This window comes from Clostridium lapidicellarium, from assembly GCF_041224415.1.
GTDB classification, from domain to species: domain Bacteria; phylum Bacillota; class Clostridia; order Clostridiales; family Clostridiaceae; genus Clostridium_B; species Clostridium_B lapidicellarium.
Map to the genome: position 1 here is coordinate 1 of NZ_JBGFFE010000022.1, position 55,566 is coordinate 55,566.

The 55,566-nt window shown below is 34.6% G+C and carries 55 protein-coding genes, 1 tRNA gene, 1 riboswitch and 1 other annotated feature; of the genes, 8 read left to right on the top strand and 48 right to left on the bottom strand.

Annotated elements, in window-relative coordinates; translation table 11 throughout:
• From AB8S09_RS12475 to AB8S09_RS12490, 4 genes are all read right to left on the bottom strand, one after another.
• The coding region (locus tag AB8S09_RS12475; protein ID WP_369869258.1) for an NAD(P)-binding domain-containing protein at positions 1-193 on the bottom strand (193 nt) is incomplete at its 3' end.
• A 19-nt stretch (positions 194-212) separates the two neighbouring features.
• Entirely contained in the window at positions 213-1,112 is a 900-nt protein-coding gene (locus AB8S09_RS12480) for an aldo/keto reductase (protein ID WP_369869259.1), read from the bottom strand.
• A 27-nt stretch (positions 1,113-1,139) separates the two neighbouring features.
• On the bottom strand, positions 1,140-1,565 hold the full coding sequence (locus tag AB8S09_RS12485) for a PPC domain-containing DNA-binding protein (RefSeq protein ID WP_369869260.1): 426 nt from the start codon (positions 1,563-1,565) through the stop codon (positions 1,140-1,142).
• Positions 1,566-1,685: 120 nt separating this feature from the next.
• Positions 1,686-2,840 (bottom strand): sugar diacid recognition domain-containing protein, encoded by a 1,155-nt coding sequence (locus AB8S09_RS12490; RefSeq protein ID WP_369869261.1) that lies wholly within the window; start codon positions 2,838-2,840, stop codon positions 1,686-1,688.
• 201 nt (positions 2,841-3,041) lie between these two features.
• Between AB8S09_RS12490 and AB8S09_RS12495 the strand changes: the two genes are divergently transcribed.
• Positions 3,042-3,938 carry a dihydrodipicolinate synthase family protein gene (locus AB8S09_RS12495; RefSeq protein WP_369869262.1) on the top strand — a complete coding sequence of 299 codons (897 nt, stop codon included), beginning with the start codon at positions 3,042-3,044 and terminating at the stop codon, positions 3,936-3,938.
• Positions 3,939-4,071: 133 nt separating this feature from the next.
• Here AB8S09_RS12495 and AB8S09_RS12500 read toward each other — a convergent pair whose 3' ends face one another.
• Positions 4,072-4,851 carry a CPBP family glutamic-type intramembrane protease gene (locus tag AB8S09_RS12500; protein WP_369869263.1) on the bottom strand — a complete coding sequence of 260 codons (780 nt, stop codon included), beginning with the start codon at positions 4,849-4,851 and terminating at the stop codon, positions 4,072-4,074.
• 42 nt (positions 4,852-4,893) lie between these two features.
• Complete coding sequence (locus AB8S09_RS12505; protein WP_369869264.1) at positions 4,894-5,562, bottom strand: class I SAM-dependent methyltransferase; 669 nt, start codon at positions 5,560-5,562, stop codon at positions 4,894-4,896.
• 267 nt (positions 5,563-5,829) lie between these two features.
• Between AB8S09_RS12505 and AB8S09_RS12510 the strand changes: the two genes are divergently transcribed.
• The 3 genes from AB8S09_RS12510 (at position 5,830) to AB8S09_RS12520 (ending at position 9,203) form a co-directional block, all read left to right on the top strand.
• A complete protein-coding gene (locus AB8S09_RS12510) occupies positions 5,830-6,570 on the top strand; it encodes a hypothetical protein (protein WP_369869265.1) in 741 nt (246 codons plus the stop codon).
• A gap of 178 nt (positions 6,571-6,748) precedes the next feature.
• Entirely contained in the window at positions 6,749-7,666 is a 918-nt protein-coding gene (locus AB8S09_RS12515) for a polysaccharide deacetylase family protein (RefSeq protein WP_369869266.1), read from the top strand.
• Between the two features lie 178 nt (positions 7,667-7,844).
• On the top strand, positions 7,845-9,203 hold the full coding sequence (locus tag AB8S09_RS12520) for an MDR family MFS transporter (RefSeq protein ID WP_294183388.1): 1,359 nt from the start codon (positions 7,845-7,847) through the stop codon (positions 9,201-9,203).
• A gap of 164 nt (positions 9,204-9,367) precedes the next feature.
• Here AB8S09_RS12520 and AB8S09_RS12525 read toward each other — a convergent pair.
• Positions 9,368-9,454 (bottom strand) — tRNA-Leu (locus AB8S09_RS12525).
• Positions 9,455-9,540: 86 nt separating this feature from the next.
• Entirely contained in the window at positions 9,541-10,698 is a 1,158-nt protein-coding gene (locus AB8S09_RS12530) for a VanW family protein (RefSeq protein ID WP_294183318.1), read from the bottom strand.
• Positions 10,699-10,875: 177 nt separating this feature from the next.
• Between AB8S09_RS12530 and AB8S09_RS12535 the strand changes: the two genes are divergently transcribed.
• Complete coding sequence (locus AB8S09_RS12535; protein WP_294183319.1) at positions 10,876-12,114, top strand: competence/damage-inducible protein A; 1,239 nt, start codon at positions 10,876-10,878, stop codon at positions 12,112-12,114.
• A gap of 16 nt (positions 12,115-12,130) precedes the next feature.
• Here AB8S09_RS12535 and nth read toward each other — a convergent pair whose 3' ends face one another.
• From nth to cysK, 5 genes are all read right to left on the bottom strand, one after another.
• Positions 12,131-12,775, bottom strand: coding sequence for an endonuclease III (gene nth / locus AB8S09_RS12540; RefSeq protein ID WP_294183320.1), 645 nt, complete (start codon positions 12,773-12,775; stop codon positions 12,131-12,133).
• Entirely contained in the window at positions 12,772-13,491 is a 720-nt protein-coding gene (locus AB8S09_RS12545) for a lysophospholipid acyltransferase family protein (RefSeq protein ID WP_294183321.1), read from the bottom strand. The genes nth and AB8S09_RS12545 overlap by 4 nt, the downstream gene beginning before the upstream one ends.
• 66 nt (positions 13,492-13,557) lie before the next feature.
• Complete coding sequence (queG, locus tag AB8S09_RS12550) at positions 13,558-14,532, bottom strand: tRNA epoxyqueuosine(34) reductase QueG (RefSeq protein WP_294183322.1); 975 nt, start codon at positions 14,530-14,532, stop codon at positions 13,558-13,560.
• 25 nt (positions 14,533-14,557) lie between these two features.
• Complete coding sequence (epsC, locus tag AB8S09_RS12555) at positions 14,558-15,154, bottom strand: serine O-acetyltransferase EpsC (protein ID WP_294183390.1); 597 nt, start codon at positions 15,152-15,154, stop codon at positions 14,558-14,560.
• Positions 15,155-15,242: 88 nt separating this feature from the next.
• Positions 15,243-16,154: a cysteine synthase A gene (cysK, locus tag AB8S09_RS12560; RefSeq protein WP_294183323.1), complete on the bottom strand. Its 912-nt coding sequence runs from the start codon at positions 16,152-16,154 to the stop codon at positions 15,243-15,245.
• Between the two features lie 67 nt (positions 16,155-16,221).
• Positions 16,222-16,462 (bottom strand) — a binding site (T-box leader).
• Positions 16,463-16,680: 218 nt separating this feature from the next.
• Here cysK and AB8S09_RS12565 point away from each other — a divergent pair.
• Positions 16,681-18,027 (top strand): FAD-dependent oxidoreductase, encoded by a 1,347-nt coding sequence (locus tag AB8S09_RS12565; protein WP_294183324.1) that lies wholly within the window; start codon positions 16,681-16,683, stop codon positions 18,025-18,027.
• Positions 18,028-18,070: 43 nt separating this feature from the next.
• On the opposite strand, the gene AB8S09_RS12570 is transcribed toward AB8S09_RS12565, so the two are convergent.
• Positions 18,071-18,898 (bottom strand): YihY/virulence factor BrkB family protein, encoded by an 828-nt coding sequence (locus tag AB8S09_RS12570; protein WP_369869267.1) that lies wholly within the window; start codon positions 18,896-18,898, stop codon positions 18,071-18,073.
• Positions 18,899-19,211: 313 nt separating this feature from the next.
• Here AB8S09_RS12570 and AB8S09_RS12575 point away from each other — a divergent pair, with 313 nt between their 5' ends.
• A complete protein-coding gene (locus AB8S09_RS12575; RefSeq protein ID WP_369869268.1) occupies positions 19,212-20,756 on the top strand; it encodes an Ig-like domain-containing protein in 1,545 nt (514 codons plus the stop codon).
• Positions 20,757-20,834: 78 nt separating this feature from the next.
• Here AB8S09_RS12575 and AB8S09_RS12580 read toward each other — a convergent pair whose 3' ends face one another.
• From AB8S09_RS12580 to cdaA, 25 genes are all read right to left on the bottom strand, one after another.
• Entirely contained in the window at positions 20,835-21,380 is a 546-nt protein-coding gene (locus AB8S09_RS12580) for an NADH peroxidase (RefSeq protein WP_294183327.1), read from the bottom strand.
• A 150-nt stretch (positions 21,381-21,530) separates the two neighbouring features.
• Complete coding sequence (locus AB8S09_RS12585) at positions 21,531-22,514, bottom strand: type I phosphomannose isomerase catalytic subunit (RefSeq protein WP_294183329.1); 984 nt, start codon at positions 22,512-22,514, stop codon at positions 21,531-21,533.
• Between the two features lie 28 nt (positions 22,515-22,542).
• Entirely contained in the window at positions 22,543-22,974 is a 432-nt protein-coding gene (locus tag AB8S09_RS12590; protein ID WP_294183331.1) for a EutP/PduV family microcompartment system protein, read from the bottom strand.
• A gap of 20 nt (positions 22,975-22,994) precedes the next feature.
• A complete protein-coding gene (gene eutS, locus AB8S09_RS12595) occupies positions 22,995-23,339 on the bottom strand; it encodes an ethanolamine utilization microcompartment protein EutS (protein WP_369869269.1) in 345 nt (114 codons plus the stop codon).
• 39 nt (positions 23,340-23,378) lie between these two features.
• The gene (locus AB8S09_RS12600; RefSeq protein ID WP_369869270.1) at positions 23,379-24,518 is read right to left on the bottom strand and encodes a 1-propanol dehydrogenase PduQ; all 1,140 of its coding nucleotides are present in this window, start codon (positions 24,516-24,518) and stop codon (positions 23,379-23,381) included.
• 153 nt (positions 24,519-24,671) lie between these two features.
• Positions 24,672-25,733, bottom strand: coding sequence for an NAD(P)-dependent alcohol dehydrogenase (locus tag AB8S09_RS12605; protein ID WP_294183334.1), 1,062 nt, complete (start codon positions 25,731-25,733; stop codon positions 24,672-24,674).
• Positions 25,734-26,026: 293 nt separating this feature from the next.
• A complete protein-coding gene (locus tag AB8S09_RS12610; RefSeq protein WP_369869276.1) occupies positions 26,027-27,925 on the bottom strand; it encodes a sigma-54-dependent Fis family transcriptional regulator in 1,899 nt (632 codons plus the stop codon).
• Between the two features lie 111 nt (positions 27,926-28,036).
• Complete coding sequence (locus AB8S09_RS12615) at positions 28,037-29,152, bottom strand: DUF362 domain-containing protein (RefSeq protein ID WP_294183336.1); 1,116 nt, start codon at positions 29,150-29,152, stop codon at positions 28,037-28,039.
• 63 nt (positions 29,153-29,215) lie between these two features.
• Positions 29,216-29,770 carry a cob(I)yrinic acid a,c-diamide adenosyltransferase gene (gene cobO / locus AB8S09_RS12620; protein ID WP_294183339.1) on the bottom strand — a complete coding sequence of 185 codons (555 nt, stop codon included), beginning with the start codon at positions 29,768-29,770 and terminating at the stop codon, positions 29,216-29,218.
• 224 nt (positions 29,771-29,994) lie between these two features.
• A complete protein-coding gene (locus AB8S09_RS12625; RefSeq protein WP_294183341.1) occupies positions 29,995-30,717 on the bottom strand; it encodes an HAD family hydrolase in 723 nt (240 codons plus the stop codon).
• Between the two features lie 3 nt (positions 30,718-30,720).
• On the bottom strand, positions 30,721-31,113 hold the full coding sequence (locus tag AB8S09_RS12630) for a secondary thiamine-phosphate synthase enzyme YjbQ (protein ID WP_294183344.1): 393 nt from the start codon (positions 31,111-31,113) through the stop codon (positions 30,721-30,723).
• A gap of 101 nt (positions 31,114-31,214) precedes the next feature.
• Positions 31,215-32,051, bottom strand: coding sequence for a L,D-transpeptidase family protein (locus AB8S09_RS12635; protein ID WP_294183346.1), 837 nt, complete (start codon positions 32,049-32,051; stop codon positions 31,215-31,217).
• Between the two features lie 308 nt (positions 32,052-32,359).
• Complete coding sequence (glmS, locus tag AB8S09_RS12640; RefSeq protein ID WP_294183347.1) at positions 32,360-34,186, bottom strand: glutamine--fructose-6-phosphate transaminase (isomerizing); 1,827 nt, start codon at positions 34,184-34,186, stop codon at positions 32,360-32,362.
• Between the two features lie 904 nt (positions 34,187-35,090).
• The gene (locus AB8S09_RS12645; RefSeq protein WP_294183348.1) at positions 35,091-35,291 is read right to left on the bottom strand and encodes a DUF4177 domain-containing protein; all 201 of its coding nucleotides are present in this window, start codon (positions 35,289-35,291) and stop codon (positions 35,091-35,093) included.
• Between the two features lie 159 nt (positions 35,292-35,450).
• Positions 35,451-36,803 (bottom strand): phosphoglucosamine mutase, encoded by a 1,353-nt coding sequence (gene glmM / locus AB8S09_RS12650; protein ID WP_369869271.1) that lies wholly within the window; start codon positions 36,801-36,803, stop codon positions 35,451-35,453.
• Between the two features lie 161 nt (positions 36,804-36,964).
• Complete coding sequence (locus tag AB8S09_RS12655) at positions 36,965-37,495, bottom strand: 2-oxoacid:ferredoxin oxidoreductase subunit gamma family protein (RefSeq protein ID WP_294183351.1); 531 nt, start codon at positions 37,493-37,495, stop codon at positions 36,965-36,967.
• Position 37,496: 1 nt separating this feature from the next.
• A complete protein-coding gene (locus tag AB8S09_RS12660; RefSeq protein ID WP_294183353.1) occupies positions 37,497-38,246 on the bottom strand; it encodes a thiamine pyrophosphate-dependent enzyme in 750 nt (249 codons plus the stop codon).
• Positions 38,246-39,316 carry a 3-methyl-2-oxobutanoate dehydrogenase subunit VorB gene (locus AB8S09_RS12665; protein WP_294183355.1) on the bottom strand — a complete coding sequence of 357 codons (1,071 nt, stop codon included), beginning with the start codon at positions 39,314-39,316 and terminating at the stop codon, positions 38,246-38,248. Before AB8S09_RS12665 ends, AB8S09_RS12660 begins: the two co-directional genes overlap by 1 nt.
• A gap of 19 nt (positions 39,317-39,335) precedes the next feature.
• Positions 39,336-39,545: a 4Fe-4S dicluster domain-containing protein gene (locus AB8S09_RS12670; RefSeq protein WP_294183356.1), complete on the bottom strand. Its 210-nt coding sequence runs from the start codon at positions 39,543-39,545 to the stop codon at positions 39,336-39,338.
• Positions 39,546-39,686: 141 nt separating this feature from the next.
• Positions 39,687-40,349, bottom strand: coding sequence for a ParA family protein (locus AB8S09_RS12675; protein WP_369869272.1), 663 nt, complete (start codon positions 40,347-40,349; stop codon positions 39,687-39,689).
• Between the two features lie 225 nt (positions 40,350-40,574).
• A complete protein-coding gene (buk, locus tag AB8S09_RS12680; protein WP_369869273.1) occupies positions 40,575-41,642 on the bottom strand; it encodes a butyrate kinase in 1,068 nt (355 codons plus the stop codon).
• Positions 41,643-41,715: 73 nt separating this feature from the next.
• Entirely contained in the window at positions 41,716-42,801 is a 1,086-nt protein-coding gene (gene buk / locus AB8S09_RS12685; protein ID WP_294183362.1) for a butyrate kinase, read from the bottom strand.
• 83 nt (positions 42,802-42,884) lie between these two features.
• Positions 42,885-44,480, bottom strand: a complete 1,596-nt coding sequence (locus tag AB8S09_RS12690; RefSeq protein WP_294183364.1) for an NAD(P)/FAD-dependent oxidoreductase — start codon at positions 44,478-44,480, stop codon at positions 42,885-42,887.
• Complete coding sequence (locus AB8S09_RS12695) at positions 44,470-45,717, bottom strand: CdaR family protein (protein WP_369869274.1); 1,248 nt, start codon at positions 45,715-45,717, stop codon at positions 44,470-44,472. Before AB8S09_RS12695 ends, AB8S09_RS12690 begins: the two co-directional genes overlap by 11 nt.
• Positions 45,684-46,547, bottom strand: a complete 864-nt coding sequence (cdaA, locus tag AB8S09_RS12700; protein ID WP_369869275.1) for a diadenylate cyclase CdaA — start codon at positions 46,545-46,547, stop codon at positions 45,684-45,686. The genes AB8S09_RS12695 and cdaA overlap by 34 nt, the downstream gene beginning before the upstream one ends.
• Positions 46,548-46,716: 169 nt before the next feature.
• Positions 46,717-46,844: riboswitch (cyclic di-AMP (ydaO/yuaA leader) on the top strand.
• A 3-nt stretch (positions 46,845-46,847) separates the two neighbouring features.
• Here cdaA and AB8S09_RS12705 point away from each other — a divergent pair.
• Positions 46,848-47,372 (top strand): cell wall hydrolase, encoded by a 525-nt coding sequence (locus AB8S09_RS12705; RefSeq protein WP_294183370.1) that lies wholly within the window; start codon positions 46,848-46,850, stop codon positions 47,370-47,372.
• 39 nt (positions 47,373-47,411) lie between these two features.
• On the opposite strand, the gene AB8S09_RS12710 is transcribed toward AB8S09_RS12705, so the two are convergent.
• The 9 genes from AB8S09_RS12710 to rplM all read right to left on the bottom strand — a co-directional run bounded on the left by AB8S09_RS12710 (position 47,412) and on the right by rplM (position 55,328).
• Positions 47,412-48,272, bottom strand: coding sequence for an NAD(P)/FAD-dependent oxidoreductase (locus AB8S09_RS12710; RefSeq protein WP_294183372.1), 861 nt, complete (start codon positions 48,270-48,272; stop codon positions 47,412-47,414).
• A 91-nt stretch (positions 48,273-48,363) separates the two neighbouring features.
• On the bottom strand, positions 48,364-48,681 hold the full coding sequence (trxA, locus tag AB8S09_RS12715) for a thioredoxin (protein ID WP_294183373.1): 318 nt from the start codon (positions 48,679-48,681) through the stop codon (positions 48,364-48,366).
• Between the two features lie 125 nt (positions 48,682-48,806).
• Positions 48,807-49,997, bottom strand: a complete 1,191-nt coding sequence (locus AB8S09_RS12720) for a tetratricopeptide repeat protein (protein ID WP_294183375.1) — start codon at positions 49,995-49,997, stop codon at positions 48,807-48,809.
• Between the two features lie 38 nt (positions 49,998-50,035).
• Entirely contained in the window at positions 50,036-51,652 is a 1,617-nt protein-coding gene (ptsP, locus tag AB8S09_RS12725; RefSeq protein WP_294183377.1) for a phosphoenolpyruvate--protein phosphotransferase, read from the bottom strand.
• 19 nt (positions 51,653-51,671) lie between these two features.
• Entirely contained in the window at positions 51,672-52,364 is a 693-nt protein-coding gene (locus AB8S09_RS12730; protein WP_294183378.1) for a tetratricopeptide repeat protein, read from the bottom strand.
• A gap of 120 nt (positions 52,365-52,484) precedes the next feature.
• A complete protein-coding gene (locus AB8S09_RS12735) occupies positions 52,485-53,462 on the bottom strand; it encodes a GntR family transcriptional regulator (protein WP_294183380.1) in 978 nt (325 codons plus the stop codon).
• 139 nt (positions 53,463-53,601) lie between these two features.
• Positions 53,602-54,312 carry an N-acetylmuramoyl-L-alanine amidase CwlD gene (gene cwlD / locus AB8S09_RS12740; protein ID WP_294183382.1) on the bottom strand — a complete coding sequence of 237 codons (711 nt, stop codon included), beginning with the start codon at positions 54,310-54,312 and terminating at the stop codon, positions 53,602-53,604.
• 162 nt (positions 54,313-54,474) lie between these two features.
• Positions 54,475-54,867: a 30S ribosomal protein S9 gene (rpsI, locus tag AB8S09_RS12745; protein ID WP_294183384.1), complete on the bottom strand. Its 393-nt coding sequence runs from the start codon at positions 54,865-54,867 to the stop codon at positions 54,475-54,477.
• 26 nt (positions 54,868-54,893) lie between these two features.
• On the bottom strand, positions 54,894-55,328 hold the full coding sequence (gene rplM / locus AB8S09_RS12750) for a 50S ribosomal protein L13 (RefSeq protein ID WP_294183386.1): 435 nt from the start codon (positions 55,326-55,328) through the stop codon (positions 54,894-54,896).
• Between the last annotated feature and the right edge of the window lie 238 nt (positions 55,329-55,566).

Genomic DNA, 55,566 nt, shown 5'->3' on the forward strand with positions numbered 1-55,566 from the left:
GAAGCATTGTTATAATAACATCGGTTTTTGATGCAACATCCTTTGAGGAAATGCCTTCTTCAGCTCCAAATTTTACAAGCTCATGGACAGATTGTTTACTTCTATTGAACACTACAAGATCATAACCTGCCTTTATCAAATTCTTCGACATTGGCTTCCCCATGATTCCAAGTCCTATAAATCCTATCTTCATATGTTACTCCTCCTTATCATTACAATACATCAAGCGGCATCTTTCTATCAGGTTTAGGAAATACTTTTCCAAGTGCATCAAGTTCATCTTTTGAAAGAACAACAGCACCTGCTCTGGCATTCTCTACAACATGCTTTTCATGGGATGCCTTTGGAATTGCAATTACATTGCCTGATCGCATGCACCATGCAAGAAGAACCTGTACAGGTGTTGCTCCATGATTTTGTGCTATTTCATTTAAAGTCTTTTCATTCAGAATATGTTCCCTCAACCTGCCGCCCTTTGCTATTGGACAATATGCCATAATAGGCATGTTATGTTCCCCCTGCCATGGAAGCAGATCAAATTCAATACCTCTTGAGCCAAGATGATACAGCACCTGGTTGACCATACAGTTTTCGCTGCCGCTGCATTCACTAAGCTGCATCATATCAGAGGTGTCAAAGTTTGATACTCCCCACCTCAAGATTTTCCCCTGCTTTTTCAATTTTTCCATACCTTCTATTGTTTCCTGAAAAGGTACATTGCCTCTCCAATGAAGAAGGTATAAGTCAAGATGATCGGTATTCAATCTCCTCAGGCTGTTTTCACAGGAATTGAATATATCTGGGATTCCCGCATTGTGCGGATAAACTTTGGAAACCAGAAATATCTTATCTCTTATACCTTTTATTGCATCTCCTATTAAGTTTTCAGATTTTCCTTCTCCATACATTTCCGCGGTATCTATAAGAGTCATTCCAAGTTCAACTCCAAGCCTCAATGTATTTATCTCGGCTTTTCTTGTGGATGGATTCTCACCCAGATACCAGGTTCCCTGTCCTAGTGCAGGAACACGGGTGCCATCCGGAAGGACAACTCTTCTTTTTCCATTTATACTCCTTATCTTTTCAATCTCATTTTCACTTATCAAACTCAAGATATCAGTCTCCTCTCAAATTAGTATTTACAAATCCATGAAATTCAATCCAAATTCCCTGTCAGGCAGCTTGACTATTTTTTCTCCAAGATCTGTAACAAACAGCTCACAAACCAATGATATTTTACATTTGAACAAATGTCCACCAATAAGTCCGTAGTTTTTATCGCTTAAATTTATATGTGAATGAATTATTACATCATTATTCTTCAATCTTCCTATATTACCCACAAGGCTCGTTATTTCAAAATTTTCTACAAAATCTCTGCTTTTATAAATTTTCTTTACAGGGTCAAAATATCCCAGTTTCACTTCAGATGCAGCACCAATTGCAGTAAAATATCCTGCCTCTATATTTTGTTCCTTACACAATTTTGCCAGCTGTTCCATTACTTCTTCACCTTTATTCAATTTTACAATATAATTGAATCCGGATTTTCTAAATTTCATCATATCAGCTCCCAAATTTTTATTATACCTAAATTATTCCTGCTTTTGGAAGTTTAATCAATATTAAATTAAACAAATATCAACACATAATACTGCTTTATTTTGTTTAATTGCATAATAAAATCAATTCCAAGCAGTTTTAAAATTAATTATAGATGAATAAAGCCAGAATAAATCCACATATCTTTTAGGATTTAGATTTGTCAGCTTATATATTTTATTTAATCGATAATTGAGAGTATTCCTATGTATAAAAAGTCTATTCGAAACTTTATTGAGCTCTCCATTTTCTTCTATAAATACTTTTAACGTTTCCATCAATTCCCCATTTTTATCATTTTTAGAAATTAATTCATAGGAATTCTTAAGTTCGTTTAGTTTCCATCTTGCATTATCTTGTAAAAACAACATTTGATATTTCAAAATATCAAATATGTAGACATTCTCCTGAGAATAATTTTCCCTTCCGAATAAAAGTGTTTTTTTAGCTATTTCATAAGATTTACAAATATCAGTTAATTTATTGTATACTTTACCCATAGATATTTTTACATTATTCTTCGTTTTATGACTTATTTTTCTATACACACCTTCTATTCTAGGTTTACAGGTTACAGGTCTGTAATTCATATTGGGACATTTATATATAATAACAATTGTTTTTGAATCAATAGCAGCTGCTGGAGATCCCTCAAAATTTGCCTCCAATATTGAAATTACATTGTTGAGTGTATCTATATCTCTTTTTTCAGAAATTTTTTCAAAGTCAATTTGCACAATAAAAACTGCCATTGGATAATTATTTGTCAATTTAAACTTTTTTGCATATTTCTCTAGCAATTTAAAAGAACCTTGATCATCATTTATAAGGGATACTATCATATTCTCCTTTATCTTGTTATTCCATTCAAGTTCCCTCATCACGTAGGCCTGCTCTATCATCATTTCGGCTGCCATTTTAATAAGTCTGCCATATCCTATAACTTCATCTCTTTTCCCCGTGATACCGATTACTCCAATGACATTTTCTTTAAATTCTATTACTATATTGGTTCCTTCCTGAACTCCATTTAATTCTTTGCACTGTTTTTCATCTATGCTAAATTCAGATCTTCTTTTAAGAGCCAGAACCGCACCTTCATGAATTGTGCCAACTCTACTTTTATCACCAGATGCTATAATCATACCCTTTTCATTCATTATATTCACATTTTTATTCACGGCTTTCATGGTTCTATCAACTATTCTCTCCGCAAGTTGCCTGCTCAAAATTTCCATCTTATACTCCTCCTTACAACATAATATGACAATAATTCTGTTTTTATAATGTGCATGTAAATAAAAATTTAACGTTTACCATAAACAATATTTGTGCAACTGAACATTGATATAAAAACATATAAGCATGATAATAAACTTAATATATTTTCAATTATAATTTCACGACATGTATATGTCTACAGTGGGAGGGGTTATACAATGATAAAAGGTGTTTTTACACCAATAATAACTATTTTTGATGAAAATGGAGACTTCGATCAGAAATCCAATAGGCAAATCATTGAAAAACTAATTTCAGATGGCATTTATGGAATATGCATACTTGGAACCACAGGTGAATTTTTTAATATGACTTTCGATGAAAAGAAGAAATATATTGAATTTGCATCAAGAACCATCAATAGAAGAGTAAAGTTAATAGTTGGTACGGGAAGTCCAAATATAAGAGAAGCTATAGCACTTGCAAAATGTGCAGAAAAAAACAATGCAGATGCTGTACTGGTAGTTCCTCCTTTTTATTTTAAATTGGATGAAGAGCATATTTTTGAATATTTTTCTATTATAGCGGAAAATACAAATCTGCCAATGATATTATACAATATACCACAAAATACAAAAATCGAGTTGTCTGTAGAGCTAGTACTTAAACTAGCCAACAAATATGAAAACATAGCTCACGGCGGTATAAAAGATACTACACCTGCTCTCGGAAATGTAAGAAGATTTGTAGAAAAAGTTAAAAGCATATATCCTGATTTTGCAGTATTATCTGGAATAGATGAATATTTGATACCTAACCTCATGATAGGTGGAAACGGTATTATAGGTACACAGACAAATACCCAGGCAAAACTTCTCGTAGAAACATACAAAACATTTCTGAAAGGTGACTTTAAGAAATTATTGGAACTTCAAAAGAAAATAAATCACATAATGGACGTACGTGAAATGCCAAACAGCAACAATATATTGTCTACAAAAACTGCTGCCAGCATTGCTTTAAATTCAGATTTCAATACGTCAATAAGATACTACGATATAAAAGTTACAGATGACGTCAAGAATCAAATTAAAAAAATCGTCAATGCAAAATAATCTTTCATAATCAAATAATCAAAAATTTTTTTGAATAGTCTAGGAGCCGGCACACTGGCTCCAAATTTCAAAATAATAAAAAAGTCCCAACTTAATAATTCATTTCCCGCCATACATATTGCATACTTTTCAGTTAACCACAATTTCTATATTTTTTACTCAAATGTTTACAATAGAATCCTGCCAGTAATAGTACAATAAACATCCAGCCGCTAAAAAGCCATGTATTTACATGTGATCCGTAGTTGGGAAAAATACCTGTTGTCACATTTATCATAGTATGAAAAACAAGTGCCGTGAACAGACTTTTGCCGCCATACATATAGGCATAGATCATTGCAGTTCTCATAAATATATTTAAAAGGCACATTCCAATAATCCACCATGCCGGATGTACCCAGCTCCATGGAATGATATGCCAGGCAGCCCACACTCCTCCGATAATTATACCTGCCTTAATTATCCCATATTCTTTAGCCAGTGGTCCAGTTAGAGTAGATGTCCATCCAAATTCTTCAGGTATTGCCCCTAAAAAATAAAGAACTATCATCAGCGGAATCTCTTTATAAGGAAACACTATTTCTGCCGGCAGTGGAAAAGAAAATACCTTCATTGTAAAATATGTCAGCACTGCAACCAAGGGCATACATGCCAGGCAAAAAATTATCGACCATTGTTTGGCTTTATTCATATCAAAAATACTTTTAAACAAAAATGCAATTCTTTTTATCCCATCTTCTTTCCATGCATATATCAATGACAAGAAGAATGGTACAAAGATCATCAAAAAGCTAATTGGCAGACCAAAAGGCAAGCCTTTAACCGGGAAAAATGCACCCCAAATATAGAAAGGTACTGATAATACTAAAGTTATCGGCAGGAACATAAAATATTTTACATTTGATTTTATCATGTATTATTCCTCGCAAAAATACAAGTAGTCCTTAACAATGCATCAAACAGGAGTTTTTTTTAACCAGAGAGACCAGTGTTTACTGTAATGTTTTGATTTATCCAATCCATACTCACACCACTCTTTTGGTAAACTCAGCATTTTCCAATTGCTAAAAAAATGTCGAATATCTTCTAAGTCTACATAAAAATGTGGAACATTTTTTTCTGTTTCATGTTCACTCCGAAGAATAGTATTGGCATCGAGCTGCCGGCTTTCCCAGGCATTCTGAAAATCCCATGTTCCTTTTGAAATTAGAGTAAGGAATATCTCCCCTCCAGGCTTCAATATACGCCTAATCTCATCCAATATTCTAACAAAACCTTGAGTATCCGTATGATAGATTACATTATAAGCAAACATGCAATCAAAGCTATTGTCCGAAAATGGCAGCGAGAGCATATCACAAAGATGAGTTTCAATGCCCAAATTTTCCCTTTTGGCCCAATCGGACAAATATCGAATACCATAGTCTGATAAATCCACGGCAGTTACAGAAAAACCTTTATGGGCCATATATATAGAATGCCGTCCAAGCCCACTGCCTAAATCCAAAAAATATTGAAATTTCCGTATTTTCCATACTTCAGCAAAATATGCACTTTCCATGCAGGGTATAAGCCATTTATTACTGGAATTTTTAGTCCAATCCCACGGCTTTGATGAAACCATATCTTATCCTCCTCATTAATTACAATCATTAAATAAACTTGTATGACACTTTCAGCATTTGAAATAGTTCCGCTAAAATATAAACTACAATCCAAAGTACAGCATACTATATATCGCTTCACATCTCAATTAAATTAATCATTAAATAATATACATATAACATACATATAATATTTCTTTGATATTGTTTACAACAATGGCTCATTTTTTGAAGATCTATTGATTGGCACCGAGGACAGCATACAACCAAAAATGGGAGTGGTAAATATGAAAAAATGTGAAAAACATTTATTGATTTTTTTTGCAGGCACACTGGCATGGACATGGACAATTGGAATGATCCCTGTTATTCTCGGTATCAATAATACAGATTATGGAAACCTTATTTTCGTTTTTACAGCCGGTATTGCTCCATCAAGTATGGGTCTTATTATGGTATTTGCCACATATAGTCCAGAGGCAAAAAAAAATTATTTCAAACGGTTTATTCCAACATGGAATGGCTTCTGGTTTGTACTACTCTATGCCATTCTCCTTCTGGGCATATCAACTGCCTCCCTTATACTGCTCCTAAAGGAAAAACCGGATTTCAAAACAATTCAGAATTTTGTAAAAGGCAGTTTCCTGTTAGGTTTTATTTGGGGAATTTGGCATATTCCCTGGATATTTTACAGTGCACAATGGCAAAGACGTTCTTTTAGCATTTCTCCCCTATGGTTTGGCATATTTATTCTTTCAACAATAGCCACAAGTTTCATGATGTCTATAGCATACATACTATCCAATCGCAATTATTTCAACGCATCCAGTATACATGCCGTATCCAATGCAATTCTCGGCTTATTTTACATGGATATTCCATTAGAGGGTCAGAATCTGGCACTGGCAAGCGATTTGATATTGAGCACAATTATCACATTTACGGTATTGGTGATATTCCAGAAATATTTTTTCAATCAATTTTTCACTATAATGGCAAATGTAAAAGTTTCAGAGGTGGAAAAATAGGAAAACTCTGCTTCGGTTAAAACTGAGCAGTTTATATAATACAGTTCTCCCTGCTAAAAATATGTGAAAATTAACTTTTATCAAGTAAAATTTAACAGTTCTTAATTGAAACTTAGCAATTTATGTCGTATACAAGTTGTATAATATATACCGATATAATTAGGGGAGATGGTATATCATGACGAATAATGACTATGATATAAAGAGAAGAAGAATATTTATAATTTCAATTCTAGTTTTACTTTTATTTTCCATAGGATTTACCAGTTGTATAACAACAAGCAAAAAGAAATCCATGATCAAATTAGAAAATATGGCAGTTTCAAATAACCCAGGTGACAAAAAATCCACGAACAAATCAGAAAATATGACAGATCCAAAAAAATTAGGTAGTAAAATGTCTATAGACACAACAACTCCGGATAATTCAGGCGACAGTAAATCCATAAACAAATCAGAAAATACAGCTGTTTCAAACACATCAGAGGGCTTTGATCCCTATAAAAAAGATGGAAGGAAAGTAGTTTATTTAACTTTTGATGACGGCCCTTCCGCCAATAATACACCTAAAATACTGGATATATTAAATCAATATAACATAAAAGCTACATTTTTTTTAATAGGACAAAATGCAGAACAGAATAAAGATCTTGTAAAAAGAGAAGCGGCTCAGGGAAACGTAATTGGAAATCACACTTATTCACATGATATGAAATACATATATTCTGATCCAAAAACATTTATGGAAGATATTTATAAATGTCAAACTGTATTATCGTCAATTTTAGGGGAAAATTATAATTTAAAACTTGTAAGATTTCCAGGCGGTTCTTTTGGAGTCAGGTTAAAGCCTTTTAGAGAAGAACTTACAGGAAACGGCTATCATTATGTGGACTGGAATGATTTAAACGGAGATGCAGAACACAACAACGTGCCTGTTCAAAATTTGATTCATACCACAAAAAAATATGCTATTTACGACCATTTGGTCGTACTCATGCATGATGCTCCCGCAAAAGTTACTACTGTACAAGCCCTACCTGCTATCATAGAATATTTTAAATCCCAGGGCTATTCTTTTGAAACACTCAATTAAAAGATGAAATACGTTAAATCAAAATATTTTTACAGCATTTATAAGCACTGGTATTGACATAAGGAAGGAATAGCTATACGATATTATATAAACTGGTCTAGATATAAAAAGGAGTTTAACATATATGATGCAGCAGGCAAATTATTTGCAATCGAGAAAATACAATAAAAAAGTTATAATGTTTACACTGCTTTTGGGAAGCTTTATAGCATTTTTTAATGAAACAATATTAAATATAGCTTTCCCAAAATTGATGACGGAAATGAATGTCGGAGCCACAACAGTTCAATGGCTTACTACAGGTTACGTACTGGTAATTGCTATTTTGATGCCAGTTACAGCATTTTTAATAAGTACTTTTACAACAAAAAAATTATTTATGGAAGCTGTTACTTTATTTTTAATTGGAACCATATGTGCATTTTTTTCTACATCATTTCCGCTACTATTGATATCTAGAATTATACAGGCATTTGGGACAAGTATGATGATGCCAATTTTAATAAACACTGCACTTGCAATTTATCCACGTGAAAAACGTGGACTAGTAATGGGTACATGTGTTTGTGTAGTATCACTAGGACCTGCATTTGGTCCCACTTTTTCCGGAATATTATTACAATACTTTTCATGGCACATACTATTTTTGGTTCTAATCCCATTTTTAATAACATGCCTAATTTTAGGATATATATATTTAGAAAATGTCAATACAATAACTAAACCTAAAATAGATTATCTATCCATTTTACTTTCAGCCATAGGCATAGCATGTATTATATACCCGATAAGTTCAATATCCTCCGTAAATACATTAACCATTTCAATTATATTTGTAATTGGAGTAACATCAACAATACTCTTTTGCAGACGGCAAACACTCTTGAAACAGCCAATGCTTCAAATAAAATCATTTAAATATCCCGTATTCACAAGAAGTATACTAATAATAATAATAATTCAAATGCTTCTATTTTCAATGAATATAATATTACCTATGGTTTTAGAAAATGGATTTAAGACATCGTCTCTGGTAACTGGAATTGTCCTATTACCTGCAACTCTTTTCAATGCACTCCTATCACCGCTGGCAGGTAAATTTTATGACAATATGGGAGGAAAAATAGTAATTCCCGGTGGAGTTTTATTAATATGTATTTCAACTTTTATGCTGTCCAATATTACAAAATCGGATTCTACTTCAATGATTGTTATTTTATATTGCTTTATGTGTATAGGAGCAGCCATGTCTGCATCCAATACACAGACAACTGCACTTAATCAGCTGCCGGACAAATTCAGAGCAGATGGAATTGCAATTATAAATACTTTGATGCAAGTAGCTGGCTGCTTGGGATCCTCTTTGTTTTTAGGTATTATGTCAATTTACGAAAATAGATATCTGATAGTTTCTGACAGTAAAATAGATGCCACATTCTATGGATTTAGTTTTTCCATGAGATTTGCAACAATCATATGCATAATTGGATTCATATTGTCATTAACTCTTAAGTACCAAAATATAATTAGGCGATAGTTTTTTAATTAAATATTACATTACAAATTTCAGCTTATTTTACATAAAGATTTCATGACAGAAAATCCCCCACTAGATTACAAATATTTATGAACGTAATCTAGTGGGGGATTCCCTTCCGTAATTCATTATTAAACTTTAATTATACCTCTGAACCATTGATTTGGTGCGGATAACAGGACTTGAACCTGCATGAAATTTCTTTCACTAGAACCTGAATCTAGCGCGTCTGCCAGTTCCGCCATATCCGCATGATTGGGCAACACAGCCCACTTGTTTACCTAAATAGTATATCATAATCAAATTCAGAAAACAATAGAAAAATTTTTTCCTTTTTTCATTTCACAACAGCAGAATTTGAATACAGGTTAAATGCCACATTTCCACCTGAAGTATAGCCCTCTATATACACGGGATATTTAAAATCATTCCTAAATTTATAATCTATGTTTCCATAATCCACTGTGGCATCCATGCCCTCCGGCACATAATGTACGGCAAGAGAATGATGTGTTCTCTCCGTTGAAGTAAGGCCTGCCTTGTAAACGACATTATACAAAGTGGTAGATACCTGGCATATACCTCCTCCGAGCCCTGATTCAACTTTATCTCCAATAATAACGGGAGCGGCCTGGTACCCTTTGGCAGCAGTTCTCTGCCCTACAACTCCATTAAAACTAAAAGTTTTACCAGGCATCAGTACATATCCATTTATGCTTTTTGTAGCAAGCGCTATATTATTTGCCCTTTCCGCAGAAGATATGGAGCCATAGTTTGTACTAAAACTGGATATCAGCGTATCCACTGTCTTAAGCTGTGCTTCTTTTATTGAAGCCGGTACAGTTTCAAATTTTGCCTTTACAACAGGATTTTGTCCTACCGTCCCATCTATTTTAGAAACAAGTTCCTTTTCCAGATCTTCTTTTTTCAACTTTACACCGTCCTGCTGTGGAATTACTTCAAAGCCGATACTTCCCATCCTCAAGGATGCATTTACCGGTTCTGAATTAATTTCACTTCCAATTTTATCTACTAGATTTTTCACAGGTTCTGCGTTATAGGAAAATTTCAGTTCATAGTCTACAGCTTTAGGTCTTTTTAACAATCGATACTTTTTAAATATATTCTCATCTTTTCCATAAGAATATGCCTGATTTACAACTTCATCTATATTGTATGAGGGCTTCAAACTCGAATAACTCAATTCATATTTCCTATCCTCCGCAATTATATCAATTTTCTTCTGTTGTATTTTATCAGAGTATTCCCTTTTTATTATGTTTTTAGCTTCCAATTTAGTTTTTCCCGAGAGATCCGTGTCATTTACAAAAACTTTAGGATAAATCAAATTATTCCAATGTTCTATATCATTATAATGATATACCATAAATCCACAACTTATTCCCACAAAAACAGCCAGGGCTCCCACGGCTAATACAACCATTCTCTTTTTTAAAACTTTCTTGGCCTTTCGGGACTGTCTTCTCCGATCCATTTTTATCATCACCTCTTCATTTTTACATAGTTATTATACTATAGTGTCAGTATTTTTTATATGCAAAAGATAATTAATTTATTATATAGTTTTTTCAACAAACATAGTTTTATGGTATCATAAAATTGTATAAATATGTAGTAATATTTCAAATAACAATAGTGGAGGTAAAAATAAATGAAAGCTGAAATACTATGTGTGGGAACAGAAATTTTACTTGGAGATATAGTAAACACCAATGCCCAATTTATATCAAAGCAATTGGCAGATTTAGGCATAGAGGTATTCCACCAGTCCGTAGTCGGAGACAATCCGGAAAGGCTTTTGGAAGAATTAAAAAATGGTTTTGAGCGATCGGATATCATAATTACAACCGGAGGCCTGGGGCCTACACAGGATGATCTTACAAAAGAAACCGGAGCTAGATTTTTGGGCAGAGAACTTGTTTTAGATAAAGATTCACTGGAAAATCTAAAGAAACGTTTTAGCAGCATGGGACGCTCCTATCTAAAGGGAAACAATGTAAAGCAGGCATATTTCCCCAAGGGATCCAAAATACTGCCCAATCCCAACGGCACAGCCCCCGGGTGCATCATGGAAGAAGGAAATAAGGCCCTCATAATACTTCCGGGACCACCAAAGGAAGTCACGCCGATGTTCATAAACTATGTAAAACCCATTCTGAAAAAATACAGCACCAGAGTTATAAAATCAAAAACGCTCAGAATATGCGGAATAGGAGAAGGTATAATGGCAGAAATGGCATCTGATATCATAAAAAACAGCACCAATCCCACTGTCGCCCCTTATGCCAAAGAAGAAGACACAATACTTAGAATTACAGCAGAGGCTCCTACAGAAAATGAAGCTTTGGATCTTATCAAACCTGTGGAATCACGGCTTAAAAAAATATTTGGAATAAACATTTACGGCGAAGACAACGCAAAAATAGAAGGGGTACTTGGTAAAATGCTTGTAGATAAAAATTACACCATATCCTCTGCAGAATCATGCACCGGAGGGTTAATAGCAGCCAAACTCGTAAATTATCCGGGAATATCTCAGGTATTCAAAGAAGGTGCTGTCACCTACAGTAATGAAGCCAAGATGAACAGACTCGGGGTGAAAAAGTCCACCCTGGACAAATACAGCGCTGTAAGTTATGAAACTGCAAAAGAGATGGCAGAAGGTATTGCCAGGACTTCCAATACGGATATAGGCATAGCTACTACGGGAATTGCAGGTCCCGGCGGCGGATCTCCCGGAAAACCCGTGGGGCTGGTCTACATAGGACTCTGCATTAAAGGGAAGACAAAGGTTAAAAAATTTCAATATCCAGGTAATAGAGCTACTGTAAGAAAAAGGGCCGTTATGAGTGCTCTGGATTGGATACGAAGGGAAATCACAGACAAATAGCTCTCAGTTTGAAAATTTACTTTTCATTTTTTTCAGGGCAGTTGAGATATTCACAGTAGGGAGCTACAGGACAGTGTCCACAATCAGGTTTACGGGACTTACATATTTTTCTTCCATGCCATATCAGGTAGTGGTGGGAATCACTCCACATATTCTTGGGTATATTTTTCATAAGTTCCATTTCAACTTTGTGTGGGGTATTTCCCCTTGCTATCCCAAGTCTATTGGATACTCTAAATACATGGGTGTCCACTGCAATAGCCGGAATCCCAAAGGCATTCGACAAAACCACATCTGCAGTTTTTCTACCTACACCAGGTAATTTAATCAATTCCTCCATTGTATCAGGAACCTTTCCACCATGTTCCTCTATAATCGCCCTGCTTGTTTCCAATATATGCTTGCTCTTATTTCTAAAAAAACCGCAGCTTTTTATCTTTTTCCCCAACTCCTCTTCTGTTAGAGAAACCATTTTCTCCGGCGTGTTAAATTCTCTGTATAGTTCATTGGTAACTTTATTTACCCTGACATCAGTACACTGGGCGGAAAGCATAGTAGCTACCAACAATTCGTAAGGGGAACCAAATTTCAATGCACACCTTGCTTCTGGATATGTTTCACCCAATATTTTTAATATCGTAACTACAATTTGTTTGTTCAATTTTTACCACCTTCATTAAAATTATATACTCCTCTATATTTTTCAGGGAGAAGTTTTGCTATTTCACACATGAGAAAATCAATTACCCTATCTTCATATTTATGTTTTTCCTCACCTTCCCTTTTATTTGGTATCTGCAGTTTCTTCCCTATATTCACCGTGACCTTGGCATGGTGAAAACTTTCTAGAGCCATTCCTTTATCATTTATAGGTAAAAGCTTTTCAGTCCCGCATATTCCTATCGGCACTATCCTGCCCCTAGTCAATTTCTGTATAAGTACTATTCCCTTTTTACCCCTATTCATAGCAGCTGTCCTGCTCCTTGTACCTTCTGGAAATATAAGTACATTTTCACCTGATTTCACTGCTTTTACTATGTCGGAAATAGCCCCTTTATCTGCAGAATTAGGTTTTATAACTATGGTTTTTGTAATACTCATTCCAAGTTTTGTAAGGCAATCATCATTTAACTTCATACCAGCAACAAAAATCAATTTTTCTTTTTTAAGTACATTCCCAAGAACCAGTGCATCCGAATTGCTTAAATGATTACATATAAATATAATGGGTCTTTTAACTCCATTCAAATGTTCCATGCCTTTGACTTCTATAGCCGCATATTTATTTAAATATCCATTTAATAATTTGTCTGAAATACATTTTACTAATCCCTGAGGTAGAGAACCTATAAGCTTAGCCATCCATGGAGAAATCATAGATAAAGCCACCTTCCCTTTCATATTGATAATATAACTTAAAATAATGTCATCATATATAAATAATTATAATTTCAAAATATGTAAAAGTCTATTATAATAATCTTTTACATAAGAAGATTTTATATTTTTTATCTCAACATTCTTTTTAAGTACGAGTGTGTTTATTATACTATTTCTCTGGATAATATTTTTTCCCCTCCATCCACAGGAAGTATTTTTATATTTTCTCATAAATGTGCTTTTGTCAATATTGACTATCTCATTCAGATCCACTTTTTCCATAAAGTCAAAGGGCTTGAAACCTTTTATATTGGAGTATGCAACATTCTCATTATACGGACATACCTCCTGACAGGTGTCGCATCCAAACAACCTGCCCTGAAATTTTGCAAACCACATATCGTCTATATGTTTCTTCTGGGTAATGTAAGACATGCATTTGTTGGAATCCCTATAACCGCGGATAGCCCCCGTAGGACACACAATCTGGCATAAATTACAATTCCCGCATTTACTTATTTGCGGCATATCGCTTTCTATTTCCATATCAGTTATTACCTCACCCAAAAATACATAGGATCCATACTTTTCTGTAATAAGCATATTATTTTCCCCTATAAATCCTATTCCGCTCTGAAAAGCTATATACCTTTCAGGCAGAAAATTATTATCCACAAAATATATGGCCTTTCCACCCAGATTTGCTATGAAATAGCATATTTTTTTTAAGTAAGCCCCTATTACCTCATGATAATCCTTTCCCCAGGTATATATGGAAAATCCTATTTTACCTTTCTTGATGGGTTTTTTAAACAAATAGGGAAAGGCAATAGATATTATTGTCTTTCCCCCATCCATATATCTATAGGAATTAATTCTCCTATGGATATCCTTTTCTTCAAATTCATTTTCCAATAAATTCTCTTTCCTAAACTGGAGATATTTTCCTAAATCGGTATACATCCTGCATTTGGTAAAACCTACAGTATCCAAACCCATACCGCGGCAGAAATCTAATATTTCCTTCTTGTAATCCAATATTTCACCTACTCATACAAAAATCTTATATTACCATTTCATTATATATCTTTTTTCTATTTCCTGCATAATTTTTTATCTCTATGATTTCAGCTTTATTTTTATATATAATCCTTGCAGGTATTCCCACTGCAGTACAATCTGAAGGTATATTTTCCAAAACTACTGCATTAGCCCCTATCTTAACATTGTCGCCTACAACTATAGGCCCCAATATTTTCGCACCGCTTCCTATAAATACGTTATTTCCGACAGTAGGGTGTCTTTTACCTGTATCATCTTTTCCCGTACCGCCCAGAGTCACTCCGTGATACAAAGTCACATTATCCCCAATTTCTGCAGTTTCTCCTATTACAACTCCCATACCATGGTCAATAAACAGCCCCTTGCCTATTTTAGCTCCAGGATGAATTTCTATACCTGTCAGCATTCTAGACAGCTGTGATATAGCTCTGGCAATAAAAAATAATTTTCTCTTATAAAAAAAATGGGATATTCTATAGTGAATCAATGCATGTATAAAAGGATACACTAAAAACACTTCTACTGGATTTCTAGCAGCCGGATCATTTTCAATTGCATTTTTAATATCATATGCCAACAGTTTGAATGGATTTCTAATCACTATATCACCTCCATAACTCCTACCTTAATTTAATATTTTTTCACAGGGAAAACTGCCCCTGTGAAAAAATAAAATACAATGCAGATCAATCGTACAATCCCATGGAGAGATATTTTTCTCCCCCGTCTGGTGCCACTGTAGCCACTTTTTTGCCCTTTCCAAGTTTTTGGGCCACTTGTATAGATGCCGCTATATTAGCTCCTGAAGATATTCCAACCAGTATTCCCTCTTCTTTTCCCATAAGTCTGGCATATTTAAAAGCAATTTCATCTGTTATCGTAATAATTTCATCTACAAATTCCGATTTATATATATCTGGAACAAATCCAGCACCTATTCCCTGTATTTTGTGGGGACCTGGCTGACCACCTGATAAAACCGGTGAGGATGCAGGTTCAACTGCAATGACCCTAGTATTTTTATTTTTCTTTTTTAAATTTTCTCCTACTCCTATCAATGTCCCGCCGGTACCAACACCGGCTACAAATGCATCCACATCTTTTAAATCGCCTATTATCTCTTCAGCTGTAGTATCATAGTGTTTCTGTGGATTAGCTATATTTACAAATTGTTGGGGAATATAATACCCTTTTTTGCCCTTTGCAATCTCATAGGCTTTTTCTATGGCACCCTTCATTCCCTTGGCCCCCTCTGTGAGAACCAATTTAGCACCATAGGCCCTTATCATATTTCTTCTCTCCACACTCATGGTTTCGGGCATGACAATTATTACCTTGTATCCCTTCAATTTACCTATCATGGCAAGGGCTATACCCGTATTCCCACTAGTCGGTTCAACTATCGTGCCCCCCTTTTCTATAAGGTTTTCTCTCTCTGCTCTCTCAATCATCCCGAGGGCAGCTCTATCTTTTATGCTTCCACCTGGATTATATTTTTCAAGCTTAATATATATATCAGCCGAGTTTTCATCTTTAAAATTATCCAACTTAAATAAAGGTGTGTTCCCAATCATATCTATGGCATTACTAAATATCATTACATTTACCTCCTAATAATTTTAAATAATTTAATTTTACATTAAAAAAACTCCTCCTCTAACTTTTTATAGAGACGAAGTTTATATTCCGTGGTTCCACTCTTTTTGGTTTTTCAAAAACCCACTCACAATCGAACACAGCGCTATGTTCTATCACTATAACGGGTGAACCCGGTGTTAGCCTACTGTAAATTCGACCCACAACTCCAAAGAGCACTTCACTTAAATTCCATTAGAAAACTTCTCAGCAAACAGCCTTCTCTCTGTAAAATTTCATTTAAGCTACTTTTCTTTTTCAAAGTATTTCTGAGTAATTTACTATGATTTACTATATATATTATACAACTACCCATATTTTTGTCAATATTTTTTTATCCAATTTTCAAATCAAATCTCATAAAATATTCACTGTATTCAGTTGATTTTAATTTTTACATATATTATAATATAAATTAATAGTAATTATCCAATAATAACAAATCAAAATAAAAAAATTAATTCGTTAAAAGGAGGATCTGAGGTTTTAATGTCAACTGGTAAATTTAAAAATTCTACTATAAGAAAATGGAAATGTCTTGTCTGCGGGGCAATATTTGAAGGCAATGAACCTCCAAAAACCTGTCCAGTATGTGGTGCCGATTCCAGCCAATTTGTTGAAATTTCTGAAAAAAGTCCTGCAGATTTCATTACAGGGAAAAATGAAAATTTTGTTATAATAGGAAATGGCGCTGCAGGATATCACGCTGCTGATTCCATAAGAAAAAGAAACAAAAACTGCAGCATAACAATTATATCTTCTGAAAATTTTTTAACTTACTACAGGCCTGTACTTTCAGGTTATCTTTCAAAATCTGTATCCGATCAAAATTTTTACGTCTGCAATAAAAACTGGTATAAAGACAACAACATAAAGATAGATTTGGACTGTACGATAAAAAATATCGACACGACATTGAAAAAAGTAACTGCAGAAGATGGCCGGGAATTTTCCTATGACAAACTCATACTGGCAAATGGCAGCCACAATTTTATAATTCCCATAAAAGGAACAGACAAAGAAGGGGTATTCACTTTAAAATTTAAATCAGATGCGGAAAATATAAAAAATTACATGTCAAAATCTAAAAATGCAGTTATAATAGGCGGCGGTCTTTTAGGACTCGAAGCTGCCTGGTCAATTAAAAAAGCCGGTTTAAGCGCCACCGTGGTGGAATTTTCAGACAGACTGCTTCCAAGACAGTTGGATTCGGAAAGCGCTTTGATGTTTAAAAAAGCCGTGGATAAATCCGAAGTGGATGTTATACTCGGGGATTCGGCAGAGGAAATACTGGGAGAAAAAAAAGTAACCGGAATGAGATTAAAAAGCGGTAGGACAATAAAAACAGATATGGTCTTATTCTCGGTAGGTATACGTCCCAACAAAGAACTGACAAAAGGTACAGATATAAAAACAGATAGAGGCATCATAGTAAACGACAAAATGGAAACCTCTGTAAAGGATGTATATGCCTGCGGAGATGTCTGCCAATACAACGGAAGAGTTTACGGGAACTGGCCTGCTGCTGAAAAGATGGGTAACATTGCTGGTGCCAATGCTTCAGGAGACGATATACATTTCTCAGATTTTATATCTTCTTCCATCTTCACTTCAATGAACATAAATCTGTTTTCCTGCGGCAATATTTCATCAGAATCCCAAACATTGTCTCTAAAAGACATACCAAATGGGAAATATCAAAAACTATTTTTCGAAAACAATATATTATCAGGTGGAATACTTATGGGCGATATAAAAAAATCCGGCAAAATTATCTTAGCAATACAGAATAAGAAATCTATGCAGAACATAATAAAATTAAACCCATTTCTTTAATTTTTTAGATTTAAAAAGCAAGCTGAATTCTGTTTTTTTATAATCAGTTTGCTTTTTTTTCATGTCTAAAAAGCACCGCGTTGACTTCCCCTCCAAGTATTATTATAACAGATATAATAAAGAGCCATGTAAGAAGAGCTATTACAGCCCCTATACTTCCATAAAGCATGGAATAGCTGGAAAAATTATTAACATAGAATGCAAAAATCATAGATACCACTACAATACTTATAGTTGAGAAAATCGCCCCAGGAATAACTTCCTTCCAGACAAGCCTTACACTGGGAGTATAGACGTATACTGCAGAAAAAATAAACACTATAGAAACAAATATAATCACATACCTCAATATATCCCATATAAAATTAAATTCTGCGGAAAATCCCAGGTTAAGTGCTATCAAGCTTCCAATTGTCTGTCCAAATACTAAAAAGAATATAGTAATTATCATCATTACAGTTATTCCAAGTACACACAGTATAGAAACAGCATATATTTTAAATATGGATCTATGTTCTTCTCGATTATAAGCCTTGTTAAGGCCTTTTATAACTGCATGAAATCCTCCAGAAGAAGCCCATACCGTAAAAATCAAACTTAAATATACCAATTTAGTATTTTTAACAGTTGTAATCCTCACCACTGTATTTTTTATCAGCTCCAATACATCTTTAGGCAGCATATAGCTCAAAACCGTAAGTAAATCACTGCTGCTTATATCACTATACCCTATAAAACTTATGATAAATATAAGAAATGGGAAAAAGGAAAATATTAAGCTATAGGCAAGCTGAGAAGCAAGTGCAAAAACGTCGTCTTCCATAAATCTAAAAGCAACTTCTTTTATTCTATGTCCAATATCTTTTGCCAAATATACACTTTCGGTTAAGAAAACCTAGACAAACTTAACCTCTCCTTTCTCACTTTATATAAAAACAACCTAATGTTCTAAGTTTTTAATTTCATACATTTTTAACATTTTTCTTCTATGCACAATATATAGCCACACTATCAATAATATGCCGTATTTCTATTAATATTATAATTTCCCCATTCAGCTGTCAAATTATAAATACACTATTGAATTTATCCTCCAAAAGAATTAAACTTATCTATGACAAATTTTATACGATATAAAGTATAAAGTTTTTTTTTATAAATAAAAATGGAAAGAGGGAATGCAATTGAAAAAATTCATCAAAAACTTTGTACTGCTTTGCGGAATTTACATACTTATTCAGGGCTTTCATTATACTACCGTACTCGCAGCAAATAATATGGACGAGCCTTCAGTAAAATCTGATATCACAAACAGTACCAATTTACATAATACTTCTCCTGCAAAATCCACAGATGATATTCAAACTGGATCACCTACGGAAAATGAAGAGAACAAGAATGCTGAAATTACAAATGATTTAAATGCCGCATCAAAGAAGATTCCTGATTCCGCACAGATTTCATCTGCAGATGCCGCACCGGCGAAAACTTCTGATTCCCAGGAGATTTCCACCGACACTACACCAAAGAAAAACTCTGGTTCCACACAGACTTCATCCACAACCGGTACTGAAGCAAAGGAGTCTTCCGCTTCGACACAAACACAACAAACACAGGCTTTATCTACGGACTCTGTATCATCTTCATCAAAAGATAACTCAACACACGATTCAACCAGTGATAACAAAACATATTATAAAAGCAGCAGTAAAACCGAAAACTCAAGTACTTTTGTAAAATATAATATTCCTGTTAGTAAAAGCTGGAAAATAAAATTCAGTGAACCGGTAGATGCAGATTCCCTGGAAGGTAAGATAACTGTAGTTGATAAAAATAACACAGCTATTCCAATAACATTGTCCCTAACTGACAATAATAAATCGGTTATTGTAACACCCGAAACAAACTATGATCATGATTCCAGCTATACTTTGATTATAAAAGATATAGTATCTAAATATAATAGGAAGCTCAAAAACCCAACTGTAGTAAATTTTACAACAGTTCCTTCTATATCTTCAATAGATGATATAAATGAAACTGTAAACCAGGAAGATAGTTTTGATTTGCCTGCACAAGTACCGGCCAAAATGTCCAATGGTACAACTAGTTATGTAGACGTATTCTGGAATAAATCCTTGGATCCAACTACAACAAGCATACCGGGAGATTATGAGTTTGAAGGTACAGTAGAAGATTATGATAAACCAGTAACTTTGAAATTAACTGTAAAACCATTTGTTCCTGTTCAATCCATATCAAATGATTACAGAGTCCAGTCCCAAATTGGTACAAACCTCTATAATTATCTCATGAATTACAGTAACAGACAATCTGTACTTGAAAGAGCCATAGAACTCCACGATGGAAGTACAAGCAATAACTGTGTGTTTTTTGCCAGCGAGGCACTCAGAAGGGTAGGTCTTGATGTGCCAACTTCCGTAGCGAATACATTGACTCTCACTTCCGTATTAAAAAATTTTGGCTGGAAGATCTGTTATGACTTGTCTCTGCTCTTACCTGGGGACATATGTTTTACTACAAACTACGGAGATGGCCCGACTCACACGTATACCTTCATGAAATGGGCGGATCTGAAAAGCTTTGATTATGGATACATATGCGATAATCAAGGTTACGACTATGATGGAGATCCATATCATATAAGGAATATAGATTTCGCAACCGAACAGAAAGATGCACTATCTTACTTCATGTATCTAGCTTAGCATAAACTAAAGTTGGCTGCCGTATGATTTAAATCATACGGCAGCCAACTTTCTTAGGGAACAATAACATAATCAAATCTATTTAAAATATCTATTTAACAATCCTCTAAATGCAGCACCATGTCTTGCTTCATCTTTAGCCATTTCATGTACGGTATCATGGATATCATCATACTTTAATTTCTTTGCTAAATTTGCAAGATTCTCCTTGCCCTTGCATGCTCCTGCTTCTGCATCAACTCTCATCTGCAAGTTTTTCTTTGTATCCGGCACTAGTACCTCTCCTACTAATTCGGCGAACCTAGATGCATGTCCTGCTTCTTCAAGGGCCACTCTCTTAAATAATTCTGCAGCTTCCGGATATCCTTCCCTATCAGCCTGACGACTCATGGCAAGGTACATTCCAACTTCGGAACATTCTCCTGTGAAATTGGATTTCAGGCCTTCCAATACCTTAGGATCAACTCCCTTGGCAATACCTACTTTATGTTCGGTTGCCCAATCAGAAGAATCCTCTGATTTTTCTACAAATTTATCCGATGGTGCACCACATACCGGACACTTCTCGGGCGGTTTTTCTCCTACATAAACATATCCACAAACTGAACAAACAAATTTTTTCATACCAAAATTCCTCCTATTTTTCATTCTATATAATAACATATTGATTTCTCTCAACAGTTATTATTATATAACATTTATTATTACTTTGCAAGGATTTTTCAGTATTTATCTGAGAAAAAAAGTTGAGATATGATAACACATATCTCAACTTTAAAATTTCCTAATCTCATTCAATATATCATTTTCCACCTTGCGACAGTCCGGAACATAACTTTTAAGTAATTTCATTCTTCCTTTCAAAGTATAATTACCTAAAGATGCAGGTATCAGGAAACTATCTCCCTTGGATATATTTTCAAATCCCCCATCATATATTATTTTTCCATTCCCGTCAACACAGGTAAATATATAAAATCTTTCTCTGTCGCTGCTTTCTGAAACTTCATCTGCAATATCATATAATTCCAATGAAAACTCTCTGGCAAGGCAAAGATAGGTTTTTTCAAAACCTTCCCTTTTTAAAGTAATTCCTCTGCTCTTTTCTCCTCTTAAATTCAGATCAATTACATCCAATGCCTTTTTAATATGAAGTTCTCTTCCTCTTCCATAGTCATATACCCTATAGGTGACATCACTGCTCTGTTGAATTTCTGCTACAATGACACCCCTGCATATAGCATGGACAAGCCCGCTTTTTATAAAATATACATCACCTTTTTTGACAGGTACTTTATTCATAAATTTTTCCAGATTCCCCTGTTTAATCGCATTTTTAAACTGATGTATAGTACAGTCCTTCTTTGTCCCTACTATTAAACTTGCACCTTCAAAAGCATCTACTACATACCAGATTTCTGATTTTCCCGAGTCATTTTCCATCTTTCTGGCATATGAATCGTTGGGATGGACCTGTATGGAAAGATTATCCGTAGCATTTATCAATTTTATGAGAAGAGGGAACCTTTTTGTTTTAATTTCGGTTCCCAATAGTTTATCTCCCATTTTATCAATCAGCCTGTCAAATTTAACTCCCTTTAACTCTCCATTGGCCACCGTTCCCGTGCCATTTTTATGACATGCAATATCCCAGCTTTCTCCTATTTTCCCTTCCGGAAGGTTGTCTCTAAAAGCCTCTAAATCTCTTCCCCCCCAGATTTTTTCATAATATAGATTTTCAAATCTTATAGGATACAAAGCAATTCACTTCCTTACATATTACGCTTCAATTTTCAATATACTCTTTTATCTCTTTAAAACCAGTTCTATTTAAACTACTAATTCTAAATATTCTCTCGGCACCTGCCATTCTCAATATCTCCTCCACTCTTTCAATATCGCTGTTTTTTTCACAGAGATCCATCTTGGTTATTATACCTATAAGCGGTTTAGCAAACATGCCTGCAAAACTGGGTGGAAATATAATATCCAAATTCGTACACTCTTGAAAAATAGCTATGACGTCACAATCTGCCGAAAGAACAGAAATTGCACTATAAAGCCTATTTTCTATATACTCTCCCGGAGTATCCAAAAATGCATCTTTTAAAAATTCCGGGGCTTGAGTTTTTTTATAATTTATCTTTTCCCCTGCCATGGCTTGACAAAAAGTAGTTTTTCCAGATCCTGTTCTACCTATAAGCAATAAAGTCTTCATAATAATTCTCCTGCAATTTACTAAGATTTAGTTATACCCGACACGGAAAATTTAAGTACTTTGCTAAGCACATTAAGCACTTCCCGAAGAGCGGATTCTACACTGGAAACATCTCCCGTTATAACTAACGAGCCGCTGAATCTGTCTACAAATCCAATGTGAACCTGTGCTGCCTTAGTAGCCACATCTGCTGCTATAATAGCCGCTTCGCTTGGAGTTATCGTAAGTATGCCTATTGCATTCATGTTTTCACTTGTCAGACCGAGCTTTCTGTATAAATCCTTGTTGGGGTTTGCTATTACATGAGCTAATGTAACCTGTTTCCCTGGAACATATTCCTGTATTACCCTTTGTTTTTCTTCCATAATCATCACCGTAAATATCCTTATAAATATTAATATAGTCTAGCTATAAATGTCCTTAAACAATTTCTTTACATCCTCTACCTGTGGTTTTCTGGGATTTGTACCGGTAGTTCTATCCGCAATAGCCGTCTTAGCAAGTTCATCCAAATTATCATTGAATTCTTTTTCAGGCACTCCCAGTTGTTTGAGTGAATCGGGAATATTTAAATCTCTCAGAAGATCCTTTATGGATTCAATAAGATTTCTCACAGCCTGTCTTACGCTGGCAGAGGGTACGCCGATTATGCCTGCCAGATATGCATATCTTTGAGCCGTTTCCATATGTTCTGAATTAAACTCCCTGATATCTGCATTGTATTCTATTACATAGGGTAATATTATGGCATTGCTTCTACCGTGAGATATATGATATTTGGCACCAATAGTATGGGCCATTCCATGGTTCAGACCCACTGCCGCATTGTTAAATGCCATTCCTGCCATACAAGATGCATTATGCATCTTTTTTCTGGCTTCCAGATCATCTCCATTTCTGTATGCCTTTAAAAGATTATCAAAAACAAGCTTTACAACTTTCTCTGCAAAAGCATCTGTAAAATCATTGGCATTTACAGACACATATGCCTCAATTGCATGTGTAAGCACATCCATTCCCGTGTCTGCAGTAACAAAATTTGGGACAGTCTTCACAAAATTGGCATCCAGTATAGCTTCATCGGGTAAAAGTTCATTATCTATAAGAGTGGATTTTACATTGTTTTTCTTGTCCGTTATCACTGAAAACCCAGTTACCTCAGATCCCGTGCCGCTAGTAGTAGGTATAGCTATAAATCTCATCTTTTTATCTTCTTTTTTTATCTTTGCGAAAAAATATTTTATAGCTTTTGCTGAATCTATGGCAGAACCGCCTCCAAGTGCCACTATCACGTCAGCATCAAACTGCATCATTGCTTCTACACCCTTTGCAACTATGTCTGTAGATGGATCTGGAACTATATCGGAATAAACCATATATCGGCTATTTACTTTTTTTAGTTCATCCGTTACTCTGTTTATAGTTCCTGATTTCACCATAAATGGATCTGTTACTACAAATACTTTTTCATCTTTGAAATCATTTAATCTTTTAAGTGAATCATCTCCAAAGTGTACCTCAGTTCCTATTTTAAAATTGCCCATATTTTTTCCTCCCTAGTGTAAAAAGCTTACTGTCTTTATTATATCATTAGTATACAAGATTTAAAAATATATTATTCTTCATTATATTATTAATATACAAAATTTATTGGAGGATATATGGGCAATTTTAGATTAAAATCACAATATTTAAAATTATTTTTCTATGACAACCACCGGTTTAATTAAATCTACAGGTTTATCTTTCATAAGCAAAAGTGCTTTTTCTATATTTTCAAAACCGTTGTAAACGTGGGTAACTAATTTGCCTATATCAACTCGTTTATATCTTACAAGATCTATCAATCTCTGGACTCTAAGCCTCCCTCCAGGGCAAAGTCCCCCTCTTATAGTTTTATGGGCCATTCCGCATCCCCATGCTTCACGGGGTATAGGCAAAGTATCTCCTTTGCCGTGGTAATTTACATTTGAAACCACTCCGCCGGGTTTAAGCATAGTTATAGCCTGTGCCAAAGTATTGGTATTACCTCCAGCTATAATCACACGATCAACACCTTTTCCGTGAGTTAAACTCATAATTTGATCGACTATATCTCCTTCTTTATAATTCACTATATCAGTTGCGCCGTAACTTTTCGCGACTTCAACACAAACCTTTCTGCTGCCAACTCCTATAAGTCTTCCTGCCCCGCGGAGTTTAGCTCCTGCTACAGCCATAAGCCCTACGGGGCCTATACCTATAACTGCCACAGTTTGGCCAAATTCTATTTCAGCCAACTCTGCACCATGAAAACCTGTAGTCATCATGTCAGATATCATGACCGCATTTTCCACAGGTATTTCATCTGGTAAAATCTCAAGATTTGCATCAGCCTCATTTACATGAAAATATTCTGCAAAAACTCCATCCTTAAAATTAGAATATTTCCAGCCTGCGAGCATTCCTCCCGAATGTTGGGGATGCCCTGCCTGAGATTCCAAAGTTCCCCAATCCGGCGTCGTACAAGGTACTATTACTCTATCACCCGGTTTAAAATTTTTGACCATATCTCCAACTTCAACTACTTTTCCAACAGCTTCATGTCCCAAGATCATATTATTCCTCTTCCCAAGTGCACCCTCGTACACAGTATGAATATCAGAAGTGCAGGGTGATACAGCCAGCGGAGAAACTATAGCATCATATGGACCTGCCTTCGGCTTATCCTTTTCGATCCACCCCACTTTACCTGGACCCATCATTGCAAAACCTTTCATAAAACAAAGACCTCCTAAATTATAAAATGTTGTACTACATTACACCTCAAACTTTAGCAAAATTCATTCCAGTAATTTTCTCAAATATCAGCGGGGAGTCCGTCTGCAGCATAAATTCAATTGAAGTCAAGTTAAATTTTTAATTATTTATCGGAAGTATAAATTCCTTCATAAATAGAAATGTTGTAAAATACTACAATATTTATTAAATTACCGTAGTATTTTACAACATTGTTGTTTTTTTATACATCACTTTAATATTTATTTCTTTAAAATTTGATAAATATTTATCATCATATTTTTATATTGAATTTTTTTATTTTGGCATATAGAGTGCTTCTATTTATTTTTAAAACTCCGGCTGTTTTAGTAATATTATAATTACATTTATGCAGGCAGTCCACTATGGCTATTTTTCCCCATTGATCCAAAGAATACATATCATACTTGAAACCTTCATTTTCACAATTCGTACAGTCCATTCGTATTTTACCAGAATCTAAATCTTTAAATTCAAAAGAGGTATTTCCATTCATATTTACAATATTTTCAATGCAGTTTTCCAGTTCTCTGACATTTCCAGGCCAAGTATAATTCAACAGTTTCTGATATAACCTGTAATCTATTTTCGGTATGGGTTTTTTTAATTTTATGGATTTGACTTTTAAAAAATGCCTGATGAGAATTTCCACATCATTTTCCCTGTATCTAAGAGGCGGAACATACAGCGGAATTACACTTAACCTGTAGTACAGATCTTCTCTAAAATTTCCCTTCTCCACTTCCTCTTTTAAATTTTTATTAGTAGCTGCAATAATTCTGACATCCACATGTATGCACCTGCTCCCACCAAGTCTTGTTACAGTTCCCTCCTGAAGTACCCTAAGTAGATGAACCTGCATATCCAGAGGCATCTCGCTTATTTCATCCAAAAACAATGTACCGCCATTTGAAAGTTCGAATTTGCCGGCACGCCCGCCTCTCCTGGCTCCTGTAAAAGCACCTTCTTCATAGCCAAATAGTTCACTTTCTATTAAATTCTCAGGTATTGCACCGCAATTTATAACCACAAAAGGATAATTCCTTCTGCTGCTTGCATTGTGAATTGACTGGGCGATAAGTTCTTTTCCCGTACCGCTCTCACCCTGGATTAAAACTGTCGAAGGAGTATTTGCCACGCTTTTTGCCTGCTTTATCAATTCAAGCACTATATCACTTTTACCTATAAAATCATCAAAAGTATAAGTAGCCGTCTTACCTATATATTTTTTTACAAGATTATAAACTTTATTTATATTTTTAAACATGGCAACCATTCCCATCATTGCACCACTTTGACTCTTTATAGGATACACATTCAGGTTAAGTCTTTGTTTTTCGCTCCCATAAGAATATATTATCTCTCTATTTTCGTATAAATTACCCTTTTTCAATTCCTCAAATATATATTTCCAATTATCTAAAATGCTGTTTATATTCTCTCCAACGACTTCCCTTTTGACACTTAAAAGTTCACAGGCATTATTATTTATAGATTTTATCTTACCGCTGCTGTCGATTGCAATAATACCGGAGTTAATGGAATTTATAACTTTATCCATATATTGCTGGGCCTGAAATAACTCATACTGGGTTTCCTCCACTTTTAGTTGATTTTCCACATATGCCGTCGATGCAACTACAAGCCCCAGAGTATGAGGGTGTTCAAACTGGCGTCTTCCTGTAAGGTTCAAACAGCCTATTATATTAACTTCTCCATCGTGAATAACATCTGCAGAGCAAGTCCAAGTGTAATATGTCGTTATAAAATGTTGTTTTCCGGATATCTGAACAGCACAATCCTTATAGAGGGCAACACCTATGGCATTGGTACCCGTACTTTTTTCACTCATATCAGCTCCTTCCACCATACCCATCTTTTTCTCATCTTCTATTATATCCTTATCACCCATAATTCTAAGTACAATACCATTTTTATCCGTAAGATACAATGAAAACTCTGAACCCTTTAAAAACTTATATAATACCTTCATAAAGGGAACAGCAACTTTTATAAGTTTTCTGTTTTCCGCACACACCTTATGAAATTCTTCATCTTTAAGTATTTTGGTGGGGAAAACCCTGTCCTTATTTATTCCATATCTAATACACCTTTTATGGGATTCCAATATATCCTCATCAATGCTGAAAATAATAATACCCCCTTATACCATATGCGAATACGATTTCACCAACATGGAAAAGGATAATACCCCATATGTAAAATCCATCAGCAGTATTATCCTCAAATTATCTATTGTCTTCTATAAATTTATCAGCCTATAATCTCTAGAACCAAGTCCTATTTCTTCTCCATGAGCCAGCTGCACTTCTCCATAAGTATTTTTTCTCATGGCTTTGAATTTATCCCTGCACTGTTCCCCTTTAGTTTCATTGTCCTTTAAAAAAGTATTATCCAATGCCGGCGCCTTATTCACCAGATCATAACATGCGGCGTCCAAAGCCACTGGATCTTTTGATGCCAATATGCCTATATCTGGAACTATAGGGGAGTCACTCCATGGAACACAGTCGCAATCAGGAGTTACATCAATTACAAAATTTATATATCCCACTTTACCTTCTTTTCCCTTTACTGCTCCATAGGCATACTCAGTGAGTTTTTCCGTAAATATCCTTGCCTCTATTTCAGTTCCTGATTCAATAGCTTTAACGGGACAGACCGTCATACATTCACCACAACCGATACATCTCATCTTATCTATAGATGATTTTTTATTTTCAATAGTTATAGCTTTTTGAGGACATACTTTTGCACACTGTCCACAACCTACACATTTTTCTGTATTCACGCTGGGTCGTATGGAATGCTGATCTTTTTTACCATCAGGATTTGCACACCCCATGGCTAAATTTTTAATAGCCCCTCCAAATCCTGCAGCTTCATGACCCTTAAAATGGGACATAACGATCATATTGTCGGCTTCAGCTATGGCACCAGATATCCTGGTATTTTTGAAATGTTTCTTGTCTATTTCCACTTCTTTTACATTTTCACCCTTCAATCCGTCCGCTATAATTACAGGTGCATTCACCACTGCATAATTAAATCCATGCAATATCGCAGTATTCATATGATCAACTGCATTTGATCTGCTTCCAGAATATAATGTATTTGAATCCACCAAAAATGGATTGGCATCAGCTTCCTTTACCTTGTCCACAACTTGCCTTACAAATACAGGATTGAGATATCCATCACTCCCAAGTTCACCAAAATGAATTTTTATAGCAGTTAAATCTCCCTTGCTGAGGAAATCTTTAAATCCAGCTCTGTCAAATAATTTTTTTATCTTGCTTATCTTGTTTTGCTTTGCTTTCCTAGCTCTTAAATTTACGAAATATACATCACTTTTCATAAAATCACCCCATTTATGATATCCTTATTAAAATTGCCATTACCCATCAAAGTACAATGGTGTCTAGTATTCAATTCCTGCCTGACCTTTAATCCCGGAATTATAATGATGTTTAACTTCAGTTATATCACTTACCATATCTGCAGCTTCTTCAATTTTATCAGAAGCATAACGACCGGTTAATAACAAATACACTTCAGGTGGTTTTTGCCTGATCAAATCTATTACTTCTTCTTCTGAAATCAAATTAAAATTGACAGCAACATTAAGCTCATCTAAAATAACCAGATCATATTTCTTACTCTTTACGGCTTCCTGAGCCTTTTTAAAACCTTTCCTGGCAAGATCAATATCCACTGGAGCTGGATTATCTTTCATTACAAAACTGTCAAGCCCACTTTGAATCACTGTAATATCCGGAATATATTTTTCTATTGCTAAAATCTCGCCGTATTTTCTACCCTTCATAAATTGAATAATGCATACTTTATAGCCATGGCCTACAGCACGCAAAGCTTGACCGAATGCAGAAGTAGTCTTACCTTTTCCATTGCCCGTAATCACCATCACCAGACCATGTCTAGCCAAATTTGACCGTACTGACTGCACTGTTGACATCTCTATTACCTTCTTCTAAAATTTTTATTAACTCAAACACAAAACATAAAAGTTTAATTTATGCAAAAATATCACCTGAAACAAATATTTCCAGATGAAAAGTCTTATCAGATATATAACATTTTTTTAGCAGCTTAAAATAAAAACATAAAAATTACAATTTCTATTTTCATTCATTTTACCAGAAACTTTTTACTTTTGCAAGATATGCCCACACTGCATCTTTACAGCATCTCTTCAAGCTCCGCAAATTTTCTTATTTTTTTACAATTTTCAATATTATTCCTACCTTTTTCTAAAAGGATACTGTCCATTCCCATTTTTCTAGGCCCAAGGTAATCATTCGTGAAATCATCTCCTACAAATAACGCATCTCTACAAGAAACCCCAGACATTTTCAAGGCCAAAAGATATATGTTAGGATGTGGTTTCCGCCATCCCTCTTCCGAAGAATTGACAACAAAACTGAAGTATTTCCTTAAATCGGTATATCTCAATAATTCTTCTATCCCTTTTTTTACTTTGAAATTTGAAACTACTCCCAGAATATATTTTTTATTTAAATAAGAAATAACTTCCTTTACTTCTTCATTTACATAACATCTGCCCTTATAATTTCTCCATAAATTTCCAAAAAGATCCTGTACCAGTTCTCTGCTCTTTTCTTCATCAAAATGCCTTTTTTTCATAATATCCACATAGATATCTTCAAAGTCATATTCCCTATACCGGGGAATACCAGATAAAATATTCTTATCTGCCTTCCTGTAACATGTATAAAATTCATTAAAATCTCTAAAATATTTTCTGCATTTTGAGCCTTCAAAAGCCCAAAGAGCATAATCACTTTTTTTAGGAAGTTCAGTCATGTCTATAATTGTTTCCATACAGTCAAACATTATACACTTATAGTTATTCATATATTCATAACCTTTCATATCAAACATCAGCTAGTCTCCAGTTATTTTTACATATACTTTTCTATTTCGCGGTCCATCAAATTCACACAAGTAAATTCCCTGCCAAATTCCAAGCTTCAATTTTCCATTCTTTATGATAATATTACATGAAGAACCCATAAGTGAAGCTTTTATATGGGCATGTGAATTGCCTTCCGCATGTAAATACCCATTTTTTTCGGGAAATGCCTTATTTAATGCCCACAAAATGTCCCTCACAACATTAGGATCAGCATTTTCATTTATTGTTATTCCAGCAGTGGTATGTGGTACAAAAACAATTACTGTTCCATTCTTGACACCGCTTTCAAATACAGCTCCTCTTACAACATCTGTTATATCCACAAATTCCTGAGCCTTTTTCGTTTTTATTGTATATTCCATAATTTCACCTCGTTTATAATTATCAGGAAATTAAATCTTTCAATCTAAAAAAGCACTACTAAACTACTACCCCCTTTAGTAATTTAATAGTGCTACAGGGATTAACGTATTAAAATCCCTGAACCTATAGGAACATTATCGTAAATGTATTTGGCATTCTCAAGAGCTAATCTTATGCACCCGTGTGATGCAGATCTCCCCAGAGTACCATCTAGCAGGTTTCCATTTTTATCAAATAAAACGCTGTGGAAAAGGTAATTTCCCTGAAACTGTGTATAGTATTTAAGTATAGCTCCACCTTCTGATTCAAATTGAGGTCCTTTTATTCCCACAAAAAAATGGCCTCTTACCGTTGGTGTGCCGCCTGTCCCCGTTGCACATTGAAATGAGTTTATTAATCTCCATTTATGATTACTCCCATTAAAAATATATACCATCTGTTCAGGTATACTCACCATAATATAATAATCAGTATAGCTCTGAGTTTCCAATCCATTTATTATACCTTCAGGATAAGCTGAATTATAGGCAGATACTACTTCCGCCGTAGGCTTGTACATTACATCTGATGTAGGTTTCTTTTTTAAATCACTTAGGGTAACATCCTTTACTACACCATTGGTAGTAAGACCATGTCTGTGCTGAAAATCCATCACAGCATACACCGTCTGTTCACCAAAATTTCCATCTGCATTTACATTATAGCCAAATTTTTTAAGCTTTTCCTGAATATCTTTCACATCATTCCCCTTATCCCCTGATTTAAGAATACTTCTAGGTGGCGGCACTGGTTTTTTCTCTTTATGCGTATTTATATTACTAACAACATTTACTTTTTGAGTATTCTGCTTATTATTCAAGCCAGATGAATTACCGCACGCAGAAAAACTAAAAATCATCATCACAGTCATAATTCCTATTAACAAAGTTCGTTTCATAAAGTTCTCCTATCCCTCTTATCGTTTTTTAAATTTAAAAAACAAAATTCCCCCTTCAATAATAAATAAAACTACCTATATTCATCATATTATTATAACACTTAAATGGTACCAAAAAAGCTATAAAATATAATGAATTCTAAAATTTTATAGTTTACGAATATATTATAACATGAAAATAATACTATTTTTACAGTATTATAAATAAAATGACAGTAAAATCGGATTTGTAAAACCGATTTTACTGCCCTATTAAAATCTTTATCTTGATTTAAAACTCTGTTTAGCCTCTTTAGCCAAATTCTATCTTATTCCACTGTAACAGATTTAGCCAAATTCCTAGGCTTATCCACATCACAGCCTTTTTTTATGGAAATATAATAAGCTAAAAGCTGAAGAGGAATCACCGCAAGTACCGGTGCAAATATATCCATGGTTTTTGGCAAATATATTACATAATCTGCTGCCCTTTCAACATCTTTATTCCCTTCAAAAGTAAAGGCCAAGACCTTGGCACCTCTCGTGGTCACTTCTTCGATATTGCTTACCATCTTTTTAATCAGATTTTCCTGGGTGGCACCTGCAATCACTACAGTACCATCCTCAATCAGTGCTATAGGTCCATGTTTTAATTCTCCACCAGCATAAGCCTCTGAATGAATATAAGATATTTCTTTTAACTTCAAGGATCCTTCCAGGGCAACAGCATAATCAAGACCTCTTCCCAAGAAAAATATATCTTTATTTTTATAAATTTTTTCTGCCATTTCCTGAATGATCTCTTTATTCCCAAGGACTTTTTCTGCCTTTATGGGCAGAGAAAGCATTTCCTTTTTTATAGATTCTATTTTTTCCGAACTCAACGTATTCTTATGCTGTGCAAAGAAAAGGGCAATTATATAAATTGCAATAAGCTGTGTTACATATGCCTTGGTAGAGGCCACTGCTATTTCGGGACCTGCCCAGGTATACAGTATGTCATCTGCTTCTCTGGATACAGAACTTCCCACTACATTAGTTACGGCTATCACCCTGGCCCCCCGTTTTTTCGCTTCTCTCAAGGCAGCAAGGGTATCCGCCGTTTCTCCCGACTGACTTATAATTATCATAAGAGTCCTTTTATTTATAATAGGATTTCTATACCTGAATTCCGAAGCAATATCTACTTCTACCGGCATTCTAACCAATTTTTCTATTACATATTTTCCAACTATTCCTGCATGATAAGCAGTTCCACAAGCCACTATATATATCTTATCTATATTTTCGATCTGTTCTTTAGTTAATTTTATATCATCCAAAGTCACGGGCTTGCCCGGCATAATTCTAGAAGTCATGGTGTCTCTAATTGCCTTAGGCTGTTCGTGTATCTCCTTCATCATGAAATGTTCGAATCCACCTTTTTCAGCGGCATTAGCACTCCATGTAACATGATATATATCTTTTTTTACTTCCTTCTTATCTTCAGATAAAAGTTTTACTCCATTTTCAGTTATAACTGCAAATTCATTATCATTTAAAAGATATATATCCCTTGTATGATTGAGTACAGCTGGAATATCCGATGCTATATAATATTCATTTTTACCCAATCCAACTATCAAAGGGCTGTCCTTTCTAACCGCGACTAATTTGCCCGGCTCTTTTGAACATATGACTCCAATAGCATAACTTCCCTTTATCTTAGATATTGCTCTTATAACTGCCTCTACTATATCTCCCTTATAAAAATATTCTATAAGTTGAGGTATAACTTCAGTATCCGTTTCAGATACAAATTTATATCCTTTTGACATAAGCCATTCCCTAAGCTGCAAATAATTTTCCACTATTCCATTGTGAACCACACTTATAGTCCCATCCTGGCTGTTGTGGGGATGTGCATTTATATCAGAAGGTTTGCCGTGAGTGGCCCACCTTGTATGACCAATTCCAACTATCCCTTTAAGGGGATGTTTAGATAATTTATTTTCAAGATTTTCAAGTCTTCCCTTACACTTTACTACATTGATATGATCTTTATCTATTACAGCAACTCCAGCTGAATCATATCCCCTGTATTCAAGTTTACTGAGGCCCTCAATTAAAATAGGAGATGCCTGCTTTTTTCCAACAAAGCCAACTATTCCGCACATATTAATCTTCCTTTCAATATTTAATAATTAACAAGCAGCACAATTTGATTATAGAAAATTTTACTTTACTGTAAAATTAAAAAACCGTACTCAAACGAAACCTGAACTGCTAAAGATTTTTCAGGTACTTGTGCTGTGGAACCTCATATTAGATTCCTATCAAAGGCTTTTACACCAAACTGATGTTGTATCAGAAATCGCTCCCTGATTTTATCAGTTGTTAACGGTAGTGCGATACCGTGGGGCACCCGCCGAAGATTCGATACTCCCCATCCTCGTCAACTTAAGTGAGACTCCAAATCTTTGATTTGGTTAGTCGAACTTACTCAGACGGTCAAAGTCTGAGTTTCCTTATTAAAAATCAATCTTTGATTTGGTTAGTCGAACTTACTCAGACGGTCAAAGTCTGAGTTTCCCTATTAAAAATCAATCTTCGATTTGATCAGTCGAACTTAAGTTCTGGCGCTTTTATCATTATACTGTTAACTGACAACCACCCTCCTCAAACTAAATTGACAACCTAAAATCTGTTGTCAATACATTATATTATTTAATTTGATTTTTTNCTATTAAAAATCAATCTTCGATTTGATCAGTCGAACTTAAGTTCTGGCGCTTTTATCATTATACTGTTAACTGACAACCACCCTCCTCAAACTAAATTGACAACCTAAAATCTGTTGTCAATACATTATATTATTTAATTTGATTTTTTGTCAACTGTTATAATTGTAAAATTCATACATTCTAAAATATAGATTTTGTCCTTACTACCTTGAAATATAATGGTTCCCGGAAATTACCCCATATAGATATAAATTCAATTCAATTATTAATTTTGTATTAACATGAAAATTTACATACTTGCCCAAACGATTTTACCTCAATTTTAATCTGCCATTATCTAATTTTCCTTACATCTTTTAAATATTATACAATCACCATCTATTTTAGGATCCTTTCCCAGGGTAGTGTAGGGTTTTTGCACAATTCCTGCAAATTCCCAGGCATTCTTTCCCCACTTATTAAATTTTTCTTCCACAGTTAAATTATCATCTGAACTCAAAAATTTTTCTGTCATAATAATCTTATATTCCCATACCATCAAAACATACCTCCAATATTTTGTAATAGGTAAAATCATTTAGGCCTTAATTAATATACTTCCCAATTTCGCAATATAATAGGAAAAATAAAACTAAAATAAAAATACACTGTTTCCTATTCCGCACAGTGTATTAAAATCTACATATTTTTAAATATTTTATGAATTAGCTTTTCGTTGAATCAATCCGGCTAAATTATGGGCAATTTTGTCTATTTCACTTTGCCTTTCACCTTCCAGCATAACCCTGACCAAAGGTTCCGTACCTGAAGGTCTTATAAGCACTCTTCCACAGCCATCCAGCCTCTTTTCAACTTCTCCTATCTTTTCCATTATTTCTTCATCTTCTCTATAAATGTTTTTCTTTTCATTTGGCACTTTTGCATTTACCAATACCTGGGGTAAATTTTTCATCATAGAAGCAAGATCAGATAATTTTTTACCACTTTTTTTGACTATGTATGATATCTGCAGTGCAGTAACAAGCCCGTCCCCTGTAGTATTATAATCAAGCATAATTATGTGGCCTGACTGCTCTCCTCCAAGCTTATATCCACCCTCCTTCATCTTTTCAAGTACATATCTATCTCCAACTTTGGTCTTTACAGTATGCATTTCTTCCTTTTTAAGTGCTATATCAAGTCCCATATTACTCATAACAGTAACTACCACTGTATTTTTATAAAGCCTGCCCTTATCCTTTAAATCCTTACCTATTACAGCCATGATAAGATCTCCATTTATGAGGTTTCCCTTTTCGTCTACAGCAATACACCTATCTGCATCCCCGTCAAAAGCAAGTCCTAAATCAAATCCAGAGTTTGCCACAATATTCATAAGCTGCTCAGGATGGGTAGAACCACATTTATTATTTATATTTATCCCATCTGGTTTATTGTTTATGACTTTTACTTCGGCTCCCAGTTCTTTAAAAGCTCTTGCAGAAGTTATGTGGGAAGCTCCGTTGGCACAATCCAGAACTATCTTCAATCCTTTTAAGTCACCATCAATAGTTGATTTTGCAAAATCTATATAATCTTTCAGTGCACCTTCACTTTTAACAATTTTTCTTCCTATTTGCTCACCAAAAGGTATGGATATTCCTTTAAAATCATTTTCAATTATGTACTGTATTTTATCTTCTAATTCATCAGACAATTTATAACCTGAGCCATTAAAAAATTTTATACCGTTATATTCCACTGGATTATGAGAAGCGGATATTACTACTCCTGCATCTGCCTTGTATTTTCTTGTCAAATAAGCCACTGCCGGTGTTGGTATCACTCCAATGCAAATAGCTTTTGCCCCTATGGAAAGTATGCCAGAGACCAATGCACTTTCCAGCATATCTCCAGATATCCTCGTGTCCATTCCCACAAGTATCTTAGGTTTACGCACTGCTTCTGTGAGCACATAGGCTCCTGCCTTTCCCAGCTTATACGCCAATTCCGGAGTCAATTCCCTATTTGCAATTCCTCTTACACCATCAGTACCAAACATTCTTTGCATATCAATACCTCACTTATCAAAAGTTAATTTGTCTTTTTATATTATATTACATTAGGAATATTTCTACAATGCACTTTTCTGCGGCTTAAAAACAGGAAATAAAAAGCACTTTATCAAATGCCACTGCAGTAGTTATTTAATAAAGTGCTTTATTTAAAAATTTACTTTACAAATTCAATTCCTTTCTCAACAGCTCTTTTATTGGATTCAAAGAATTTTTCCTTTCCATGAGCTTTCAAAGAGTTTAATAATTGATCCTTGGAAACTATACCAGTTTCTTTTACCAGAGCTCCCAGCAAAATCATATTTGCTATTTTTTTACTTCCTATCTTCTCTGCTATGGTTTGAGCCGGAATTGCTATGGTCTTTATGTCCTTTCTTTTTGGCATAATATCTATTAAGTCCGAGTCCATTACTATTATACCGCCTGGTTCTACCGAGTTCTCAAATTTCTCCAGAGAAGGTCTATTCATTACAACTACACTATCTGCCCTCAACACCACAGGGGAACCTATATCCTCATTAGTCAATATGACAGAACAGTTGGCCGTGCCTCCTCTCATTTCAGGACCATATGAAGGAAGCCATGAAACATTCAAATCAGCATCCATACCTGCATAAGCTAAAAACTTACCCATAGACAAAATACCCTGTCCGCCAAAGCCTGCAAAAATCATTTGTTGTGATGACATTTTACTTCACCTCCCCAGTAGTGTCTTTCTTTACTCCCAGAGGATAATATGGTATCATGTTATCTCTCAGCCACTGCATTGCTTCCTTAGGAGATAAACCCCAGTTAGTAGGACATATCGAAAGGACTTCAATTAATGAGAATCCTTTTCCTTCCAGCTGATTTTGGAATGCTTTTTTTATAGCTTTCTTAGCCGTTAAAAGGTGAGGTATGGTATCTACAGAAACTCTTTCCACATAGCATGCCCCTGTGAGAGTAGATATCATTTCCGAAACTCTTACCGGATAGCCGGCTATTTTTGTATCCCTTCCGTAAGGGGTCGTTTCAGTAACTTGTCCCGGTAATGTAGTTGGAGCCATCTGTCCTCCCGTCATACCGTAAATACAATTATTCACAAATATAGTAGTGACATTTTCTCCTCTTGTAGCGGCATGGACTATCTCCGCGGTACCTATTGCTGCTAAATCTCCATCACCTTGATAAGTAAACACTACACTATCCGGATTAGTCCTCTTTATTCCTGTAGCAACTGCTGGTGCCCTGCCATGAGCTGCTTCAAAAACATCACAGGCAAAGTAATTATAAGCCAAAACTGAACATCCTACCGGTACAACTGCAATGGTTTTGTCCAAAATTCCAAGTTCATCTATTGCCTCCCCAACCAATTTATGAATTACTCCATGAGTACAGCCTGGACAATAGTGTGTTGGTACATCCAACAGTGATTTCGGTGGTGCATATACTACAGTCATTATTTTTCCCCTCCCATCATGGCCTTAGCCTTTTTTAAAATATCTGAAGGCTCTGGAATTACTCCTCCAGATGTTCCATAAAAACCTACTGGTTTTCTACCGTTAGATGCCAATTTAACATCATAAACCATTTGTCCACAGCTCATTTCCACAGATAGATAGCCATGTTTGGTCTTGTTTACTGTTTTTTCAAAAGCTTCCATTGGGAACGGCCACAAAGTTATCGGCCTTATCAGACCTATATTTATCCCTTCTTTTTTAGCCATCTTAATAACATTTTTACATATCCTCGACGTAGTTCCATACGCAACCAGTATCAAATCACATTCCCCATCACAATTAGTCAATTCGTATCTGACTTCATTTTCTCTTATTTTGTTGAACTTCTCTTGAAGTTTATTATTGTGAGCCTGCAAATCTTCAGGTGCCAAATACAGGGAATTTATAATATTGTGTTTTTTCCTTCCTCTAAGTCCATTGGCCGCCCAGGTTTTCTCCGGCAGCTTTTTCTGAGGTCTTTCTTTAAATTCAACAGGTTCCATCATTTGTCCAAGCATTCCATCTCCCATTACCATACAAGGGGTTCTGTACATATCGGCTACATCAAAAGCATCCTGTATCAAATCTATCATTTCCTGTATGGAAGCTGGTGCAAATACAGGCATATTATAATCTCCATGTCCTCCGCCCTTTGTTGCCTGAAAATAATCTGATTGCGCTGGCTGTATACTGCCAAGACCTGGACCTCCTCTTACTATGTTCATAATAAGACAAGGTAATTCTGCTGCCGCAATGTAAGATATACCTTCTGATTTTAAGCTAACTCCCGGCGAACTTGAAGATGTCATACATCTAACACCACTACCTGCCGCACCATAAACCATATTTATAGCAGCTACTTCACTTTCAGCTTGAATGAAAACCCTGTTTATTTTTGGCATAACCTTGGACATGTAAGCTGCAACTTCTGTCTGTGGGGTAATAGGATATCCAAAAAAAGCTTTACATCCTGCTTTTACAGCTGCTTGCCCTATAGCTTCATTACCCTTCATTAATACCTTCTCTACCATAAAAAGCCTTACCTCCTTATTATTTTTCAACAGTTATTACACAGTCTGGACAAATTCTAGCACAAGATGCACATGCTATGCATTCTTGCATTTTATCTTGCGGAACAATAGCTGGATGATACCCTTTTGCATTTAACTTAGTGGAAAATGACACAATTTTCTTCGGACAGACTTCTATACAATGTCCACAACCTTTGCATCTCTCTTCCCTAAAAGTCACTTTTGGCATGAGAAATCCCCTCCTAAAAATTTAGCTATTAAATAATCTGTATTTCACTATAATGTCTCTAGATAATAAATTAATATTATTAATTCTATATAAATTTTATTTCTAGCATATTATTATTTTAATAAATCATTTATAAATACCTTACTCCCAAGGTGTCTTCATATAAATATCTATAGAAAATACCTTTGCACTTACTTTTCCTTGAACTTTATCTGCTAAATCCTTTCTACATACAGTATATGCATGGGGTATCCTTAACTTACGAGATAATTCTTCAACCAGCTTATCCCCTTTCAATATATCTGATACAGTAGTTTCATAGGATAAATTATTATTTGAAATGAGATGAGTTACTTTCAACCTTGATGCAGCTTCTATAAATTTTATATATTTTTCAGTATCCTCAATATTTGAGGTAAAAGGCCTTTTGTTATTGATCACATAGTACATGTCATAGGGTTCGCTTTTAAAAAATCTGTTGAACTGCCCAAGAGCCACAGCTCCCTGATCATCCCCTCCTACATCGAAAAATGCCTGATAACTTTTGTCATTGAATACTGAAAGCACTTCAGCAGGCACTACCATTAATTCTGCATTCAATAAATCCGGATCTGAAGATATAACCTTTACACCTTTTTTATTCAGTTTATCTTTTAAACTTCTTGTACAAAAATAGGGATTTACTATATCTAAATCCACTATTGCAGTATTTTTATTTTCATTTGCAGAATTTATTGCAAAATTAATAGCCACTTCAGTTTTTCCACTTCCAAAATGTCCTGTAAATATTTTAATTCTACTCATATTATCACCTCATTTAAATAACTTGTACTTAATCTTGCATGTATAGTAAACGGTTGCATGTGGTAAAACATTCAGTTTTCATGTTTTCTCATTTGTAAACACGGTATTGAAAATATCTGATAATTATATATAATATGAATAATTACTATCAATTTAAAATTTAGATGATTCTTTATATATCTTCTTAAATATATTATATCACAAATTTTTAAATTTTTTAATTAATTATCTATATTCTTTAATTTCTTCTCCCTTCAATGCTCTCAATCCCGCATCCGCCAGTTCCAACAGCTCATATTCCCCAGGAAGACAAATTACAGGTGCAATAAAAGATACTCTTTTCTTTACCTCATCTACCGCTTTTTCACTATAAGCTATACCTCCTGTTAAAATTACAGCATTCACGTCTCCTGAGAGAACTGCTGCACATCTCCCTACTTCCTTCGACACCTGAAGTATAAAAGCATCAAATACATCTTTAGCATTTTTATTTCCATTATTGACTTTCATCTCCAATTTTCTAAAATCGCTTGTCCCTAAATATGCCGTTATTCCTCCCTCTCCAGTTATCATTTTCTTGATTTCTTGATGGCTGTACTTACCACTATAACAGAGATTTACTAAATCACCCACCGGCAGTCCACCGGCTCTCTCCGTTGCAAATGGCCCATCTCCATCTAGTGCATTATTTACATCTATGACCTTTCCTCTTTTATGTGCCCCTACTGAAACTCCACCGCCTAGATACGCAACTATTAAATTTAAATCTGCATAATCTTTTCCTATGCTTTCAGCATATCGTTTTGCTGCCGACTTCTGGCCCAAAGCATGAAATCTGCTTTTTCTGATTATTTCAGGCATACCTGATATCCTTGCTATATCCTGCAGCTCATCTATAGTAACCGAATTTACTGTAAATGCAGGTATTTTTAAAGGATTTGCTATACTATAGGCTATTATTGCCCCCAAATTTGAAGCATGTTCTCCCTGTATTCCCGACTTTAAATTATTTATCATGAGTTCGTTTACTCTATAAATTTCATCTTTTGCAAGATCTAAAAGGCCTCCCCGTCCAACAATTGCATCCAAAGTATTCAAATCAAAATTTTTTTCTCTCAATACCCTCAGCACATCTTCTTTTCTGAACTGGAACTGATCATAAATTTTACTGTATTTACTTGTACAAGTTGATGAATACGTTATAGTTTCCTCTATTATTTTTTCCCCATCTTTGCAAACGTATACCTTAGTTGATGTAGAACCCGGGGCAATCACTAAAACTCTGTATTCCATACTTTATCTCCTCCAAACTTTATCTCCTCCAAAATTATATTTACTACTTTTATCAGAATTATCTCCAATATAGCTATACAAAAGATACCTCTTCATCATAGATTTTTACCTTTTCCTTACCCTGAAGTACCCGTAACACACCCTGGGCCAAAGCCAGCATTTCCAGCTCACCTGGTATTACCTCAACAGGGGCAATAAAAGATACCATATTTTTTATAAAGTCCACAAGAACTTTACTATAAGCCATTCCACCAGTTAATATCACTGCATCTACCTTCCCATTAAGATCTATCGACATGGCCCCTATTTCCTTAGCAATCTGATATGCCATTGCCTCAAGTATAAACTTTGCCTTTCCGTCCCCTTTTTCAATCCTATCGGCTATTTTTTTGCCATTATTGGTTCCAAGATATGCTACAAGTCCTCCACCTCCTACTATCTTTTTTCTTAATTCTTTATGGCTGTATCTGCCGCTAAAAGCTAATTCTACTAGATCCCCGCAGGGCAGAGTTCCTGTCCTTTCAGGCGAAAAAGGGCCTTCCTCGCTTGCATTATTTGTGTCAATTATTCTTCCATCTTTAACAGGGGATATGGATATGCCCCCGCCTATATGTGCGACTACAAAAGAACTATTTTCAAAATCTTTATGAAATTCACGGCACACCTTTCTGCAAACAGCTTTAGTATTCAATGCATGAACAAGAGATTTCCTCACAATCTGCGGTATGCCGGATATCCTTGCAATATCATCTATCTCGTCTACAGCTACAGGATCCACTATAAATGCCTGAACACCAGCTTTTTGTGCTATTATATTCGCAATAATTCCCCCTAAGTTGGAGGCATGCTGTGCCTGGTAACCTATTTTTAAATCTTCCAGCATCTTTTCCGTAACTTTATAAGTCCCTCCGGGTATAGATCTAAGCAGCCCTCCTCTGCCAACCACTGCAGACAAACTGTTTAATGCTATACTATTTGATTTAAGCCAATTTAACACAACTTCAGTACGCATTTCTTTTTGATCATATACATTTTTAAAACTTTTTATCTTATCTACATCATGCAGCACGTTGTCTGAAATTTTGCATTTTTCATTTTCAAACAACGCTATTTTAGTTGACGTAGAACCAGGATTAATTACTAATATAACATTATCCATACAATAACCTCCCTAAAATATAATTCCCAACACTTTTATTTTATCAGATATATATTAAAAATAAAGCTTTATAGTATTACTATTCAGAAAGGTTTATATTTTTCAATTATATTTTCCGCCGCTTTCATTCCATCAACTGCAGCAGATATTATTCCTCCTGCATATCCTGCACCCTCACCACAGGGGTATAATCCTCTTACAGATATACTCTCTAAATTGTCTCTCCGAGGAATTCTAACGGGTGCTGAAGTCCGGGTTTCAATACCTGTTATTATCCCATCTCCCTTTGCATATCCTTTTATTTTCTTCTCAAAATTAGTGAACCCTTCCTGTAATCCACCGACAACTTCAGGAGGAAGACATACCTTCAAATCTCTAAATTCATACCCTGGCCTGTAAGTGGGCTTTACTTTTCCGAGCTTCGTGGAAACCTCTTCTTTTAGAAAATCCCTTATAAGTTGAACAGGGGCAGTATAACCTCCCCCACCTAATTTATATGCCAATTTTTCATAATGCCTTTGAAACTCCATACCCTTTAAAGGAGAATTGCCCTGAAAATCATCTCCTCCTACCGTTACCACTACAGCCGAATTTGCATTATCAAGATTTCTGCTGTAATAACTCATTCCATTAGTCACAAGTTCTCCCTCTTCTGAAGCCGCAGCTACAACTTTTCCACCGGGACACATACAAAAGCTGTAAACTCCCCTGCCATTTCTATCCCTATATGTAAGCCTATAATCTGCATGCCCCAATTTAGGATGTCCTGCAAATTTTCCATACTGCCTTACATCTATCATATGCTGCAAATGTTCAACTCTAACACCCACGGCAAATGCCTTGGGTTCCATAAACACTTTCCTCTTAAAAAGCATTTCATAAGTGTCCCTGGAACTATGTCCAATGGCAAGTATCAAATTGCTGCATGGAATTTCATCTCCATTTACAATCAAACTTTTCAACTCTCTATTTTCTATTATCAAATCTTGCAATTTACTATTAAATAATATTTTCCCACCTAATTCCACTATTCTATTCCTTATGTTTTTAACTACAATTTTTAAATTGTCAGTTCCTATATGAGGCTTACCATCATAAGCAATTTCCTCTGGGGCTCCATATTTTAGAAATGTATCCAATACAAAATTACACCTTTTATCTTTTATTCTAGTAGTTAATTTACCATCGGAAAAAGTTCCTGCACCCCCTTCACCAAATTGCACATTGGATTCTAGATTTAATTTTCCGGTATCCCAGAATTGCTCTACAGTTTTTGTCCTATCTTCAATTTTTTCTCCTCTCTCTATTACAAGAGGCCTATACCCGTTTTTAGCTAAAACAAGACCTGCGAACATACCTGCAGGCCCCATTCCAACAATTATAGGTCTTGAATTCATCTTTTCTTTTCCTGGAATAATTTTCTCTTTTGTGGTGTTCTCCTGTATTTTTACATCATTATCCGTTGATTCCAATTTCAATTTTTCCTCCGCAGGAGACAATACCTCTACAGTATAATTGAATCTTATACTGTTTTTCCTTCTGGCGTCTATCGATCTTTTCAGTATTCTAAATTTTTTAATATCGCCTTTACTTATCCCGAGTCTTTTTGCAGCTTTGCCTTTTAATTTTTCCAAATTTTCATCTATACCTATAACTAAATTATTTATCCTAATAGCCATTCTGACCCTCCCATGTTTTCTTGTTTACCTCTACATTTACACTCTGCGGGTTTTGAGATACCAACTTCAATCCCTCAGGTAAAGATACCACTACATTGGCGGATTGAACTCCCTCTTTCATCGAACCCGCATCTACAAAGCAGCTTATACTATTTTCATTTATATTATTTATAGCACTGTCAGTGCCGGAAACTACTATTGACACAGTTCCACTGCTCAATTTTGCAGTATAATTATTATTCAGATTTTTGACATTTATATTTAAATTCAATTGTTTCTGAGATCCTCCACTGGTTTCATCTGTATTTGAATTAAATTTTAATTGCACTGTTCCGCTGTTATTGACCAATACCACTCCTCTAGGTACTACCAATCTAACCTGCATGTTTTCCCTGCCACTTATCTTGCTTAAATCAACAGGTTCCGTGTCTATCCCATTTACACCGCTTATTACATCATCACTTCCAGATATATCTATCTTTTGAGGTACAGCAGTAATTAAACCAGCTTCAGAAGTACCTATAGAACCATTTTGAAACTTAACATTCACTGGAACGGTCTTTATTTTGCCAACAGGCACGGTGACTTTGACAATAGCAGGATTTACATCGACACCCTTCACCAAATTTCCAAATGTATCTTGGGGTTGAAGTGAAGCCGTTGTATTCATATTGCTTTGAGCATACTTTAAGTCACAAACAGCTGCAGCATATTTAACTGCTCCTACTGATTCCTGAGTACCGCTTATCTCTGCTTTTTCCGTCTCCAAAACAGGATGCAAAGCATAATATCCTCCCCTAGGTTTTCCTGTAAGTATGACTTTTACAGGTACAATTTTCTTTCTCAGTTCATCAAGCTGTATTTTTATCCACAAATTTTGATTATTTACTATACTTATATTATTGGGACTTTTCTTCACAGTTACCGGTATATTATTCTCTCCTTTTTTCATAACATAGGAACTCAGATCGGAATTTAATTTAAAGTCATTGGGCTTTACTGAATATACATCGGAAGCATTCCCTTTTATTATAAGAGACACATTAGGTTGTTCATTTCCTATCTGAACAAGCTTTGATTGAGCAAGTACATTTTTATTAACTATAGTTACAGGCACGACAATTTTTCTTTCTGTCATGGGATTTTCCACGTTAAATATATATAACCACAAAATAAATGCAGCAATAACACAGCATACCTTTATCAGGATTTGGTTTTTCCCATTTTTTTCTTCCACTCAATCACCTTCTCCCTCAAGGTAGATTTCTTCTGAAACCTTCTCTTTATTATAGCAATAAGGACTTTTTTCAATCTATCTTTAGTATAATTTCTCATCAGTTTACCATTGATAGCAAAAGAAATAGTCCCTGTTTCTTCAGAAACCACTATAATCAATGCATCAGAATTTTCCGATATGCCAATGGCAGCTCTATGTCTTGTACCTAACTTTTTATTCAAATCATTATTATTTGTAAGAGGTAAAAAGCACCCTGCCGAAACTATCCTGTCATTTCTTATTATAGCTGCCCCGTCATGCAGCGGTGTATTTACCACAAATATATTCTCCAAAAGAGCCGAAGATACCAGGGCATCCAATTTAGTTCCCGTGTTTATTACATCTTCAAGTCCTGTAACCTGCTCAATTACAATGAGCGCCCCTGTTTTACTCTTTGACAAATTATCCACGGAATTTACAACCTCTGTTATGACTTTTTCCATTACCTCTTCGTCCTGCAATACATGTCTATCATTAAAGGCCGTCCTCCCTAAGTGCTCAAGTGCACGACGAATTTCAGGCTGGAATATGATAACAAAAGAAAGAACGCCTATAGCCAGTGTTTTTGTAAGTATCCAATTAAGCATTACCAAATGGAAAAAGCTGCTTATTGGTATGAGAAATAATATAAGTATGATTCCTTTTAAAAGCTGCTCTGCCCTAGTTTCCTTTATAAGCATATAAACTTTATAAAGTATATATGATACCACTGATATATCCACAATAGACCACAAGCTTATATTCTTAACGGAATTTATAATTATCTGCAGTAATTCCACCCGTTCCACCATCCTATTAAGTGATTGTTAGATTCAAAAATAAAGTTTTAGTTAACCTCCTGATAACGTTCAGTTAAAGGTATCTCTTAATAATTATACACTATTTAATATTGTTTATATCAGTACTTTAAAACATTTTAAAAATTTTTAATAAAATGTATTTTATTTTAATTAATGGGTACAATATCATTGACCTAAGTTTAAATAAGAACACGGGGAAACCAATAACATTGGGGTGAATCGTAATTACGTAGGTTATGCCTTTACCGAACCCGTCAGCTAACCCCGTCGGTAATAAGGAGATGATTTCGTTTGAAAAGATTTTTTTATTTTATTATTCTCTTTTTGATGCTTTTTATACCGTCTCAAAATGTAAGTTCCCGCACTATCAGCAATACAAACTCCAATTTATTCAACGAACAGGAAGAGGTAGTGCAAGTATTTAACTGCTCTGACCAAAAAATATATATAACAAGAGAAGATGTGGATTTAATGGCTAAAGTGGTTTATGCTGAAAGCAACTGCGAACCTTTCGAGGGTAAAGTAGCAGTTGCCTCTGTAATACTAAATAGATTACAGTACCCTGAATTTCCAAAGACGGTAAAGGGGGTCGTAACACAAAGGGGGGCTTTTTCCTGTGTCAAAAATGGAAGTATAGATGTAACAGCAAATAAAGAAAGTTATAATGCAGTTTCTCAGGCATTAAGAGGAGTGGATCCAACTGGTAAATCTATTTTCTTTTATAACCCTAAAATTGCCACATCTCAATGGATGAAAAATATACGTAAAAAAAACGTCAAGTCTATAGGAAATCATGTGTTTTTCGTAGTGAATTGAGAAACTGGGCTGCTATAAATTTTATGGCAGCCCAGTTTCTCAATTCACTTTATCAAGGTATAGAACAGCATTTAATGCAGCTGTCTGTCCCTGACCCACAGCTTTCATATATTGATATGGTTTCCCCACGCAATCTCCCGCTGCAAAACATCCTGGTATATTTGTATTCATATCTACATCTACTTTTACATGATTATCTTCCACTACAATTCCAGGGACAAGCTGAGAAGGTGAAATACTGTCCTTCAGTACAAATACCCCATCTGTAGTTATCTCGCCATTTCCTAAAATAACTTTTTCAACTTTACCATTGCCATATATTTCTACGACATTATCCCGTATTGTTTCTATATCTTTATCTAATTCTAATATACCTTTGTACATAGGTATATAATATACCTTTCCGACTAACTCGTTTACATAATTAGCTTCTCTCTCAGCCTCCCTGTTATATCCTATAACGGTTACTATTTTCCCTCTATATAAAGGGGCATCACAAGTGGCACAATATCCCACCCCTCTGCCTAAAAATTTCTCTTCTCCCTTCAAAGGCTTTGTGTATTCAATACCAGTAGCTAATATTATCGTCTTTGCCTCATACATCTTCTTATTTACCATAAGGCCAAAATATTCTCCCATGGCATATATCTCATTTATATTCTCAGGGGTTATATTTATACCCATAGATTTTATGTGTTCTTCAAACTTCTCTTTCAACTGTACTCCAGTTATATCCGGCAGTCCAAGATAATTTTTAATTTTAGGAGCCTTTATCAATTTATTGCTAAGCTCTTTTTTGCCAAACACAATAATACTTTTATTCCTTATTTTAGCATTAACTGCCGCAGAAAGCCCGGCCGGACCACTGCCTACTATAGCAATGTCATATCTGAAATTCACTTTTACCACCTCCCAGTTTATATTTAAAATGACAAATCAACCAAGTCAATTTGTCATTTTAACATGTATAAACTCCAAGAATTATTTATATTCAAACGTGTTTTTCCAAAATGTCCCTTATAGAATTTTTAGGCCTAAATCCAACAAATTTGTCTACCACATTTCCATCTTTAAATACCATGACAGTTGGAATACTGGAAATTTTAAATTGTGCTGCAGTAACCGGGTTTTCATCCACATTCAATTTCAAAAATTTTGCCTTCCCCTGCATCTCGTTTGAAACTTCCTCCATTACAGGCGACAGCATTTTACAAGGTCCGCACCAAGAAGCCCAAAAATCAACGACTACAGGAGTAACTGAATCCTTAACTGAATTAGAAAAATCAGAATCCTTTATTTCTTTTATCATTATTTTTCCTCCTTGTACTTTATAGAAATATTTTCCTTAATTATATATTTTATCTGATGATCAGCAATCAAAATATCAGCATCACATCTTTAGATAACAATTTTAGTACTTGATTAAGTTTAAACTTAACTATGTAATATACTATCTATTATAGAATTATTGTAAATGGATCCGGGATATCTGTCCAGTAGTTTTTTAGCATAACTTTTAGATATGTCTGAATTCATTCCTCTATATAAAACAGCAAGTCTATATAAAACTGATTCTTCATAATTTCCCTGGGGGAAACTTTTATCATATTGAGAATAATACTTCAGGGCGCTGCTGTGATCTCCCGACAAATCAACAGATCTCGCAAGAAAATAAGTTATATGTGGGTACAGATCACTTTTATTCCCCACTTCATAAGATTTCTTGAAATAAGAAATGGCATTGTCATAATCACCATTATCCAGATATTTACTGCCCAAATTATAAAAATACAGGCAGCCTTCACCATTCAAAATTTGATGAACTGTCGATAAAAGTCTTTTATCCTCTGCACTTAATTTTTTATTTTTCCACTTGTCGAACTGAAAATACATGGAATCATAATCTTTTGCCTGTATATATTTTTCCACATCTTCTCTTGCAAAAACATCCTTTTTAAGGATATTATGATCCTTTCTCACTTTTACCTCATATTTTTTATTTCCAGAATAGTTTTTGAAATTTATAATTCCTCTATGAATTCCTACCAATAATAACAATATCATACACGTCACAAATAAAAAAATGACTATTATTCTTTTTATATCAAACCTTTTTTTTACTACATCTACATCCTCAAGTAATTTTATATTTTTTTTAGCCTTAAAATTATCTGCATCCACTTTAAATACATTATCTATCTTTTTCAATGCCTTTTGGTATTCGCCTTTTTTTATATAACACAAGGCACTGCAATTATTTACCTCAATATAATTAAAATCACTTTCAGCACACCTCTGCAGCAATTTTAATGCTTCATTTATTCTCAATTCCTTAATCAGCATTAAAGATCTTCCATACAATCTAAATCTTATTTCATCATCTTTTGAGCCATCAATATATTTTTTGGATATTATATCATTGTTAGATTTATAATTCATGTTCCAAATTTTTCTAGAGCCCCACAAATCACCTTTTAAATACAGCAAAAGCCCTTTTAAATTAATAGCTGCTCTATTTTTCGCATTTAAAGATATACTCTTATCACACAGCTTTATTGCGGATTCTATATGTCCGCCATTATATTTATCCAAAGCTCTATTATATATTTTTTGAGACCTATTCATCTACTTAATATACCACTCTTCCATCATAATTTTAAAAATCAACATTTCATTATAACCTGCTTTGCTTTCAAAATAGAGGAGGCACTCATGGAGAATTCATCCAATCCATATCTTACTAAAACAGGTATGGAATTTTCATCTCCCGCCATTTCTCCGCACATCGCACAGGTTTTCCCCTTTTCATGAGCAGATTTTATAGTGTTTTTTATAAGTTTTAACACAGCAGGATTCATCGGATCATATAAATAAGACACTTTTTCATTTGTCCTATCTGCTGCCAGGGTATATTGTATCAAATCATTGGTCCCAATACTGAAAAAATCAACATATTTAGACAGTTCCTCTGCTTCCAATGCTGCGGCCGGTATTTCCACCATTATTCCAGTTTCCAGATCTCTATTAAAATCTATTCCCTCGTTTTCGAGTTCTGCCATACATTGTCTCAAGATATTTTTAGCTTGTAAAAATTCTTTGACAGAACTTATCATGGGAAACATCATTTTTAAATTTCCAAAGGCCGACGCCCTGAGTATGGCTCTCAACTGAGGCTTAAATATATCCTCTCTGTCAAGGCAGAGTCTTATAGCTCTATACCCCAAAAAAGGATTCATCTCTTCAGGCATTAACAGATAAGAAAGTTTTTTATCACCACCTATATCCAAGGTTCTTATAACCACAGGCTTATTTTTCATCTTTTCCACCACATATTTGTAAGCTTGAAACTGCTCTTCTTCTGAGGGCATATTTCCCCTGTTCATGTACAGAAATTCTGTCCTAAAAAGCCCTATTCCATCACCACCGTTTTTCAGCACCTGTTCTACATCTTGTGGCTTTCCTATATTGGCAAGAACTTTTATCTTCTTACCTGATTTTGTAACAGTTTCTACATCTATGAAAAATTTGAGTTTTTCCACCTCTCTGTTATAGTTTTTCATTTTAATCCTATATTTCTTCACCACATCTTCATCAGGATTGATTATAACACTGCCATCAAAGCCGTCAACAATTACAAGATCTCCATTTTTAACAGAATCCGTCATATCCATAGTACCCACTACAGCTGGTATTTCAAGAGTCCTAGCCATAATAGCGCTGTGCGAAGTCCTGCCGCCAACATCTGTAACAACTGCCGATACCTTGCTTTTATCAAGTTGTACAGTATCCGAAGGTGTTAAATCATGGGCAACTATAACAACTTTATCATTTTTAATTCTGTTTAGAGAAAAGTTCCAACCTGTAAGGTTTGAAAACACTCTGTTTCCAACATCTTTTACATCAATACCCCTCTCCTTCATATACTCATCTTCCATTGAATTAAAAATTTTCATATAGGATTCTATCACTTCATAAAGAGCTGCTTCCGCATTTATATGCCCTGTCTCTATCTTCACTCTTACAGTTCCCACAAATTCTTCATCTTTCAAAAGCATAATATGGCTTTCAAATACCTCTGCCTCGTCTTTCCCAATTTCTCTTTCAGATTTTACCTTTATTCTCTGAAGCTGTTTTATAGATAAATCCAAAGCTCTTTGAAATCTTCTCTCTTCTCTATCAATATCTCTTACATACCTTTTTTCTACATTTACCCTGTTTTCCTCTTTTATAAAAACAGTGCCTATTGCATAACCTTTAGAAGCAGATATACCTTTTTTCATAAATTTCTCTCCTATTGTATCACTTAATTACCTCTTGAAATTCCCTGGAATTTTTCACTGGATCAAAATCTTTCTCGTCTCTGGCTATACTCTTGATATCAGGAGATATATCCACAGCCATTTTAAGAAATTTTACAGTATTTGAAACATCTTCCCGCCTTCCATATATACTGGCTTTACCATAATAACTCCAGACATATTTCTCTATTTCCAGATCTTTATCATACCAATAAAGTGCTTCGTCATATTTACCATAAAGCTCATAGGCAAGTGCCTTATTAAATCGCGCATAGCCAAAATCGGGATTGAGTTTAAGGGCTTCATCTATATTTTTCATCCCCTCTTCGTAATTACTGCTGTAACAGAGTGCAATTCCCTTAATATTATAAGCTTTATAATATTTATCGTCCTGACTTATGATCTCATTTGCCTTGTCTATGGTTTTAGAATATTCTTTATTGCTAAAGAAATTTTGCGCAATTTTATACTCGCTTTCCAATTTATCAGAGCGGTTATTTTTTATCACAGTACTCTTAGCAGTACTTCCATGTGAATTTCCCGATGCAGTTTTATACTTATTATTCAAATATGAAGTTTTCACAATTAAAGTCACTGCAAAAATACATAAAATACAAAATATTACTATTTTGATCTTCAAGGGAATTTTCCCAAATAATTTTGTACTTATGCCCCTTCTATTTTTAAAAGCCATACACACTTTCCTCCTAAAAATACAAATAAGTATTTCAGATCAACTATCATCCGGAACACTTATTATTTTACCTCAACAGGCAGAAGTTCTCTTCTATCCAATTTCCAAATATACCTGTCCTTATTTTTGGTACTTAAGATCAATTATCTTTGACTTCAACTCTTTGACTGAATTATCATCAAGACTATACAAAAATTTCATTACATATTTATTGTTTACATTATGCGACTGTACATCTTTATACCTTCCCGGCGATACTATAATAACATCTACATCATCTATAGTCTTTGTAATTTTCCGTTCATCTGTAGAATTGGTAAATTGAATATTTATATTTCCAAGGCCAGCCTTCTCCAACGCAGCCCTTGCTTTAAACATAAATTCATTTGAAATACATATAAATGCAAATCTAGTATCTTTGGGATATCTGGCAATCTTAACTATGGTTTCCAAATTTACATTTATAGCTACACCTATTATTTCTTTTTTAAATTTTTTAGTCAATTTAACAACTTCATTGACATGATTGAACGTTGCTATTATAACCTGACTTCTTTCTATAATCTCTCTCGTAGAATCAGTTATATCTCTTATGTCATCAAGAGTAAAGGGAATTACGTTCATATTGGTGCTTTCCATAATCTGTTTACTAAACATTCTGGATTGCTCAATATTACATTCCACATACACAGCTGTTATTTTACTCATTAATTTTTTCTTTTCTCTTACCCTCTGAATAACAATTTCCAGAAATTCGTTGGCATCCATTCCCGATTCTATTGCTTCTTCGAATCCAAGATCAATGAATTTCATTATTTTTTGTCTTATATTTTGGACTTTCCATGGATTAGCTTCTTCCGCCACAAAAGTCCCTCTTCCCTGATAAGATTTTAACACTCCTTCTTGTTCCAATTCATCATAGGCAGTACTAACAGTATTTCTACTTACTTTAAGGTTTTCAGACAGTTCCCTTTCAGTAGGCATCCTTTCACCTACTTTTAATTTACCTCTATTTATCAAATTCATTATTTCTTTTTTAACTTGAAAATACAGAGGTATTTCACTGCCCTTATCTATTCTAATGTCTATAGTAATCACCTCAAAATCATTAAATTAATGGTTTGATATATTACTTTAACTCAAGAATACCATAATGTAAAGTAAAAATCAATAAATGATCTTACATTAATTTATAATATTCAGAATATTATAAATTAACAAAAGTGTACACTCCTCTTCAATTGGAAAGATAATAGTCATCAACAGATTTAGCTATAGATTCCGCTATTTTGTCTTGGTAGTCATTACTTGTCAATTTATTTTTTTCCTCAGTGTTAGACAAAAAACCACATTCTACTAATACAGAAGGCACATTGTCCCTGCATCTGAGCACCTTATACGAATTTAATGCAGCCTTTTCCTTTCTATTATTGTTCTTATCCAGGTCATTGATTAAATTATTTTGAAGTATATTTGCCAGCCTTTTACTGTTTTCATTTTTTGAATACCACACCTGTGCTCCATGGTATTTGGACTGGGGAAACATGTTTAAATGTATACTTATAAACATATTACATTTAGTACTTTCTTTCAATTTACATCTGTTATTTAAATCCTCAATTTTCTTTTTCCTCGTTCTGCCCTCTTTAGTATAAAGGCCATTATCCCCATCTCTGGTCATAAATACTTCATAACCCTTTTTTGACAATTTGTCCTTAAGTTTATTACCTATTTTTAAATTTATCTCCTTCTCCATTATACCATCCTTTGACACAGCACCACTGTCCATGCCTCCATGTCCCGGATCCAGGAGAATTATACTTTTTTTCCCACACTTAATATTGCCTGCACCATCATTCCCGAAAGCTTTTGCAGTATAGAAAACATTAAAACCAAATGTAAATAATAATATTAATAATATGGTAAATCCGATTTTTTTTCCTTCCATACCAATATATCACTCCTTGTACATATAATAATCTAAGAGCTTTACCATATATATTTTTACCTACATATATGAGAAATATTAATCAAATTCATTAAAAATTAAAAGCTCCTACAATCAAAAGTATACAAACCCTCTATATGTAGAAGCTTAAATATGATTTTATTATCTCTTTGAAAACTGTGGAGCCCTTCTGGCTTTTTTGAGGCCATACTTCTTTCTTTCTTTCATTCTGGGATCTCTCGTTAGAAATCCAGCTTTTTTAAGTTCCGCTCTAAAATTTCCGTCTGTTTTCAGCAGCGCCCTGGATATACCATGTCTTATAGCTCCAGCCTGACCAGTAAATCCTCCGCCATGTACATTTACAAGTACATCAAATTTGCCGGAAGTTGAAGTCAACTCAAGAGGCTGATTAACTATGACCTTTAAACTATCCAATCCAAAATAATCTTCTATACTTCTTTTATTTATAATAACTTTACCTTCTCCAGGCACAAGTCTAACTCTTGCCACTGATTCTTTTCTTCTTCCCGTTCCATAATATTGAACTTTAGCCATTTATTATCCTCCTTTCAGTCTTTTAGCTAATATTTCAATTCCAGTGCTTCTGGTTTCTGTGCTGCATGGTTGTGTTCAGAACCTTTGTAAACTTTCAATTTTTTCAGCATCTGTTTTCCAAGTACTCCCTTTGGAAGCATTCTTCTAACAGCTTCATGAAATACAAATTCAGGCTTTTTTGCCAAGGCATCTCTATACGGTGTTTCCTTTAATCCGCCCGGATATAGTGAGTGATGCCTCAACATCTTCTGATCTAATTTTTTACCAGTTAAAACTACCTTCTCAGAATTTATTACTATTACAAAATCTCCTGTATCCACATGTGGCGTGAATATAGGCTTATTTTTGCCTCTCAATATAGATGCAACCTGGCTTGCTACTCTTCCAAGCGGTTTTCCCGCAGCATCAACAACATACCATTTTCTTTCAATTTCCTGGGGTTTTGCTATATATGATTTCATGCTTTCCCGTTAAAATCTAACGGTATTCAACTCCTTTCTTAAAATTAATTCCTATAATTTTCAATAATTTCAATATACATTTCTCTATGGAAAGATCCGGGGCTAGTGGATCTTTTATAATCGATACAAACATTTATATTATAATACAACGTTCCTGGCGTGTCAATCAATAAAATACCTTTTCAAGGCAAAGTATGATTTAATTGTGATAATGTCTTAGTATACCGCATTTGATTAT

Coding starts and splice junctions, on each gene's coding strand:
- AB8S09_RS12485 (WP_369869260.1), bottom strand. CDS start 1,565: ATGATGAAATTTAGAAAATCCGGATTCAATTATATTGTAAAATTGAAT.
- AB8S09_RS12490 (WP_369869261.1), bottom strand. CDS start 2,840: ATGGAAATTTTGAGCAGGCAACTTGCGGAGAGAATAGTTGATAGAACC.
- AB8S09_RS12495 (WP_369869262.1), top strand. CDS start 3,042: ATGATAAAAGGTGTTTTTACACCAATAATAACTATTTTTGATGAAAAT.
- AB8S09_RS12500 (WP_369869263.1), bottom strand. CDS start 4,851: ATGATAAAATCAAATGTAAAATATTTTATGTTCCTGCCGATAACTTTA.
- AB8S09_RS12505 (WP_369869264.1), bottom strand. CDS start 5,562: ATGGTTTCATCAAAGCCGTGGGATTGGACTAAAAATTCCAGTAATAAA.
- AB8S09_RS12510 (WP_369869265.1), top strand. CDS start 5,830: ATGAAAAAATGTGAAAAACATTTATTGATTTTTTTTGCAGGCACACTG.
- AB8S09_RS12515 (WP_369869266.1), top strand. CDS start 6,749: ATGACGAATAATGACTATGATATAAAGAGAAGAAGAATATTTATAATT.
- AB8S09_RS12520 (WP_294183388.1), top strand. CDS start 7,845: ATGTTTACACTGCTTTTGGGAAGCTTTATAGCATTTTTTAATGAAACA.
- AB8S09_RS12530 (WP_294183318.1), bottom strand. CDS start 10,698: ATGGATCGGAGAAGACAGTCCCGAAAGGCCAAGAAAGTTTTAAAAAAG.
- AB8S09_RS12535 (WP_294183319.1), top strand. CDS start 10,876: ATGAAAGCTGAAATACTATGTGTGGGAACAGAAATTTTACTTGGAGAT.
- AB8S09_RS12545 (WP_294183321.1), bottom strand. CDS start 13,491: ATGATTTCTCCATGGATGGCTAAGCTTATAGGTTCTCTACCTCAGGGA.
- cysK (WP_294183323.1), bottom strand. CDS start 16,154: ATGATATTTAGTAATGCCATAGATATGATTGGGAACACACCTTTATTT.
- AB8S09_RS12565 (WP_294183324.1), top strand. CDS start 16,681: ATGTCAACTGGTAAATTTAAAAATTCTACTATAAGAAAATGGAAATGT.
- AB8S09_RS12580 (WP_294183327.1), bottom strand. CDS start 21,380: ATGAAAAAATTTGTTTGTTCAGTTTGTGGATATGTTTATGTAGGAGAA.
- AB8S09_RS12590 (WP_294183331.1), bottom strand. CDS start 22,974: ATGAAGACTTTATTGCTTATAGGTAGAACAGGATCTGGAAAAACTACT.
- eutS (WP_369869269.1), bottom strand. CDS start 23,339: ATGGAAGAAAAACAAAGGGTAATACAGGAATATGTTCCAGGGAAACAG.
- AB8S09_RS12600 (WP_369869270.1), bottom strand. CDS start 24,518: ATGGGCAATTTTAAAATAGGAACTGAGGTACACTTTGGAGATGATTCA.
- AB8S09_RS12605 (WP_294183334.1), bottom strand. CDS start 25,733: ATGAAAGGTTTTGCAATGATGGGTCCAGGTAAAGTGGGGTGGATCGAA.
- AB8S09_RS12615 (WP_294183336.1), bottom strand. CDS start 29,152: ATGAAAAGTGATGTATATTTCGTAAATTTAAGAGCTAGGAAAGCAAAG.
- cobO (WP_294183339.1), bottom strand. CDS start 29,770: ATGTCAACAGTGCAGTCAGTACGGTCAAATTTGGCTAGACATGGTCTG.
- AB8S09_RS12625 (WP_294183341.1), bottom strand. CDS start 30,717: ATGTTTGATATGAAAGGTTATGAATATATGAATAACTATAAGTGTATA.
- AB8S09_RS12630 (WP_294183344.1), bottom strand. CDS start 31,113: ATGGAATATACAATAAAAACGAAAAAGGCTCAGGAATTTGTGGATATA.
- AB8S09_RS12635 (WP_294183346.1), bottom strand. CDS start 32,051: ATGAAACGAACTTTGTTAATAGGAATTATGACTGTGATGATGATTTTT.
- glmS (WP_294183347.1), bottom strand. CDS start 34,186: ATGTGCGGAATAGTTGGCTTTGTTGGAAAAAAGCAGGCATCTCCTATT.
- AB8S09_RS12645 (WP_294183348.1), bottom strand. CDS start 35,291: ATGGTATGGGAATATAAGATTATTATGACAGAAAAATTTTTGAGTTCA.
- glmM (WP_369869271.1), bottom strand. CDS start 36,803: ATGCAAAGAATGTTTGGTACTGATGGTGTAAGAGGAATTGCAAATAGG.
- AB8S09_RS12655 (WP_294183351.1), bottom strand. CDS start 37,495: ATGTCATCACAACAAATGATTTTTGCAGGCTTTGGCGGACAGGGTATT.
- AB8S09_RS12660 (WP_294183353.1), bottom strand. CDS start 38,246: ATGACTGTAGTATATGCACCACCGAAATCACTGTTGGATGTACCAACA.
- AB8S09_RS12665 (WP_294183355.1), bottom strand. CDS start 39,316: ATGGTAGAGAAGGTATTAATGAAGGGTAATGAAGCTATAGGGCAAGCA.
- AB8S09_RS12670 (WP_294183356.1), bottom strand. CDS start 39,545: ATGCCAAAAGTGACTTTTAGGGAAGAGAGATGCAAAGGTTGTGGACAT.
- AB8S09_RS12675 (WP_369869272.1), bottom strand. CDS start 40,349: ATGAGTAGAATTAAAATATTTACAGGACATTTTGGAAGTGGAAAAACT.
- buk (WP_369869273.1), bottom strand. CDS start 41,642: ATGGAATACAGAGTTTTAGTGATTGCCCCGGGTTCTACATCAACTAAG.
- buk (WP_294183362.1), bottom strand. CDS start 42,801: ATGGATAATGTTATATTAGTAATTAATCCTGGTTCTACGTCAACTAAA.
- AB8S09_RS12690 (WP_294183364.1), bottom strand. CDS start 44,480: ATGGCTATTAGGATAAATAATTTAGTTATAGGTATAGATGAAAATTTG.
- cdaA (WP_369869275.1), bottom strand. CDS start 46,547: ATGGTGGAACGGGTGGAATTACTGCAGATAATTATAAATTCCGTTAAG.
- trxA (WP_294183373.1), bottom strand. CDS start 48,681: ATGATAAAAGAAATAAAGGATTCTGATTTTTCTAATTCAGTTAAGGAT.
- AB8S09_RS12720 (WP_294183375.1), bottom strand. CDS start 49,997: ATGAATAGGTCTCAAAAAATATATAATAGAGCTTTGGATAAATATAAT.
- ptsP (WP_294183377.1), bottom strand. CDS start 51,652: ATGAAAAAAGGTATATCTGCTTCTAAAGGTTATGCAATAGGCACTGTT.
- AB8S09_RS12730 (WP_294183378.1), bottom strand. CDS start 52,364: ATGGCTTTTAAAAATAGAAGGGGCATAAGTACAAAATTATTTGGGAAA.
- cwlD (WP_294183382.1), bottom strand. CDS start 54,312: ATGGAAGGAAAAAAAATCGGATTTACCATATTATTAATATTATTATTT.
- rpsI (WP_294183384.1), bottom strand. CDS start 54,867: ATGGCTAAAGTTCAATATTATGGAACGGGAAGAAGAAAAGAATCAGTG.
- rplM (WP_294183386.1), bottom strand. CDS start 55,328: ATGAAATCATATATAGCAAAACCCCAGGAAATTGAAAGAAAATGGTAT.